Source organism: Gilliamella sp. B14384G12, from assembly GCF_016101825.1.
GTDB classification, from domain to species: Bacteria; Pseudomonadota; Gammaproteobacteria; order Enterobacterales; family Orbaceae; genus Gilliamella; species Gilliamella apicola_N.
This window is the reverse complement of the sequence record NZ_JACFPU010000013.1, coordinates 876-58546: the sequence shown is the minus strand read 5'-3', so window position 1 is coordinate 58546 and position 57671 is coordinate 876. Positions and strand designations below refer to the sequence as shown.

Annotated in this window: 53 protein-coding genes and 1 riboswitch (1 of these 54 only partly in view); of the genes, 35 read left to right on the top strand and 18 right to left on the bottom strand. The window is 34.9% G+C overall.

All coding sequences use genetic code 11. The features are described from left to right. The 3 genes in view from H3S73_RS11905 to folB are tightly spaced (at most 60 nt apart) and all read right to left on the bottom strand, a layout consistent with a single transcriptional unit that may run on beyond the window. On the bottom strand, window positions 1-124 hold the 5' portion of the coding sequence (locus H3S73_RS11905) for a hypothetical protein (protein WP_198236717.1). It extends 83 nt beyond the left edge of the window; only the first 124 of its 207 coding nucleotides appear in the window; the start codon lies at window positions 122-124; its stop codon lies off the left edge, out of view. Window positions 125-184: 60 nt separating this feature from the next. Then, window positions 185-1180, bottom strand: a complete 996-nt coding sequence (locus H3S73_RS11900) for an MBL fold metallo-hydrolase (protein WP_198236718.1) — start codon at window positions 1178-1180, stop codon at window positions 185-187. Between the two features lie 16 nt (window positions 1181-1196). Beyond that, window positions 1197-1565: a dihydroneopterin aldolase gene (folB, locus tag H3S73_RS11895; protein WP_144091016.1), complete on the bottom strand. Its 369-nt coding sequence runs from the start codon at window positions 1563-1565 to the stop codon at window positions 1197-1199. Between the two features lie 98 nt (window positions 1566-1663). Between folB and rsmE the strand changes: the two genes are divergently transcribed. The 8 genes from rsmE (at window position 1664) to H3S73_RS11855 (ending at window position 11466) form a co-directional block, all read left to right on the top strand. After that, on the top strand, window positions 1664-2389 hold the full coding sequence (gene rsmE, locus H3S73_RS11890; RefSeq protein WP_198236719.1) for a 16S rRNA (uracil(1498)-N(3))-methyltransferase: 726 nt from the start codon (window positions 1664-1666) through the stop codon (window positions 2387-2389). A gap of 199 nt (window positions 2390-2588) precedes the next feature. Further along, a complete protein-coding gene (gene gshB, locus H3S73_RS11885) occupies window positions 2589-3545 on the top strand; it encodes a glutathione synthase (RefSeq protein WP_198228076.1) in 957 nt (318 codons plus the stop codon). 2 nt (window positions 3546-3547) lie between these two features. Continuing rightward, on the top strand, window positions 3548-4000 hold the full coding sequence (locus H3S73_RS11880; protein WP_198228074.1) for a GNAT family N-acetyltransferase: 453 nt from the start codon (window positions 3548-3550) through the stop codon (window positions 3998-4000). 20 nt (window positions 4001-4020) lie between these two features. Further along, window positions 4021-4578 (top strand): YqgE/AlgH family protein, encoded by a 558-nt coding sequence (locus H3S73_RS11875; protein WP_198228072.1) that lies wholly within the window; start codon window positions 4021-4023, stop codon window positions 4576-4578. A gap of 3 nt (window positions 4579-4581) precedes the next feature. Beyond that, complete coding sequence (gene ruvX, locus H3S73_RS11870) at window positions 4582-4992, top strand: Holliday junction resolvase RuvX (RefSeq protein WP_198236720.1); 411 nt, start codon at window positions 4582-4584, stop codon at window positions 4990-4992. Between the two features lie 100 nt (window positions 4993-5092). Next, complete coding sequence (gene purM / locus H3S73_RS11865) at window positions 5093-6133, top strand: phosphoribosylformylglycinamidine cyclo-ligase (RefSeq protein ID WP_198228070.1); 1041 nt, start codon at window positions 5093-5095, stop codon at window positions 6131-6133. Between the two features lie 345 nt (window positions 6134-6478). After that, a complete protein-coding gene (nifJ, locus tag H3S73_RS11860; RefSeq protein ID WP_198236721.1) occupies window positions 6479-10021 on the top strand; it encodes a pyruvate:ferredoxin (flavodoxin) oxidoreductase in 3543 nt (1180 codons plus the stop codon). Between the two features lie 257 nt (window positions 10022-10278). Then, window positions 10279-11466, top strand: a complete 1188-nt coding sequence (locus H3S73_RS11855) for a histidinol-phosphate transaminase (protein WP_144090998.1) — start codon at window positions 10279-10281, stop codon at window positions 11464-11466. 121 nt (window positions 11467-11587) lie between these two features. Here the strand turns inward: H3S73_RS11855 and H3S73_RS11850 are convergent, their stop codons facing one another. The 4 genes from H3S73_RS11850 to zapB form a co-directional block, all read right to left on the bottom strand. Continuing rightward, window positions 11588-12142: a C40 family peptidase gene (locus tag H3S73_RS11850; protein WP_086326081.1), complete on the bottom strand. Its 555-nt coding sequence runs from the start codon at window positions 12140-12142 to the stop codon at window positions 11588-11590. After that, entirely contained in the window at window positions 12090-13448 is a 1359-nt protein-coding gene (locus tag H3S73_RS11845) for a DUF3482 domain-containing protein (RefSeq protein ID WP_198236723.1), read from the bottom strand. The genes H3S73_RS11850 and H3S73_RS11845 overlap by 53 nt, the downstream gene beginning before the upstream one ends. A 1-nt stretch (window position 13449) precedes the next feature. Beyond that, window positions 13450-14754, bottom strand: coding sequence for a DUF2868 domain-containing protein (locus H3S73_RS11840; protein WP_198236724.1), 1305 nt, complete (start codon window positions 14752-14754; stop codon window positions 13450-13452). Window positions 14755-14830: 76 nt separating this feature from the next. Continuing rightward, complete coding sequence (gene zapB, locus H3S73_RS11835) at window positions 14831-15076, bottom strand: cell division protein ZapB (protein ID WP_065738884.1); 246 nt, start codon at window positions 15074-15076, stop codon at window positions 14831-14833. A 100-nt stretch (window positions 15077-15176) separates the two neighbouring features. Between zapB and tpiA the strand changes: the two genes are divergently transcribed. Next, entirely contained in the window at window positions 15177-15941 is a 765-nt protein-coding gene (gene tpiA, locus H3S73_RS11830; protein WP_198228058.1) for a triose-phosphate isomerase, read from the top strand. 66 nt (window positions 15942-16007) lie between these two features. Here tpiA and H3S73_RS11825 read toward each other — a convergent pair whose 3' ends face one another. Next, complete coding sequence (locus H3S73_RS11825; protein ID WP_038517432.1) at window positions 16008-16232, bottom strand: helix-turn-helix domain-containing protein; 225 nt, start codon at window positions 16230-16232, stop codon at window positions 16008-16010. A 151-nt stretch (window positions 16233-16383) separates the two neighbouring features. Here H3S73_RS11825 and H3S73_RS11820 point away from each other — a divergent pair, with 151 nt between their 5' ends. The 8 genes from H3S73_RS11820 to H3S73_RS11785 all read left to right on the top strand — a co-directional run bounded on the left by H3S73_RS11820 (window position 16384) and on the right by H3S73_RS11785 (window position 24888). Then, window positions 16384-17070, top strand: coding sequence for a LexA family transcriptional regulator (locus tag H3S73_RS11820; protein ID WP_198228056.1), 687 nt, complete (start codon window positions 16384-16386; stop codon window positions 17068-17070). A 256-nt stretch (window positions 17071-17326) separates the two neighbouring features. Beyond that, on the top strand, window positions 17327-18445 hold the full coding sequence (mnmA, locus tag H3S73_RS11815; protein ID WP_198228054.1) for a tRNA 2-thiouridine(34) synthase MnmA: 1119 nt from the start codon (window positions 17327-17329) through the stop codon (window positions 18443-18445). A 1-nt stretch (window position 18446) separates the two neighbouring features. Further along, a complete protein-coding gene (gene hflD / locus H3S73_RS11810) occupies window positions 18447-19094 on the top strand; it encodes a high frequency lysogenization protein HflD (protein ID WP_039129884.1) in 648 nt (215 codons plus the stop codon). Window positions 19095-19141: 47 nt separating this feature from the next. Further along, window positions 19142-20509, top strand: coding sequence for an adenylosuccinate lyase (purB, locus tag H3S73_RS11805; RefSeq protein ID WP_198236725.1), 1368 nt, complete (start codon window positions 19142-19144; stop codon window positions 20507-20509). A gap of 127 nt (window positions 20510-20636) precedes the next feature. After that, window positions 20637-21557 carry a hydroxymethylbilane synthase gene (gene hemC / locus H3S73_RS11800; RefSeq protein WP_198236726.1) on the top strand — a complete coding sequence of 307 codons (921 nt, stop codon included), beginning with the start codon at window positions 20637-20639 and terminating at the stop codon, window positions 21555-21557. After that, window positions 21554-22282 carry a uroporphyrinogen-III synthase gene (locus H3S73_RS11795; protein ID WP_198228048.1) on the top strand — a complete coding sequence of 243 codons (729 nt, stop codon included), beginning with the start codon at window positions 21554-21556 and terminating at the stop codon, window positions 22280-22282. Before hemC ends, H3S73_RS11795 begins: the two co-directional genes overlap by 4 nt. Before the next feature lie 241 nt (window positions 22283-22523). After that, window positions 22524-23978 carry a uroporphyrinogen-III C-methyltransferase gene (locus H3S73_RS11790; protein WP_198228046.1) on the top strand — a complete coding sequence of 485 codons (1455 nt, stop codon included), beginning with the start codon at window positions 22524-22526 and terminating at the stop codon, window positions 23976-23978. A 10-nt stretch (window positions 23979-23988) separates the two neighbouring features. After that, complete coding sequence (locus H3S73_RS11785; protein ID WP_198231965.1) at window positions 23989-24888, top strand: heme biosynthesis HemY N-terminal domain-containing protein; 900 nt, start codon at window positions 23989-23991, stop codon at window positions 24886-24888. Between the two features lie 44 nt (window positions 24889-24932). Here the strand turns inward: H3S73_RS11785 and H3S73_RS11780 are convergent, their stop codons facing one another. Continuing rightward, a complete protein-coding gene (locus H3S73_RS11780; RefSeq protein WP_065738874.1) occupies window positions 24933-25256 on the bottom strand; it encodes an AzlD domain-containing protein in 324 nt (107 codons plus the stop codon). Beyond that, window positions 25253-25948, bottom strand: a complete 696-nt coding sequence (locus H3S73_RS11775) for an AzlC family ABC transporter permease (protein ID WP_086326065.1) — start codon at window positions 25946-25948, stop codon at window positions 25253-25255. Before H3S73_RS11775 ends, H3S73_RS11780 begins: the two co-directional genes overlap by 4 nt. A 247-nt stretch (window positions 25949-26195) precedes the next feature. On the opposite strand from H3S73_RS11775, the gene gmk reads away from it, so the two are divergent. Then, window positions 26196-26819 carry a guanylate kinase gene (gene gmk / locus H3S73_RS11770; RefSeq protein WP_198236727.1) on the top strand — a complete coding sequence of 208 codons (624 nt, stop codon included), beginning with the start codon at window positions 26196-26198 and terminating at the stop codon, window positions 26817-26819. Between the two features lie 199 nt (window positions 26820-27018). Here gmk and gloA read toward each other — a convergent pair whose 3' ends face one another. Further along, entirely contained in the window at window positions 27019-27426 is a 408-nt protein-coding gene (gloA, locus tag H3S73_RS11765; protein ID WP_198228042.1) for a lactoylglutathione lyase, read from the bottom strand. Between the two features lie 245 nt (window positions 27427-27671). After that, window positions 27672-28175 carry a glycine zipper 2TM domain-containing protein gene (locus tag H3S73_RS11760; RefSeq protein ID WP_198228134.1) on the bottom strand — a complete coding sequence of 168 codons (504 nt, stop codon included), beginning with the start codon at window positions 28173-28175 and terminating at the stop codon, window positions 27672-27674. 371 nt (window positions 28176-28546) lie between these two features. On the opposite strand from H3S73_RS11760, the gene H3S73_RS11755 reads away from it, so the two are divergent. Continuing rightward, window positions 28547-29059, top strand: coding sequence for a hypothetical protein (locus H3S73_RS11755; protein WP_086326061.1), 513 nt, complete (start codon window positions 28547-28549; stop codon window positions 29057-29059). A 91-nt stretch (window positions 29060-29150) separates the two neighbouring features. Continuing rightward, on the top strand, window positions 29151-30788 hold the full coding sequence (gene pgm, locus H3S73_RS11750) for a phosphoglucomutase (alpha-D-glucose-1,6-bisphosphate-dependent) (RefSeq protein WP_198236728.1): 1638 nt from the start codon (window positions 29151-29153) through the stop codon (window positions 30786-30788). Between the two features lie 429 nt (window positions 30789-31217). Here the strand turns inward: pgm and H3S73_RS11745 are convergent, their stop codons facing one another. From H3S73_RS11745 to ubiG, 4 genes are all read right to left on the bottom strand, one after another. Further along, entirely contained in the window at window positions 31218-31523 is a 306-nt protein-coding gene (locus H3S73_RS11745) for a DUF6694 family lipoprotein (RefSeq protein WP_198228038.1), read from the bottom strand. Window positions 31524-32074: 551 nt separating this feature from the next. Further along, complete coding sequence (gene guaB, locus H3S73_RS11740) at window positions 32075-33541, bottom strand: IMP dehydrogenase (RefSeq protein WP_086327057.1); 1467 nt, start codon at window positions 33539-33541, stop codon at window positions 32075-32077. Between the two features lie 141 nt (window positions 33542-33682). Beyond that, the gene (gntT, locus tag H3S73_RS11735) at window positions 33683-35047 is read right to left on the bottom strand and encodes a gluconate transporter (protein ID WP_370528808.1); all 1365 of its coding nucleotides are present in this window, start codon (window positions 35045-35047) and stop codon (window positions 33683-33685) included. A 67-nt stretch (window positions 35048-35114) separates the two neighbouring features. Next, window positions 35115-35825, bottom strand: coding sequence for a bifunctional 2-polyprenyl-6-hydroxyphenol methylase/3-demethylubiquinol 3-O-methyltransferase UbiG (gene ubiG, locus H3S73_RS11730; protein WP_198236730.1), 711 nt, complete (start codon window positions 35823-35825; stop codon window positions 35115-35117). Between the two features lie 335 nt (window positions 35826-36160). Here ubiG and H3S73_RS11725 point away from each other — a divergent pair, with 335 nt between their 5' ends. The 8 genes from H3S73_RS11725 to H3S73_RS11690 all read left to right on the top strand — a co-directional run bounded on the left by H3S73_RS11725 (window position 36161) and on the right by H3S73_RS11690 (window position 47452). Then, on the top strand, window positions 36161-37522 hold the full coding sequence (locus tag H3S73_RS11725; RefSeq protein WP_198236731.1) for a sodium-dependent transporter: 1362 nt from the start codon (window positions 36161-36163) through the stop codon (window positions 37520-37522). Between the two features lie 306 nt (window positions 37523-37828). Then, the gene (gene htpG, locus H3S73_RS11720) at window positions 37829-39706 is read left to right on the top strand and encodes a molecular chaperone HtpG (protein ID WP_144090971.1); all 1878 of its coding nucleotides are present in this window, start codon (window positions 37829-37831) and stop codon (window positions 39704-39706) included. A 201-nt stretch (window positions 39707-39907) separates the two neighbouring features. Next, window positions 39908-40750, top strand: coding sequence for a BglG family transcription antiterminator LicT (licT, locus tag H3S73_RS11715; protein ID WP_198236732.1), 843 nt, complete (start codon window positions 39908-39910; stop codon window positions 40748-40750). Window positions 40751-40954: 204 nt separating this feature from the next. Further along, entirely contained in the window at window positions 40955-42859 is a 1905-nt protein-coding gene (locus tag H3S73_RS11710) for a beta-glucoside-specific PTS transporter subunit IIABC (RefSeq protein WP_198228026.1), read from the top strand. Between the two features lie 3 nt (window positions 42860-42862). Beyond that, the gene (locus H3S73_RS11705; protein WP_198236733.1) at window positions 42863-44254 is read left to right on the top strand and encodes a glycoside hydrolase family 1 protein; all 1392 of its coding nucleotides are present in this window, start codon (window positions 42863-42865) and stop codon (window positions 44252-44254) included. Window positions 44255-44336: 82 nt separating this feature from the next. After that, window positions 44337-45164, top strand: coding sequence for a histidine phosphatase family protein (locus H3S73_RS11700; RefSeq protein WP_198236734.1), 828 nt, complete (start codon window positions 44337-44339; stop codon window positions 45162-45164). A gap of 161 nt (window positions 45165-45325) precedes the next feature. Next, window positions 45326-46666 carry a hypothetical protein gene (locus H3S73_RS11695; protein ID WP_198236735.1) on the top strand — a complete coding sequence of 447 codons (1341 nt, stop codon included), beginning with the start codon at window positions 45326-45328 and terminating at the stop codon, window positions 46664-46666. 15 nt (window positions 46667-46681) lie between these two features. After that, a complete protein-coding gene (locus tag H3S73_RS11690; RefSeq protein WP_198228019.1) occupies window positions 46682-47452 on the top strand; it encodes a histidine phosphatase family protein in 771 nt (256 codons plus the stop codon). 64 nt (window positions 47453-47516) lie between these two features. On the opposite strand, the gene H3S73_RS11685 is transcribed toward H3S73_RS11690, so the two are convergent. Beyond that, entirely contained in the window at window positions 47517-48803 is a 1287-nt protein-coding gene (locus H3S73_RS11685; RefSeq protein WP_232352993.1) for an MFS transporter, read from the bottom strand. 173 nt (window positions 48804-48976) lie between these two features. On the opposite strand from H3S73_RS11685, the gene H3S73_RS11680 reads away from it, so the two are divergent. From H3S73_RS11680 to H3S73_RS13875, 4 genes are all read left to right on the top strand, one after another. Then, entirely contained in the window at window positions 48977-49516 is a 540-nt protein-coding gene (locus H3S73_RS11680) for a methylated-DNA--[protein]-cysteine S-methyltransferase (protein ID WP_198236737.1), read from the top strand. A gap of 346 nt (window positions 49517-49862) precedes the next feature. Continuing rightward, window positions 49863-50999 (top strand): hypothetical protein, encoded by a 1137-nt coding sequence (locus H3S73_RS11675; RefSeq protein ID WP_198236738.1) that lies wholly within the window; start codon window positions 49863-49865, stop codon window positions 50997-50999. After that, window positions 50989-51126 carry a DeoR family transcriptional regulator gene (locus H3S73_RS11670; protein ID WP_198228011.1) on the top strand — a complete coding sequence of 46 codons (138 nt, stop codon included), beginning with the start codon at window positions 50989-50991 and terminating at the stop codon, window positions 51124-51126. The genes H3S73_RS11675 and H3S73_RS11670 overlap by 11 nt, the downstream gene beginning before the upstream one ends. Before the next feature lie 87 nt (window positions 51127-51213). Further along, window positions 51214-51600 (top strand): IS3 family transposase, encoded by a 387-nt coding sequence (locus H3S73_RS13875; RefSeq protein ID WP_255519615.1) that lies wholly within the window; start codon window positions 51214-51216, stop codon window positions 51598-51600. Between the two features lie 63 nt (window positions 51601-51663). Here the strand turns inward: H3S73_RS13875 and clpB are convergent, their stop codons facing one another. Continuing rightward, window positions 51664-54234, bottom strand: a complete 2571-nt coding sequence (gene clpB, locus H3S73_RS11660) for an ATP-dependent chaperone ClpB (RefSeq protein ID WP_198236739.1) — start codon at window positions 54232-54234, stop codon at window positions 51664-51666. A gap of 285 nt (window positions 54235-54519) precedes the next feature. Continuing rightward, window positions 54520-54565, top strand: a riboswitch (PreQ1 riboswitch). Window positions 54566-54568: 3 nt separating this feature from the next. Here clpB and queD point away from each other — a divergent pair. The 3 genes from queD to H3S73_RS11645 all read left to right on the top strand — a co-directional run bounded on the left by queD (window position 54569) and on the right by H3S73_RS11645 (window position 56806). Continuing rightward, entirely contained in the window at window positions 54569-54997 is a 429-nt protein-coding gene (gene queD / locus H3S73_RS11655; RefSeq protein ID WP_198236740.1) for a 6-carboxytetrahydropterin synthase QueD, read from the top strand. Next, window positions 54994-55608: a 7-carboxy-7-deazaguanine synthase QueE gene (locus tag H3S73_RS11650; protein ID WP_198236741.1), complete on the top strand. Its 615-nt coding sequence runs from the start codon at window positions 54994-54996 to the stop codon at window positions 55606-55608. Before queD ends, H3S73_RS11650 begins: the two co-directional genes overlap by 4 nt. Window positions 55609-55759: 151 nt before the next feature. Then, window positions 55760-56806, top strand: a complete 1047-nt coding sequence (locus tag H3S73_RS11645; protein WP_255519616.1) for a DUF1176 domain-containing protein — start codon at window positions 55760-55762, stop codon at window positions 56804-56806. Window positions 56807-57671: the final 865 nt, after the last annotated feature.

The following is a 57671-nucleotide window of genomic DNA, read 5'->3' as shown; positions in this document are numbered from 1 at the left end:
AATCTTCTAATACACCATGTGCCTTTGACCAATGATATTTTTTCCCTTGATCATTCTTCCCACCACATGCAACTAAAGTTAAACTTAAGATGATACAAGTTAATCCAAGCGTTGCTAATTTCATTATGCCCCCCTTTTTTCAATCAAAAACTGAATTACAGTTTCGAATTCAAACATTTGAAAATCATTTTAATCCAGAATTATGATGATTAATAGCTAAACTGCCACCTATTTTTAATAGATGAAAAAAACGATCAGCTCGATGCTCACATAATTGTTGTGCAGGCTCATCTAACGATTCATCAGATAATTCAAATGTTCCCCAGTGAATTGCAATCGCTTCATGACAATTGAGTTCGTCATACAACTGCACAGCCTGCGCAGGATCGATATGTTGCGATTGTAATAATCTACGGGGAGCATAAGCACCTATTGGAATTAATGCCAGATCAATACAAGTAAAACGTTGACCTATCTCTTTTAAACGCGGTGAATAGCCAGTATCCCCCATGAAATAAACGGTTTTAGTTTTAATGGGAATATCTACATTTGACTGCACTATCCAACCGCACCATAACGATTTGTTAATATCAAAAAGACCTCGATTACTCCAGTGTCTAGCGGGTGTTGCGGTAAAAGTTAGACAATCAATAGTGATTGAATCATACCAATTAAGTTCAAAAACCTGCTTAGCACCCCATTTCAAAAGCTTATTTTTCAATCCTAAAGGAGCAACCAAGACGATTTTAGGAAAACGTTTGACTAATTGACGAATACTACATTCATCCAAATGGTCATAGTGATTATGTGAAATCATTATAAAATCAATGTTAGGCAATTGATCGATAGTAAGTGCTGGTGAATTATATCGTTTAGGCCCAGTAAATTGTGAAGGTGAAGCTCGCTTAGAAAAAATAGGATCGGTTAAAATCATCTTATCATTTAAACGAATTAAATTGGTTGAATGACCTATCCACCAAACTCTATCGTTAGGTAAAGTGAGATCGATAGACTCACACCAAGCCTGATTAAATGCTTCATACCCTCCTTTTGGTTCATGCACTTTACGTCTTTGATACCACCACCATGTTTTAACAAAATTGATGGTAAACGGTTCATGATTCTCAAATTTTTTGGTTGAACGATGTACTTTTTTATTAGCTTCTTGCTTGTTTATCATCGATTAAAATCCTAGATTAATTAGCGGAGCGTTCTATCACCACGGCCACATTACTCGCATTAGCAATCGCGCCAGGTTTTGAAACTTTCACTTTTAACCATTGCACTGAAAACGTTTGTATCACCAATTGTGCTACACGTTCAGCGACACATTCTATAAGTTCAAATTGAGTCGATTGAATAAAATTGGTTATCGATTGACTTACCAAAAAATAATCTAAACACAGTGTAACATCATCACTCTCACCCGCAGGCTGGTTGTCCCATGACATTTCAAGATCCAGTATTAACTTTTGTTTTATGGTCTTTTCCCATTCATAAACACCGATGGTTGTTAGGACAGTAAGACCTTCAATTAACACTCTGTCTTTATTATTAATTTTCATAGTTAGTTCCGATTGCTGATCTGTATTAAATAGAGATTACCGAATATTGATAAATTACGCTATAATTTATTGCAATATATTATAAGAAATTAGTAATTATGACTCGTATATATCAACCTTTTACCATCAATCAAAATAGCCTTATTACTTTAAATGATGATGCCTTTAATCATCTTATACGGGTGTTGAGAATGAAAACAGGTGAAGAAATCATCTTATTTGATGGTTCAAACCACATCACCCCAGCAGTTATTCATGAAATCAATAAAAAATCCGTCACAGTAAAAACGGCCACAACAATTTTAGATAATCGTGAATCGCCTTTAAATATTCATTTAGGTCAAGTGATTTCGCGCGGGGAAAAAATGGAATTTACCATTCAAAAATCCGTAGAATTAGGCGTTAACACTATCACGCCCCTTTTGTCAGAACGCTGTGGTGTTAAGTTGGATGACGAAAGAATGAATAAGAAAGTCCAACAATGGCAGAAAATTGTGATTTCAGCCTGTGAGCAGTGCGGTCGTAACGTGATACCTATCATTAATCCCGTGATGAAGCTGGAAAATTGGTGTGCAAGTTTAACAAGTCAGTTAAGATTAAATTTACATCCTAAAGCGCAACATGGTATTAAGCATTTACCTTATGATAAAAAAGATATTAGTCTACTAATTGGTCCCGAAGGTGGTCTGTCCGATGCTGAAATCAATATGACACATCAATATGATTTTACTGATATACTACTTGGTCCACGTATATTACGCACTGAAACAGCAGCACTTACCGCTATTACAGCCTTACAAGTACATTTAGGTGATTTAGGCTAATGAAATAGAAATAAGGTAATAAATGTTTATTTGCATCTAGACCTGTAACGAGTATGATAGTTACCAATTTACTTATAATATATAATAGTGGGTAATACTCTATCATAATGTTTCAAATATACTTTTTAACAAGTATTACTTTAATATATGTTATCATCATAAATGTCGATAAAACCAATAACGTCAGTAAGGAGTTACCATGATTAAGCTTGGTATAGTAATGGATCCAATTAGTCATATCAAAATTAAGAAAGACACAAGTTTTGCTATGCTACATGAGGCACAAAAACGTGGATACCAACTTTTTTATATGGAAATGAATGATCTTTTTTTACGTAATGGCGAAGCGTACGCAACAACAAAGACATTAAAGGTTTATAACGACCATTCCCATTGGTTTGATTTTACCGAAGAACAAACTATACCGTTAAGTGATCTTGATGTAATTTTAATGCGTAAAGATCCACCCTTTGATACAGAATTTATATACGCAACATACATTCTTGAACGTGCTGAAGCAAAAGGTGTATTAGTGGTTAATAAACCACAAAGTTTACGTGATTGTAATGAAAAACTATTTACTGCTTGGTTTGCACAATTTACACCTGAAACATTAGTTACTCGGCAAACCCAACATATTAAAGAGTTTCATCAACAATATTCTGATATCATCTTAAAACCTTTGGATGGTATGGGGGGCGCCTCAATTTTTAGGATTAAACAAAGCGATCCAAATGTATCCGTGATTATTGAAACATTAACCGAACATAATACACGTTACTGCATGGCACAAACCTATATACCCGCTATCACAAATGGCGATAAACGAGTTTTAGTTGTCGATGGCGAACCTGTCCCTTTTTGTCTAGCTAGAATTCCACAGAAAGGTGAAACACGAGGTAACCTAGCGGCAGGTGGTCATGGTGAAGTCAGAGCACTAAGTGAAAGTGATTGGCATATTGCTAAAAGTGTTGCTCCAACTTTAAAAGAAAAAGGGTTATTATTTGTAGGACTGGATATTATTGGTGATAAACTAACTGAAATTAATGTTACTAGCCCTACATGTGTTCGTGAAATTGAAGCAGAAAATCCAAATCTTTCAATTACTGGCATGCTTATGGATGCCATTGAACGTCGATTAAATAAGTTGAGTTAAAAATGATTAGAGAATTTAAAAGTGCCGATTTAGATAAAGTTATGGAAATATGGTTACAAGGTAATGAACAAGCACATAACTTTATTGATAGTAATTTTTTCAAACAAAATTTTGATATCGTAGAAATGTTGATCCCAATGTCAACGGTTTATGTTCAAGATCTTGATGGTGTAAAAGGCTTTATTGGCATAACTGAAAATTATATTTCAGGTCTGTTTGTTGAACAAGATTATCGTCGACAAGGGACAGGCAAAGCTTTAGTTAATAAAGCGAAACAACGCTATAATGAACTTTTTGCCCATGTTTATAAGAAAAATACTGATGCGATTAACTTTTTTCGTTCACAAAACTTCGAAATCATATCCGAATCAATCAATGAAGAAAGTAATGAATCAGAACTTTTATTGCGTTGCAATATTGAGCATAATGTTAAAATTGGTAAATGTGCTTTATAAACAATTAAAGATGTGAGCATATGAATTTAAAAAATCATTTTATAATCGCTATGCCGACCATGAGCGACGTATTGTTTAGCCGTTCTGTAGTATATATTTGTGAGCATAACCGCGATGGTGCTATGGGAATTATTATCAATAAACCTATCATTGAACTGAATGTTTCAACGATACTAAGTCGCCTTGAAATTACTGCATCAAGAAATTGTGCAGAACTTGAATATCCTGTTTTTGCAGGAGGTCCTATTGCAGAAGAACAAGGCTTTATATTACACACACCGCAAACCGGTTTTTCATCAAGTATTCAAATTTCTGACGATGTAATGATAACTACTTCCCTTGATTTATTAAAATCAATTGGCACAAGTCAACAACCTAAAGATCTTTTATTAGCATTAGGTTACTCTAGTTGGCAGTCGTTACAACTTGAAAATGAAGTTGCCAGAAACGACTGGTTAGTTGCTGATGCTGACGCTAAGATTATTTTTGAAGTTCCTTTTGAAAATCGCTGGCAAAAAGCAGCCGAATCTTTGGGTGTCAATATGAACACAATTTCGCACCAAATGGGTAATGCATAACCCATGGCGACAGTAATTGCATTTGATTTTGGCACCTTTAGTATTGGTGCTGCTATTGGTCAAGATGTGACTAGAACCGCTAGTCCTCTTTGCTCATTCAAAGCTCGTGACGGTATACCTAATTGGCAATCTATTGAAAAAATCTTAAATGAGTGGCAACCTGATTTATTAGTCGTAGGTTTACCGTTGAATATGGATGGTACAGAACAACCATTAACCGCCAGAGCCCGTAAGTTTGCTAATCGATTACATGGACGGTTTGGTTATCAAGTTCAATTGCAAGATGAACGCTTATCGACGGTTGAAGCAAAATCACGAATTTTTGCTTCTTGTGGTTATCGTGCCCTTGAAAAAGGTCATGTTGATGCTACTTCTGCTGTCATTATTTTAGAAAGTTGGTTTGAAAATAATTAGCAAACTGAATTAATTCGTTATTTTTTAAATAATCCATCGCCAACAAATTTCATCCTTGCTAAAATAAAAAGCAATTTCTCTACTGTAAGGATTGCTCACTGTGTCAAATAATAAATCTCTCAGTTATAAAGATGCTGGTGTCGACATCGATGCTGGCAATGAACTGGTTAATCGCATCAAATCGGTTGTTAAAGAAACTAAACGTCCAGAAGTGATGGGGGGACTAGGTGGCTTTGGAGCACTGTGTGCTATTCCACAAAAATACAAAGAACCCATTTTAGTATCTGGTACAGATGGCGTTGGTACTAAATTACGTTTGGCAATGGATTTGAATCGCCATGAATCAATCGGTATTGATCTGGTTGCCATGTGTGTCAATGACCTCATCGTTCAAGGTGCTGAACCCTTATTTTTCCTCGACTATTACGCAACGGGCAAACTTAATGTCGATGTTGCCACAACGGTAGTTACAGGCATTGCCGAGGGGTGTAAACAATCAGGTTGTGCCTTAGTCGGTGGTGAAACAGCTGAAATGCCAGGCATGTATCATGGCAACGACTACGATTTAGCAGGATTTTGTGTGGGTGTCGTTGAAAAATCGCAAATGATTGATGGTACTAAAGTTCAAGATGGTGATGCATTAATTGCATTAGCATCAAGTGGTGCACACTCCAATGGCTATTCATTGGTACGAAAAATTATTGAAGTGAGTGGTGTTAACCCAGCTGTTGAACAACTCGACGGGAAACCACTTGCTGATCATTTACTTGCACCAACTAAAATCTATGTCAAATCTGTTCTTGATTTAATTGCTCAGATTAAAGATGTACATGCAATTGCGCATATTACTGGTGGTGGATTTTGGGAAAACATTCCACGCGTTCTGCCCGATAATACTCAAGCAATAATAAATGAAGCAAGTTGGCAATGGCCAGCAATATTTGATTGGCTACAAAAAGCAGGTAATGTAAGCCGTCATGAAATGTACCGCACATTTAACTGTGGTGTTGGTTTAATTATTGCTTTACCAAAATCACTGGCAGATAAAGCTATTTCTATACTTAATCAGCACAGTGAAAAGGCATGGTTATTAGGTGAAATTAAACACTCAACATCGGCTGATCGTGTTGTGATAAAATAAAATAACTTAATGATATTATTCGAAAAAATCTATCTTTAGAATAATATCATTTTTTATCCATTTTTAAAATGTTGGTTTTAAAAGTAATTAACTTATTATCAATCATTTAATCACTAAAACTCTAATTACAGAAAATATTACCCCTAATTATTTGTTACTGAAAAGCTGCTTTTTTCTTTATCTCATTAATATCTCGATAAAAAGTTAGAAATATCTGTAATTCAAAAACACCTACCAAAAATTTAATATAAAAATAACTAAAAGCTATCTTACTTTCTGGTACAATAGTCGAAATTTATAATAATTAAGTAATGTCGTAACACTATAAATTACAAGGTTTTTTTAATGATCATATCAGATGCTAATAGCGCGGTGTCCTCCGTCGCTTATCGTGCAAACGAAGTCATTGCCATTTATCCAATTACTCCTAGCTCTTCAATGGCTGAACAAGCTAGCACATGGGCAGAATTTGATAAGCCAAACGTATTTGGTGATATTCCAAGAGTAGTTGAAATGCAATCCGAAGCAGGAGCCATTTCCACTGTTCATGGTGCATTAATGACGGGTGCATTAGCAACATCATTTACATCATCACAAGGGTTATTGTTGATGATCCCTTCGTTATACAAAATTGCAGGGGAACTTACACCATTTGTTTTACATGTCGCTGCGCGTACCGTTGCTACGCATGCCTTGTCAATTTTTGGTGATCATTCTGATGTTATGTCTGTTAGACAGACCGGTTTTGCTATGCTTTGTTCTAGCTCGGTACAAGAAGCACAAGATTTAGCATTAATTTCTCAAATTGCCAGTTTTAACAGTCGAATTCCATTCGTCCATTTTTTTGACGGTTTCAGAACATCACATGAAGTTAATAAGATTTATCCGCTATCAGATGAAGATATTCATAATCTTTTACCACATGAAGCAATTAAAGCTTATCGTTCACGAGCATTAACCCCTGATAAACCGGTTATCCGTGGTACATCTGCCAATCCTGATACCTATTTTCAATGTCGAGAAGCTATAAATAGTTATTATGATAATGCTTATCAGCACGTTGTTGATGCTATGACCGCTTTTGAAAAACAAACTGGAAGAAAATATCAACCTTTTGAGTATTACGGTGCCCGTGATGCTGAGCGAATTATTGTAATTATGGGTTCCGGTGCGAGTACCAGTAAAGAAGTGGTTGATTATCTGCTTAAAGAAAATCAAAAAGTCGGTGTGGTAATTGTTCGATTATTTCGTCCATTTTCAGCTCAACACTTACTTGCTGTGATTCCAGATAGTGTTAAGAAAATTGCCGTATTAGATAGAACAAAGGAACCAGGAGCACAAGCAGAGCCTTTATATTTGGACATTATGACAGCTTTTGCTGAGAGCTTGTCTCGTGGTGAACGTAATTCTATGCCACAGATTATTGGCGGACGTTATGGATTATCCTCTAAAGAGTTTGATCCCCGCTCAGTACTTGGCATTTTCAACGAGCTTGGTTTAGAAAAACCAAGACCACGCTTTACGGTGGGTATTTATGATGATATTACTGGGCTATCATTACCACTACCAGATAAATCAATTCCGCAAAAATCAGCACTAGAAGCCCTGTTTTATGGGTTGGGAAGTGATGGCACCGTTTCGGCAACTAAAAATAATATTAAAATAATTGGAGACAGTTCGCCGTTTTATGTGCAAGGTTATTTTGTTTATGATTCCAAAAAAGCAGGTGGATTAACTACCTCTCACCTACGTGTAAGCTTAGATCCAATTGATTCGCCTTACTTGATTACCAGTGCACATTTTATTGGTTGTCATCAAGACCAATTTATAGATAAATATCAGATTGTCGATAAACTCAAAGATGACGGTATTTTTTTACTTAATACCCCATATAGCAAAGATGAAATTTGGCATCGGTTACCTAAAGAAGTGCAGGTACAATTAATTCAGAAAAGAGCCCATTTCTATATTATCAATGCAGCTAAAATTGCGCGTGAATGTAATTTAGGAGCCAGAATTAACACAGTCATGCAAGCTGCTTTTTTTCATCTATCGGATATATTCAAAAATGATTTTAGCATCACACAGTTAAAAGAAGTCATTGCCAAAAGTTACAGTAGTAAAGGTCAAGAGTTGGTTGAAAATAACTGGAAAGCGTTAGATTTAGCCATCACTTCGCTTGAACAAATTCCACTTAGTTGTGTGGATCAAAGTAGTCCATCAATGCCTCCTATTGTACCAAACAATGCGCCAGATTTTGTAAAAACCGTTACTGCAACTATGTTAGCAGGTTTAGGCGATAGTCTACCGGTTTCGGCATTCCCACCAGATGGCACTTGGCCAACTGGTACCACTAAATGGGAAAAACGTAATATTGCTGAAGAGATCCCGATTTGGAAATCAGAACTGTGTACGCAATGTAACCATTGCGCAGTTGCCTGTCCTCATGCAGCCATTCGAGCCAAAGTGGTCGAACCGGATGCAATGCTTAATGCCCCTGATACACTAGAATCGCTAGAAGTTAAAGCGCGCGATATGAAAGGTCAACGTTATGTATTGCAAGTAGCTCCGGAAGATTGCACTGGTTGTAACTTATGTGTTGAGGTGTGTCCATCTCGTGATCGTAACAACTTTGATATTAAAGCAATCAATATGCAGCCTCGTATTGATAACCTTGACACACAAAGAGTTAATTATGAGTTCTTTTCTCAATTACCAGATCGTGATATCAAATCACTTGAGCGTATAGATATACGAACTTCTCAATTAATTACACCATTGTTTGAATATTCGGGTGCTTGTGCGGGTTGTGGTGAAACACCATATATTAAATTATTAACACAACTTTATGGCGACCATCTGGCTATTGCTAATGCAACTGGTTGCTCATCTATTTATGGGGGCAATTTACCATCAACACCTTATACTACCGATCGCTCGGGTCGTGGACCTGCTTGGGCTAATTCTTTATTTGAAGACAATGCTGAATTTGCTTTAGGTTATCGTATCACTTATAACCAACATAGAAAACGTGCCTTACGTTTACTTGATCATTTGGCGGGCGAGATTTCGCCAGAAATTGCCATCACTTTGCAATCTTCTGATGCAACCATCGCTGAAAAAAGAACGCAAGTTGACTTATTACGAGAGCAATTAAAACACATTGATTCTGTCGAAGCTAAAGAGTTATTAGAAGACGCCAACTATCTGATTGATAAATCAGTATGGGCAATTGGTGGAGATGGTTGGGCTTATGATATTGGTTTTGGCGGACTTGACCATGTAATGAGTTTAACCGATAACGTCAATATTTTAGTATTAGATACTCAATGTTATTCTAATACGGGTGGTCAACAGTCCAAAGCAACACCTATGGGAGCCGTATCTAAATTTGCGGATTTGGGTAAACATAAAGCCCGTAAAGATTTAGGTGTTAGCATTATGATGTATGGTCATGTTTATGTGGCTCAAGTGGCTTTAGGTTCTCAACTAAACCAGACATTAAAAGCATTACAAGAAGCGGAAGCCTATGATGGGCCATCCCTTGTCATTGCTTATAGTCCGTGTGAGGAACATGGTTATGATCTGGCTAAATCCCACGAACAGATGAAAGATTTAGTGAAATCTGGGTTCTGGCCTCTTTATCGATATGATCCTCGCCGTGCGGCTGAAGGAAAACCGGGATTAGTTTTAGATTCAAAATCACCAAATAGTGAAGCTCTATCAAGTATTTTACTTAAAGAACAACGATTCCGACGTTTAGAAACCTTAGAACCGACTGTTGCTAATATACTACATGCACGTTCAACAAAAATGGTCGCATCAAAATATAGGTTCTTACAAATGCTATCAAGCTATTCGGATATTGAAACTCCACCTGATAATTAAGTACAAATGATGCATTTTCTATAAAGAATGAAACAGACCAGTTATTACTAAAAACAATAACTGGTCTTTTTATACACCTTTTTTGTGCAATAAAGCATCAATATTGTGCATTTTTTAATAAACATCTACTGCCAGCTTTGTTCTTTTTTTATTTTATTATTATAAATCAATAAGATTAATTAATTTTGTAACTTGGTATTATTTTTGCATGGATGATTATTGACCACATAAGGATCAACTAAAACATGAGGTGAATCATGGTGTCTAATATAAATATCAATAGAAGAAAATTAATAACATTTTCAAGTGCAGCGATAGCTGGGTTATCAATCAATCAATTTTTATCTAAAGCCTATGCGCAAGAAGTAAAAAACACAATTTCATATACCCTACCGATGCTTGATAAAGTAGTTACACCCGATGTAAACAATCCAGTCAGGCTCAATTTTAATGAAAATGCCCTTGGCATGTCACCTAATGCACAACAAGCAGCAATTAATGCGGTTCCTAAAGCCAATCGTTATGCTAAAGCAGAAATGCCATTATTGAATAAACGGTTAGCTAAACACCATAATGTAGATGAATCTCAAATTTTATTGACAGCAGGTTCTTCAGAGGGAATTCGTAGCGCTATTGCTGCCTATGTTAAACCAGATACCCAATTAGTTATCCCGGAACTTACCTACGGTGACGGCGAACATTTTGGTAAAATTTTCAATTTACGCATCAACAAAGTACTAAGTTTACCAGATTGGCAAATCGATCTGAAAGGTATACAAAAAGCGGTTGAGAACCATAAAGGGTCATCGATTGTTTATTTAGTTAATCCTAACAATCCAACTTCGACTGTTTTTGCAACTAAAGAGATAGAATCATGGATAAAAAGCAAACCTAAAAATACTATTTTTATTATTGATGAAGCCTACGCTGAGTTTGTTAACGATCCAGCATACAAATCAGTCGATTACCTTATTGGACAAGGTTGCGAAAATATAATATTGCTGAAAACTTTTTCAAAAATTCATGCTATGGCAGGTTTACGTGTAGGTTATGCAGTTAGTTCAGCCGAAAATATCAATAACATCGCCCAATATGTAGCAGGCGAAAAGCTTAATTATTGTGGCGTTTGTGCAGCGTTAACCTCAATGGATGATCAAGCATTTTTAACCTATTCTAAAAAAGCCGTTGATGTTTCACGTCAAATCATGGAAAACGTCTTATCGGATTTAGGTTTACACTACCTAAAATCTGAAACCAATTTTATGTTTCATAAAAGTCCGATTGATTTAAAAGCATATCGGGAATTAATGAAAAATAACTTTATTTTGATTGGACGGGATTTTCCTCCTGCTACGGAATGGTGTCGTATTTCACTCGGTACACCAGGCGAAATGCTTTATGTTGCTAACATTATGCGCGAATTAAAAGAGAAAGGAAAAATTTGATTTCATAAGTGTTCTTAAAAAATGTCATTATTGACAAAATTAAACTCTCTAAATTGAACACGATTTAGAGAGCTTTTTAGATATCACTATTTTAAGTCAAATAGACAAGCAGGTTTCTAAATTAACTGCCAGTCACTCGTCGCGTCATCCAGTAACGTTTTTTCCAGTAGTCATCATTCAAATTTGAATAAATTACACCTTTTGATGTTGAAGCGTGTAAAAATTTACCATCTGCATAATAAATGCCGACATGTAAGCCGCTACCGCCTCGGCCTGTTTTGAAAAATACTAAATCACCTGGTTTAGGTTTAGTCACTTTATAACCTAATTGAGCTTGCTCAGCAGTACTTCTTGGTACAGTTTTAGAAAGTTTATTTTTGAAAAAATTAACAACCAAACCAGAACAATCACTACCAGCTAAAGTCATACCACCATAACGATAGGGCGTCTTGTACCATTTTTTATAATGGGAATCAATTTTGGCTAACATCTGAGCATCTTGTTTAGTCACTTTTGCTGATTTAGTACTATAACTCGTATTCACAGTAGCGGTTGTCGTACTGCTACAACCAAATGACATAAACATAGAAAACAGCAATGTTATGAAAAAACGCTTTTTTATACTAAAAAAGTTGTTCGGCAACATTTTCAATTGTCGATTGTCTTTTTTTGTCATTTCTTTTTGTTCCTTTATTTAACGTCGACCAATGCGAATAACGCCTTGCTATTTTCAAACTTTTAGGTAAAACGCCTTTTTTCCATTCTTGAGTCTCTAGCTTAGACAATTTAATGGGACAAGTGTTCGCATGGCTGCGATGATTTAAACTCTCTTTTAGACTAACAAGTCGTAAAGAAAGGTAACAAATAATAACATCATCAACACTTAATTTATTATAACCAGAAAGCTGATATCGCATTCTAGAACCATAATGCTTGGCTGTTTGCACCAAACTACCGACCGCACCGCCAATGAGCGTTGCAGAACCAAGCGTAATGCCTCCGGTAACTAAATCAATACTTGCACCAATTGTAGCACCTGACACAAAACCTTTCGTCAAATGCATGCCCATTGTGGTTAGGGCATCTATATTAAATAGATCTGCATTATAACGACCTTTTAACAAAGGCAAACATTCTTCACTTTCTAAAGCTGAATTAAACTGAAAGAGTTTTAACAGCTCATTTATTGCCAACTGTTCTCGCTTTCTTACTTGATTTTGCATATCAACGATGGCTTGTTTATCATCAGATTTGGCCATTTTGTAAAAAGCTGTTACATCAACTAAAGCTTTAGCAATAATCAAATTAGCCTTTTTATTGCGAGTTTCACGCATTTGCGTAATTTTAGTTAACCATTGATCTAAAATCAATTTTGCTGGCTCAATTAGCAAAGATAAACTTTTATACAATCGTTCTTCACCATCTATGGGCGGCACGATTGCGTCGAACCGTATGATAGCATGAATACCGATACGAGAAAGTAATATTTTCCATTCATTTTCATTTTGTTGCATACTCGCGGTAAAATTTAATACCGCCAATATCGGTTTGGCTCCACTGGCTAATATAGCTAATTCATCATGATACTTATCTAAAATTGGCTCTCGCACATCGATTACATAGATAGCTGCATCACTTTTCAATAATTGTCTGATTACTTTAGCTTCTTGATCAAAAGTATTTTCGGCTTCTGGGCTTTGTAAAAAAAATGTTAATTTATCAATACCATCAAGTTTATTGTTAGTTGGTGTTAATTGATGAATGTAATCATACAGTGCCAAGCTATCTTCTAAACCTGGTGTATCATAAAAAATAATGGTGTTTTGGTTATCAACAGGTAAGGTAATTGATTCGACATGTCTTGTTGTGCCTGGTTTATCTGATACATCACCAAAGTTACTATTGCGAATTAAAGTACGTAATAATGATGTTTTTCCTACATTTGCGTGCCCAACCACAGCTAATTTCAATGTCGTTAACATGTTAAAATTCCTCGCTTAACCATGTTGGTAAAGCTGATTGTAACGATAACGCTTGCCAATTATTAAATTGTTTGCCTTGATTGATAAACCAGATCCGACTCTGCTGCGATTTACTTGTCAGTTGATTAATTAAATTTAACATACCCCGATCGGGTGCCCTATCAGTATCAATCGCGATTAATAACTTTTTAGCAGGTGTTAATTGTAAATAGTCAAGAATTTTACGGCGCTGTTCACGCGTATTTAAAAAACCTAAAAAGGTTACTGAATTTGGTGAATTCCACTCTTCTTGCATATCAATTGCCACCAAGAAAGTACCTATTCCCTCTTGAGTCAAATGCGAAATTGATTGTTCAAATTTAACGTTATCTTTATTATCTTCATCTTCAACATGAAACAATATAGGTTGTAGATCATTTGCTAATAATTGATAATCAGGATGTTGGGTATTGAATTTAATTCGTCGACAACTAACCAACCAATTAATCCCGCAAATTATCATACATAAAAATCGAATCGCTAAACCATAAACGATGAAAACACCGAGCAACCAAATTGCCCAAGCAGAACGTATTTCTCCAGCATTTAGAGCGTGTTCACTTAATCTGATAATATTATCATCAGGAATCATAAACCCTATTTTCGAAGGTAACCAACCTAAATAATGAGTTAGGCTAATAATCGTATCTGAGCTAAGTAATGTTGTTTTCCATTCAAAACTATAATGTTTTGTTGAAAATAAGGCAATAAGCACTATTAACGCACTACTTAATATTACTGTCCAAAAAAGATTAAGTACAAATCCAATTAGCCAACGAATACGCCCACCGAATAACTCAATAAAAGCTGGAATAAGCTGTTGTACCGTCTTTTTTTGGGAGAACTTTTTTGCTAACCATAACCAGCAATAAACTAAAAAGCTACCACCTAAATTAGTAAACAAAAAAGAGGAGACTAACCAGATAAATAAAGTGACTAAATGAAGACCTAGTAAACTAAAAAGCGCCCAATACAAATTAATTGGATTTTGACTTAATGTACTAAAAGCCAATGATGCACCACAAATAATAGAAAGAAAAATAAATATGAAAAAGGAAAGGTTTATTGCTCTTAATAAATTTTTTTGCGCTGCATACAAACCATTTTGTTTTGATAGCATAACCGCACGCATGACAATACGATTAACCAGTGACGTTTGAATCACTCTTACTTGTCGATTAATATCTTGATCTGCAAATCGCCCAGATTCTTTTTCAATTAAATGAATAGTCTGAGCAATCCACAGCGATTTTAACTCTTCTCGCATTATAGTTAATTTTCACAATTATATTAATGAAATATAAAACAATCGCAAGATAAGCCGCGTTTATAAATAGTGTGATTTATTGTGTGATTTCACCTATTTTGGTTAATAAAGTTTGGATACGTTGCTGCCAAACTTGTTGATCTTGTTTGAGCTTTTCATTTTCTTCGCGTAATGCTTTCATTTCATCTGAACTGTCATTGATCAACTGTTCTAATTCTTGATTGCCTTGCTTTAAAGTAGCAATTTCGTTTTGTAATGTCGTAATAGTATTAACAGTATGCTGAATTTTATTTTCTAACTGATTTAAAATTTCTAATGTCATATTTTTCCTCAAGCTCAAATTATTTGATGTATAATACTCCCCATTATAACGAATTCATTCTAAAATCAACACCTTTTTAAAACTTAAGTTGGAGAAAATTATGCGAAAACCTCTCGTTATGGGTAACTGGAAACTCAATGGTAGTATTGATATGGCTAAAAATTTAGTTGAGGGTTTAAGAAAAGAACTATCGACAGAAGCAGCGTGTGATATTGCTATTGCCCCACCAGTAGTTTATTTAGACTTTGTTAAACATCAATTAGGTGGTTCTAATATTATTTTAGGTGCCCAAGATGTAGATGTTAACCTGTCTGGCGCTTATACAGGTGAAGTATCAGCGACAATGTTAAAGGAAGTGGGTGTCACTCATGTAATTATCGGTCATTCAGAACGTCGTACTTACCACAAAGAGTCAGATGAATTTATTGCCAAAAAATTTGGTGTATTAAAAGAATCTGGTTTAGTGCCAGTTCTTTGTATCGGTGAAACTGAAGCTGAAAATGAAGCAGGTCAAACTCAATCAGTATGTGCGCGCCAAATTGATGCAGTGATAAATGCATTAGGTGTTGAAGCATTCAACGGTGCAGTAATTGCTTATGAGCCTGTTTGGGCTATTGGTACTGGCAAATCTGCGACTCCAGCCCAAGCTCAAGCTGTTCATAAATTCATCCGTGATCATATTGCAAAACAAGATGCTCAAGTTGCAGAACAAGTAATTATTCAATATGGTGGTTCAGTAAATGATAAAAATGCAGCAGAATTATTTACACAACCAGATATTGATGGTGCTTTAGTGGGCGGTGCATCCCTTAAAGCAGATGCTTTTGCAGCAATTGTTCGAGCAGCAGAACAAGCAAAAAAATAAAATAATGACGCCTGAAAAGGCGTCTTTTTTAAGGAAGAATTTAAATTGATGTAGTATCAAAAATAATTATTTTGCTTGAATGCTATAACGTGAAGGCCAAATAGTTTCAACAGAAACTTGTAAGTATTCAGCAATAATTCGTTCATATTTTGGACAGTGTCGATATAAAGCATTTCTCAAAGTATCAGCTTGTAAGCCACTTGATCTTGATAGTGCCCTTAAGTTTCCACCTCTAATTTTAATTTCACCGACAACTCTTGATGGTGACCAATCTTGATCTTGTTCGCTCATTATGAGATCCTCTTCAGGTTAATTCTTTGCTATTGTAATGATTATCGGCATTACAATACGAAATGGTAAAATGTTACCACAAAAAGAATAACACATAAAAAAACGAAACAAAACTATAAAAACAAAAAAAATCTATAAAATGGAACAAAAAATGAAAGAAAACAATTTTAAAACGCTTAGCGAGCACGAAAAAACGAGCATTTTAACAAAAACAGGCGTAATAAATTTTAAAAATAGATTAACTTTATTATTAGAAGGACTTTCCGGTAATGCTTTTGCCAAAAAAGTTGGCATGTCAGAAGCTGTAATTCGAGATTATTTATCTGGTAAAACCTATCCATCATTAAATCGATTAGCAATCATTGCCCAAAAATGTGATGTACCTATTGAATGGTTAGCAACAGGAAAAGGAGAATGTCGTTTACTTAGTGATTCTATAGGTACAGAATCATTTCGTATTCCTTTTCATGACCTAAATAAAAATGTCAATCCATTATCACGAATTGATTCTATTCCTTTTGAAGTAAACTTAATTAAAAATCAAGGATGTAAAACTGAGGATTTAACTGCGATTTGGGCTAAAGGTGACAGTATGGATCCAACTATATCCAACCATGATATTTTGATCATTAATAAAGCATATTGTAAACCGATTGATGGTTATCTTTATGCTGTGCAATATGATGACCAAATTTGTGTTAAACGAATTCAAAATCAGGGGACTAACTTAGCTTTATTGTGTGATAATCCTAAGTACCCAACGATTTTGATTGATAAAAATTCGCCACAGAATTTCGAAATCATTGGGCATGTCATCTATTTATTAAAGGATTTTTAATAAAAAAACTATATAATATATTAATAACTCCGTCGCTAATTATTCGACTGAGTTATTAAAAGAATTATTAATTCGTAGTTTTCCTTTCTTATAAACTTTAAAATCAGTTTAAAAAAATGTGAAAAAGTTTGAGATTAACCCTATGTTTTAGCAAAAAGCCATCACGATTAAATAAACTGTTGCGGGTATAACTTTATGCTTTTTTATTGAGGTATGATAAAATTATCATAATTCTTAAGTCTACTATTTTGTTATTATGTCAAATGTAAATACATCCAAAAAAGTTGTTGTCGGCATGTCTGGTGGCGTTGACTCATCTGTTTCAGCTTATCTATTACAGCAACAAGGTTACCATGTTGTTGGCTTATTTATGAAAAATTGGGAAGAAGATGATACCGAGGAGTATTGTTCCGCATCAGTCGATTTAGCCGATGCTCAAGCCGTTTGTGATAAATTGAATATCAAATTACACACTATCAATTTTGCTGCTGAATATTGGGATAATGTTTTTGAACATTTTTTATCTGAATATAAAGCAGGTCGCACGCCAAATCCAGATATCTTATGTAATAAAGAGATCAAATTTAAAGCCTTTCTTGAATATGCAGCAGAAGATCTTGGTGCAGATTATATCGCAACAGGTCATTATGTACGCAAACGTGAAAGTAATGGCAAAGTTGAATTATTGCGAGGTGTGGATAACAATAAAGACCAAAGTTATTTTCTTTACACTCTAAATGAAGCTCAAATTAAGCAAAGCTTATTTCCAGTAGGTGAACTGGAAAAACCGAAAGTACGTGAAATCGCCCAACAATTAGGTTTAGCAACGGCGGCTAAAAAAGATTCTACAGGTATCTGTTTTATTGGAGAACGAAAATTCAGTGACTTTTTAGCGCGCTATTTACCTGCAAAGGGGGGAGCAATTCGCACGGTAGATGGTGAAATAATTGGAAAGCACCATGGACTTATGTATCACACATTAGGACAGCGTAAAGGCTTAGGGATTGGTGGTTTAAAACAAGCTGATGATACACCTTGGTATGTTGTAGATAAAGATTTACAAAATAATGAATTGATTGTTGCACAAGGACATGACCATCCTGCATTATTTTCTGATGGATTAATTGCTAGCCAATTACATTGGGTTGATCGTCAAGTTGTCAGCAAACCTTTTACATGTACCGTTAAAACACGTTATCGTCAGCAAGATATCGCTTGCCAAGTTAATCCTTTATCAGAAGATAAAATTGAAGTGATATTTACTCATCCTGTTGCTGCAGTAACGCCAGGACAATCAGCCGTATTTTATCAAGGAGAAGTATGTCTTGGTGGCGGCATCATTGAAGAGCGAATCATAGGTAGACAGGAGTTGTAAAATGGACAGCAAGTATCATCATATTGCTATTGCACTTGCAGGTGTTGCGCAAAGTGCATTATTAATTCCGCAATTAGCTAATTCAGGAATCTGTAATAGTACATTATACGAACGCTCGATAAAAAGTGTGTTTATCACCTCACCCAACACAACATTAGATGTTTATAATGGTATTTACAACATTAAAATAGGGTTACAAACACTGATTGAGCTACTTTCATCTGGACAAAAAGAACAGATGGAAATAATGCGTTATGTTTTTAGTTCTCTAAATATAACCAGTAAATTACTAAAAAATAATGATTCACTAAGTAAGATAGATCAACGATTAAAACACATTACCAGTCTTTATCCTGATTTAAGTGATGAAACAATTGGTGATAATATTGAAGATTTATCCTATTCATTGGCTGGAATTTATTCTGATATTGTCAGCCCTATATCCACCAAAATACAGATAACGGGTAAAGCCAAATTTCTACAGAATGCTTTTGTGCAGGCTAAAGTCAGAACTGCACTTTTGGGCTGTATTCGATCGGCCATCCTATGGTATCAAGTCGGTGGTAGTCGTTTACAGTTTTTGTTTCAGCGCAAACGTATTTGTGATGCAGCGCAACAGCTATTACAAACAATTAATACACCTTATTAACGTATATTTTATATTCGATATTTCAAAATAGTAACGGAGTTAAACCGATGGAATTATCTGCACTTACTGCCCTTTCGCCTATTGATGGCCGTTATGGAGAGAAAACAACACAATTACGTACCATTTTTAGCGAATATGGTTTATTAAAATACCGTGTTCAAGTTGAAGTCCGTTGGTTACAAAAATTAGCATCTCAAGAAAATATTCCTGAAGTTCCAGCATTAAGCCAATTAGCTACTGAGCATCTTAATCAAATCATTGAAAACTTTAATGAGCAAGATGCGAAGCGAATTAAAGAGATAGAAAGAACCACCAATCACGATGTAAAAGCGGTTGAATATTTTTTAAAAGAAAAAGTCAGTAGTAACGAAGAACTGCATGCTATCAATGAATTTATCCATTTTGCATGCACATCCGAAGATATTAACAATTTATCGCATGCGTTGATGCTAAAAACAGCCAGAGAAACGGTCTTACTACCCTATTGGCAACAACTAATTGATAAAATTACTTCACAAGCAAAAGAGTATCGAGATTTACCGTTACTTTCCAGAACACATGGGCAACCGGCAACACCATCAACAATTGGTAAAGAGTTCGCCAATGTTGCTTATCGTCTGCAACGTCAATTTAAACAACTCCAATCGATTGAGATTTTAGGTAAAATTAATGGTGCAACAGGAAATTACAATGCACATATGGTTGCTTATCCACAAGTGGACTGGAATAAATTGAGTGAAGAATTTGTTTGCTCATTAGGATTAGAATGGAATCCTTATACCACACAAATTGAACCACATGACTATATTGCCGAATTTTTTGATTGTGTTGCCCGTTTCAATACTATTGTAATTGACTTTGATCGGGATGTATGGGGCTATATTTCATTAAATCATTTTAAACAAAAAACCGTTGCTGGTGAAATTGGTTCATCAACAATGCCACATAAAGTCAATCCAATAGATTTTGAAAATTCAGAAGGTAACTTAGGCATTGCTAACGCGATCATGAACCATTTAGGCAGTAAATTACCAATTTCTCGTTGGCAACGTGATCTTACCGATTCAACCGTTTTACGCAATCTAGGTGTTGGGATTGGTTATGCCGTTATTGCTTATCAATCAACTTTAAAAGGATTAAATAAACTTGAAGTAAATCAAAGCTATTTGCTTGAAGAACTTAATCGTAATTGGGAAGTGTTAGCGGAACCGATACAAACTGTGATGCGACGTTATGGGATTGAAAAACCATACGAAAAATTAAAAGAGCTAACTCGCGGCAAACGTGTCGATGCTCAAGGTATGCAACTGTTTATTGAATCGTTGGATTTACCTGAGGAAGAAAAAGCACGTTTAAAACAGTTAACTCCTGCTAATTATATTGGTTTTGCGACCAGTTTTGTCGATAAGTTATAATGTTTACTGATCATTAAGTATAACAACAACTGTGCTAAGGATTGATTATCAATAATTATCCTTAGCGCTATAAAAATAACAGAGTTAACCAAACAAAAAGCCTCATTTATAAAATTAGGAAAATGAATTGAAGATTCGTATTGCAACAAGGAAAAGCCCATTAGCGTTATGGCAAGCTAATTTCGTTAAACAAAATCTATTATTAGCACATAAAGATTTAACGGTTGAACTTATTCCAATGGTGACTCAAGGTGATATTATACTTGATAGTCCATTATCAAAAATTGGTGGAAAAGGTCTTTTTGTTAAACAGTTAGAACAAGCAATATTAAATAATGAAGCAGATATTGCGGTTCACTCAATTAAAGACATTTCCGCTCAGTTCCCTGAAGGTTTGATGCTAGCAGCAATTTGCCAAAGAGATGAGGTTCGAGATGCATTTGTTGCTAATAAATATACCAATCTAAATGATTTACCTGAAAGTGCAATTGTTGGTACATCAAGTTTACGGCGCCAATGTCAGTTGCGCAGTCATTTTCCCCATTTAATAATTAAAGATCTTCGTGGTAATGTAGGCACACGTCTCAATAAATTGGATGATGGGCAATATGATGCCATAATTCTGGCGTCAGTCGGTTTAAAACGTTTATCTTTAGAACACAGAATTACTCAATACATAGATACAGATTTAATGTTGCCCGCTGTTGGGCAAGGCGCGATTGGCATTGAAAGTCGCACTGACGATAAACAAATATTGGACATTATTTCAGTTCTTGATGATAAAAAAAGTCGAGTTTGTATCCAAGCCGAAAGAGCAATGAATAACGCCTTACAAGGCGGATGCCAAGTACCTATTGCGGGTTATTGCCGGCTGAATAATGATGAATTATTTTTACAAGGTCTGGTGGGTCGTGTTGACGGTTCAAAAATAATTAAACAACAGATAACAGGTTTTATAAACGAAGCCGAATCTTTAGGTGAAAAGCTTGCTAAACAGTTATTAAATCAAGGTGCAGATTTAATTCTAACGGAATTATTAGACGCATGATTTTTGTAACCAGACCCTCTCCGGAAGGTGAAAAATTAAGTGAGTTATTTAACCAAGCCAATCTACCTGCGCAACATTTGCCATTTTTTAAAATTTCACAAGGTCGTGACATTCTACAGTTACAGCATCAGTTAAACCAGCTATTACCCCAAGATATCGTGATAGTGGTTTCCCCCCAAGTAACTCATGCCATTAATCAGTGTTTTACCCATTTGACCTTGCCAAAAAACATTAGTTATTTTGCAATAGGCAAAAAATCTGCACAATTATTTAAGCAATTCACCGAAATTGAAGTTAATTATCCTGATAGAGAAGACAGTGAAGGATTATTAGTGTTACTTCAACAACAATCAGTAAAACAACGAAACATTTTAATCTTATGTGGTAACTCAGGTCGACCATTACTGGCACAAACGCTAAGGTCTCGCCAAGCCAAAGTAAAATTGATTGAGTGTTATTCTCGCACTCCCATAATCTACCAACCTGATATCTTATCTGAGCATATCTCACAACAACTCATTATTATTACCAGTATTGAGCACCTAAACCAACTTGAATCCTATAGCAGTGATGAACACAAAAAACAAAGTCGTTTACTGGTAACCAGTCAAAGGATTTTTACAAAAGCTAAAGAGTTAACATGGCAAAATGTTTTATTAATAAATAGTGCGGATAATCAAACTGTCTTTAATGCTGTAAAACAACACTTCCCTACCCCGTTATAATAAATTTAATAACGTTGAAAAATACTTTTCGCTTATTCGTTTAAATAGTAATAGTGAAGATGGTTATTTATTTTAAAAAATTTTATTGAATAAAATTTTAATTTATTAAAAGTAATAGCAAAGCTAGGTTAAAAAAAGTTATTATGATCGTTTGTTAATTCAAATAGCAAATTTTATTTAAAACTATAATGACTCTATGTCATAATATTGTTAATTATATCAATGCTAAATGAGGTCAGTTATGCCATTACGATATTATGGTGCCAATGCCACACTTTCTACCATCAGCACCTCTTCATTTAGCCAATCTTCCACTATCACTACTTTAGATAAAGCGAAAAAGACTATGAAAGAAGATAATAGAACATCAACAACCGCCCAATCTAGTCCAACAGTTGAAAAAAAAGTTGCATCATCTAATAATGTCAATAAAGCACCTGTATCAAAACTATCCCTTTTAGCTATTGCGCTAACTCTTGGTCTTGGAGGTTTTGTTTTTTATCACGGTCATACACAAGTTGAAAACCAAAAAAAGACGATTGCTAGTTTACAAACAGAATTAGCTAATTTAAAGCAAACCACTAAAGATAGTATTATTCACGATTTACAAAATAACATTACGCAAGCGGTAAACAAACAGAATCAACAATTTGCAACATTAGAGCAACGAGTTGATGATCAATTGACTGAACAACAAAAAGCACAACAACAGTTAACTAATCAGATTAATGATGCATCAAAACTTAATGAGCAAAATATTTATAACCTTAATGAACGCTTATCGTCCATGTCGGCAACAAATTACAGTGTCTGGTTAATTTCTCAAGCTAATTATTTAGTGCATTTAGCTGGTAGAAAAATCTGGAATGAGCACGATTATGTGACCGCTCGGTTATTGTTAAAAAATGCTGATGCAAGTCTTGCACAAGCAAATGATCCAAGTTTAATACCAGCAAGACAGGCAATTAATGAAGATATTAATTCACTGTCTCAGGTGAGTTTTATTGATTATGATGGCATTATCATGAATTTGGTTGGACTTTCAGAATCACTCAATGAATTACCTTTAGTTGGTAATTATAAACAAATAGATTTAGGCATGACGCAACATGATGATGCCGTTGCCTCAACCCAAACAGAACCGTCAAATTCCCATACAACCAGCGCGCAAGACGTGAATTTGGGAGCTGATTCTGATATGGCTCATAATGATAAGCAAAGTATTACTTCATCAATTTCAGATTGGTCCAGTAATTTACTGACGAATACAAAAAACTTTATGGCTAAATTCATTACCATCGAAAACCTCGATGAAAAAGAAAATAACTTCAAAACCTGTTTGTCTAAAGCAGGCTTAGATGAAAAACAGATGCTTAGATGCCAAATTTTTAAAGAACCATTGACGTTAGAACAATCACTTTATCTTCGAGAAAATATTCGTTTTCGTCTTTTAATTGCTGCTCAAGCAGTACCTCGACATCAAGATTTAATCTATCAAAGGGCACTTAGTGATGCTTTACTTTGGGTGAGTGCTTATTTTGATAGTAACGCACCAAGTGTTAAAGCTTTCTTAGATGACCTTGACAATTTGCTCAACCAATCGATTAGTGACCAATCTGTACCTAACAAACTCGAAAGTGTCAGTGAGTTAGAAAAACTGATGCAAACTCGTGTTCATTTAATGTTGGCACAATAGGAGAATAATGATGCTTAAAATATTAATTATTTTCTTAGTGCTAGTGGGTGGATTTTTTCTAGGGCCATTATTACAGGGTCATCAAGGCTCAGCCGTTTTTGAGGTCGCCAATTATAGAATCAGTATGTCATTTATATCCTTTGTGATCTTAGAATTACTGGGTTTACTTTGTTTATACATTTGCTATTGGTTCTTTGAGAAAATCTTTAATTCCAAAACAATGTTGGGCAACTGGTTGCGCTCAAAATCACCTAGAAAATCAGCTAAACGACTTGAGCAAGCACAGCTTTCATTACTTGAAGGGGATTATAAACAAGCCAGTAAATTTTTTATGAAGAGTGCCAAAGCCTCAACCAATACAGCTTTATCGTTCTTACTTGCTGCCCAAACGCAAATTGACAATGATGAAGTAATTCCAGCTAATCAATCGTTAGAACAAGCAGCTAAACATTGTCAACCGAACGAATTATTTGCTTTTCAATTAGTGCAAATCCGTTTGCAAATTAAAAACCGTGAGTATGATGCAGCACGAGCAACAATTGAAACTTTATTAAATGAGAAACCTCGTAATCCAGAAGTACTAAGGCTTGCTGATCAAATCTATTATGATACACAAAATTATCAAGCAATCATTGACCTTATGCCAGCTATGTATAAAGCAGGAGCATTTAGTGAGTCGCAATTAGACCAATTTAAACAAGTTGCCTATGTAAGTCGTATCAAGCAATTATCAACCGATAGTGATCCGTTAGCCTTAATAAAATGGTGGAATTCACAACCTAAGGCGATTGTTAATAATGTTGCCTATAAAAGAGCGATGGCAAATTATCTTAATCAATTAGGGCAAACGGCTGAAGCAGATAAAATCCTCAGAACGATTAACAAATTAGAATTGAAAGAAAGAACATAAAAAAACAGGGCATTTGCCCTGTCTTTTTTTGTTCCTATTTATCATTAAACCAAGAAATACCGAATGACCGCCATAGAGCACATACCAACAACAACAATCCACATTAAATTTTTAGTCAAAATGGCAATCAACGTAGTTGGTATAGCCGCTAAACAATACTCAATGTTAAAAACAGGGAATTCGCCTTGTTTGGCAATAAAGAGATTTTGCACAAAAAGAGCCGTTAAAATACATAAAGGCACATATGATAAGAATCGGATAACGATTTCAGGCAATTGCACTTTTCGTACTAATATAAATGGAATTACTCTCGGCAGCCAAGTAACAAGTCCACACCCTAAAATAATCAATAAACTGTATGTGGTCATGCTTTACGCTCCATTGCAACGCCCATAAAACAACCTGCGAATGTGCTGATAAGTATAGCCATTTCAGAAGAAATAAATCGTAATAACAGTACCAATAAAACACTCACCGTTAACATCGCAATAACTCGATTTCTTAAACGTTTAGTTTTATCGCCAATTAACTGTAAATACAAAAGCCCGATAAACATAGCCACTAAAGCGTAATCTAACCCAAATTTTGTTGGATCGGGTAACCACTCACCAATTAGGGCACCAATGAAACAGGATAAAATCCAAGTAATATAAGCGGTTAAATTTAGTCCATGCATCCATGCAGCATTAATAGGCTCTTTATTAGCAATTGCATTCATTGCCACGGCAAAACTCTCATCGGTTAATAAGCTACCAATCCCAATATTGTTAAGTAAGGAGTATTTTCGAAAAGTCGGTGCGGTTGCCATACTCATTAAAAAGTGGCGAGAATTGACTAAAAATACCGTAAAAATAATAGCTGAAATAGGTGTAGCAACTAACATTAATCCAGAAACAATGAATTGTGAAGCTCCAGCATAAATAATTACGGCCAATAAAGTGATTTCTAATACAGATAGATGTGCGGATTTACCAACAACACCAGCAGCAATACCGATACCAATATAACCTAATAAAGTTGGGATACAAGCGTAAACACCATCTTTAAATGTTAATGACATGTTCTTTCCTTAATATAATAACTCTACAACTAATGAATAATTATAATTTTTTGTAAAAAAGTTTCAGGTTAAGCATACGTTTCAGTATATTTTTTAATTAATTTTTAACTTAGCATAAACTTATACCAACTAAATAGTCTGCATAATAATATGAGACAAACTATCGTTAAAGTTTGTTATAATATCGCCAAACTCGTCTTTATGACAATAAAATAACTTAATATTAATTAAAGTGGCAATCAAATATATGTATACTGGAACGCTATTTATTATCTCAGCGCCAAGTGGTGCAGGTAAATCAAGTTTAATTCGAGCTTACTTAGAGCAAGAGGATCATCATCCTGCTAAAGTTTCTATTTCTCATACCACGCGTAATCCAAGGCCAGGAGAATTACATGGCACACATTACTATTTTGTCGATCACAAACATTTTGAGTCATTAATTGATGAGCAAGCCTTTGTAGAATACGCTCATGTGTTTGAAAACTATTATGGAACCTCTAAAGCTGAGATTGAACAAAGCTTGTCACAAGGTATTAATGTATTTTTGGATATTGATTGGCAAGGAGCACAACAAGTAAGAGAAAAAATGCCACAAGCAAAAAGCATTTTCATTTTACCGCCATCACTCAAAGAGCTTGAAAATCGCCTAATTAAACGTGGTCAAGATGATGCAACTGTTATTAATAAAAGAATGCAAAAAGCCCAAGCTGAAATTTCACATTATAATGAATATGATTACATTATCATTAATGATGATTTTGAATGTTCTTTAAATGCATTAAATTCTATTATCAACGCAGCCAGTTTAGAGCAACCAAAACAAGCCTTAGCCAATCAACAATTACTCAAGGAATTGCTTGCTGAATAATTAATTATCGATCTGCACTAAATCACTAAATAAAGTTAGATATTTATTTGCATTAATTATTAGAGTGTTGCAGAGGAGTCACAATAGTAATTTTACAAAACTATAAACCTTAGTTATGTAAAAAAGTTGATATAAAAAAATTGATGTAAAAAATTAGTCGATCGCCGATATGAATCGGCGATTTTATGAGTAAATAAAATTAGTTACCTAATGCTTTATCCGCCTGATCATTTTGGATCAGCTCAATTTTATAACCATCTGGATCTTCAATAAAAGCGATGATCGTTTTACCACCTTTAACTGGCCCTGCTTCACGTGTAACTTTACCACCCGCTTGTTTTACATCATTACACATTTTAGCAACATCATCCACACCAATAGCAATATGGCCAAAAGCATCACCATGATTATATTGCTCTGTGCCCCAATTGTAGGTAAGTTCTATAACTGAACTGGAGGTTTCATCGCCATAACCAACAAATGCAAGAGAATATTTATATTCTGTATTTTCACTGGTTCTTAATAGTTTCATTCCCATTACACGAGTATAAAAATCAATAGCACGTTGTAAATCTCCAACTCGAATCATAGTATGTAATATACGCATTGCTTTATTGTTCCTTTTAATAGTTAACTGCACCAACTGATTTTATCTGTTAGTGATTATACAGGCAAATATTTTATATTTAGATTAGAGTTTGATTTAGAAATTGCATTGAAATGGGAAATTTTTAGAGAAGTAATTAATGGTTAACTTGGAGAGATTATTATGCTAATAGCATAACTCAAATTTAAACTTCAACTTTCGCTCACTTATTAAGCAAGCGAAAGTTAAGATTAATAGTTTTTAACCTATTGATTATTATAGGAACTACCATAACGTGGAGAGGCGCTTATTTGTTTACCATTACTTACTAAACGAACATGTTGGCCTGTATAAAATTCATTAGGAGAGCCTTTTTGCACGATAACAATATTACCGCCGTTTTCTCGCTCAATTTCTAACTCGACAGCATTTGTTTGGCTAGTTTTATCTTCAATTGCACTACCAATTACTGCACCACCAATGGCGCCTGTAGCAATAGCTAACGCTCTACCAGTACCATTACCAATGGTATTACCTAACACACCGCCAATCACAGCACCACCTAGTGAACCGACAACGTTTTCATTTTTACCATTTGTAGCATTGGTCTGAATTTTGACTGGACGTACAGATACAATAGTACCGTAACTAACTTGTTGAACTTGTTTTGCTTGATCAGTTGTATAGACATCACCTGAATATATATCACTATTGGTGCAACCAGAGAGAAGTGAAACTAAGATAGCTGCCGTGACAATTTTTTTCATAATTTATTCCTCATATTATTGAGCATGAGCAAGCTCATACATTTTAAGCATAATATTCTTTTACAAAAACGACAATATGCTTTTCATTATTTTATCAAATGATAATACTATTTATTATCAAGTTGAGTTATACTCAGCTCAATAGTTTATCTACCATACAATTAGTATATGAAACGGTTATTTTTTCATTTAATATTATCAGTTATGATATCCGCCTGTCATAATATAAACTAATAACAGAAATTAAAAAAGCAATAGCCTAATCAATAAATGCTACTTGCTTGTCTAATGAAGTAAACAACAATTTACATTAACCCGACAACTTTGCAATGCAAACGAGTCCAGTAGATTAATTTATAGGCATAACTAACATAATGAAAACTATCGAAATTGACGAAGAATTATACCATTTTATCGCATCACAAACAAAACATATTGGTGAAGATGCATCCAGTATTTTGCGACGTTTATTAAAAATAAATCAACCCGTTAAAGCTAAGACTAACATTGTTTCTCAACCTGAAACTCAATATACATTATTTAATGATTTATTAGATAGTGATTTGTTTATTAACGAAAAGTCAATCATTAGCCGTTTTATATTACTACTTGGCGCACTTTATAACTATAATCCCGCCCTTTTTTCGATAGCGGCCACTTCTTTACATGGTAGTAAACGACAATATTTAGCAAAAGATAAAAAATCTTTAGAAACATCAGGTAAAAATACCAAGCCTCGCGAAGTTATCGGAACACCTTATTGGGTTATTAGTAATACTAATACGGCTAGAAAAATGTATATACTAGAATCAATAATGAGTGATATGGGCATTTCAGAAAGTATGATAAACCAAGTTATTAATATTTTTTCAGCACAAATAAAATAAAACATTCACTATATATATTAAATAGCTAACAATTGCTAACATAAATATAAATTTGGATGTGGATATAAAATTTTGGAAAAAGGAGTATAAAATGGCAAATCACAGCCGAGCAGGATTATTAGCAAAGCCAGCCGATTTGATTAATGTTGAAACTTTGAAAAATAATTATTATCAGATTAGCCCTAACCCAGAAAATGCCAGTCAATTAGTGATTTTTGGCACCTCAGGTCATCGAGGTAGTGCAAATAAAGGTACATTTAATGAGGCGCATATTTTAGCTGTTGCTCAAGCAATCGCCGAATACCGTAAAGCCAACAATGTCACAGGCCCGTGTTTTATTGGTCAAGATTCACATGCTCTGTCCGAATTAGCTTTAAAATCCGTGCTTGAAGTTTTCGTTGCAAACGAGCAAACGGTAATTATCGCGCGTGATTGGGGATATACGCCGACACCGGTTATTTCACATGCCATTCTGACATTTAATCAAGATAAACAATCACAACTTGCCGACGGTATTGTCATTACCCCTTCACATAATCCCCCTGAAGATGGTGGTATAAAATATAATCCTACTAATGGTGGACCGGCTGATACCGATATTACGAAACAGATAGAAAATCGCGCTAATGAATTACTCAAAAACAACCTTAATGGTGTAAAGCGTGTTACGTTAGAAAAAGCACTTAACTCATCTTATATTCATACCAAAGAATATGAAACAGATTATGTTAATGATCTGGAAAATATTTTAGATTTGGCATTAATTAAATCCTCAAATTTAAATATAGGTGTCGATCCATTAGGTGGTGCGAGTGTCACTTATTGGCCGCGTATTGCTGAAAAATATGGTATAAACCTCAATATTGTGAATAATAAAATTGACCCGACTTTTAGTTTTATGCATTTGGATCATGATGAAGTGATTAGAATGGATTGCTCCAGCCAATGGGCAATGGCGGGTTTATTAGAGTTAAAAGATAAGTTTGATTTAGCATTTGGTAACGATACGGATTCTGACCGTCATGGAATTGTAACGCCTAAAGGATTAATGAACCCTAACGCTTATCTTTCAACTTGCGTTAACTATCTTTTCCAAAATCGCCCACAATGGAACAAAGATATTGCTATTGGTAAAACATTGGTCACCAGTTCAATGATAGATCGCGTAGCAAATAGCCTTAATAAAACATACTTAGAGTACCCTGTAGGTTTTAAATGGTATGCTGATGCGCTTTATAACGGCAAATTAGGATTCGCAGGTGAAGAGAGCGCGGGCGCATCGTTTTTAAGAACAAACGGCAAAGTTTGGACAACAGATAAAGACGGTATTATTCTTTGTTTGCTTGCTGCGGAAATGACAGCTAAAATCGGCAAAAATCCTCAAGAACAATACCAAGAACTTGAAGCCAAATTTGGGATATCTTATTATGGACGAATTCAAGCTCCTGCAACGTTTAGTGAAAAACAAAAACTATCTAAACTTGATGCAAGTCAGTTAACCACTGACAAACTTGGAGGAGAAAAGATAACTCAGTGCTTAACCACAGCACCCGCTAACAATGCACCAATCGGTGGACTAAAAGTTATCACAGAAAATGGTTGGTTTGCCGCTCGTCCATCTGGTACAGAAGATGCTTATAAAATCTATGCTGAAAGCTTTATCAGTAATGATCATTTAGCGACTTTACAGAAAGAAGCTCAAGAAATCGTAGCCAAGGCAATAAAATAACCATATATATGATGGTTATTTACCCCCCCAAAAAAAGAAAAAATAGCAGTCGTTATGGCTGCTATCTTGTTTTTATAAAAAGCATTTCTAATTATTTTTTTCAGTAAAATTATTAGAAATCCTTGTAATGAAAGTTACCATTAAAAAGATCATTCTGAACACTTTGAATTATTATTTTTGCGTTGGAACAATAAGGTGTTTATTGAAATGAAAGAACCTGACAAAGAATTTGGATAATTTTAGAAAGATTGCAACTTTTATTGAGAGTTATAAATTATCGTATTATTAATTATAAAAATTTAATATTAGCCTAATGAATTATTTATATTACCGATTTTTAAATTATTATTCTTAAAAAATTACTCTTTATATTTCAAATATCTCGTTAACCTGTATTAAAATATTGCAATCTTGATATTTTAAAAATATTTAGTCGGCTTCTCCTGGTATTTTTTCGTTTTCACCAATTTGAATAACTTCTGCAGCCGTTTTACCATCAATTTTGCTTTTGATAATCTCTTGTTTCTTTTTCTCATCACCCGCTGCTTCAATAACTGAATTAATCATAATTCTACCAATTGAGAGATTAAATGATTGTAACTGTTCGCCTTGAAGTTCATTTACCATCTCAGAAATCGATTTTTGTAGATTTTCTGAAGATGATGCATCAATGGTTTTATCACCACAACCTGTTAATAATACTACTGAAATTAACGCAATTAATGACTTTCTCATTTCCTATTTCCATTTATCCTTATAATATACTGATTACGAGTTAATATTATAGATAATTTGATTACAGATCAAATTATTTACGCAAAAAAATAACTTGAAAACTCATTAATTTAATTAAATTTTTTAAATAGAGCATCGAAAATTATCTAATGGCAATATCTATTAAATTTTTTAAATTATAATTTGGTAGGATTATCCATTAAAACGGTAACGTTAAGATAGACTAAGTTACATTAGCAACCAATCCATTAAAAATAGACAAAACCAATTGCAACGAAAGAATTTTACTGAATGATAATGTTATGCATAAAAAAGAATTTTTGTAAAAAATATTCAGGAGTCTATACCGTTTCATTTTTTTAATCTTCAATTCAATGTTTAAGTATGAATCATAGTTAAAACAAAGAAAGATAAAAAATACGGTGTTGTAGTACCATTGATTAAAGGGACTTAAGAAGTCCCTTTAGTTTTGAAAAATTTTAATGATGACAAGCGATATCTATTTTAAAATGCCTAAAATCAAACTACCCTAGAAAAGAGATATACTAAAATTATACCCCAGCTCGATAGTTAGGTGGCTCTTTGGTAATTAAAACATCATGTACATGGCTTTCTTTCATACCTGCGCCAGTGATGCGATAGAATTTCGATTTAGTGCGTAATTCATCAATGGTTGCACAACCGGTTAATCCCATACAAGAACGTAATCCTCCCATTTGTTGGTGGATGATTTCCTTTAAGAAACCTTTATAAGCAATACGTCCTTCGATGCCTTCTGGCACGAGTTTATCAGCAGCATTATCCGTTTGGAAATAGCGATCGGAGGATCCTTTCGCCATTGCACCAAGCGATCCCATACCACGATAAGATTTATAAGCTCGACCTTGGAACAATTCAATTTCGCCAGGAGCTTCTTCAGTGCCTGCAAACATAGAACCGACCATAACACAAGCGGCACCCGCAGCTATAGCTTTGGCTATATCTCCAGAAAAACGGATGCCACCATCGGCAATAACTGGAATATTGTGCTTTTGTGCCATCTCAACTGCATCCATAATTGCACTAATTTGTGGTACACCCACGCCAGTAACAATACGAGTAGTACAAATTGAACCTGGACCTATCCCTACTTTAACAGCATTTACGCCAGCATCAATAAGTGCTTTAGCTCCCTCTGCTGTAGCGACATTACCTCCGATAATTTGTAGATCAGGATAGGCTTTTCGTGCTTGACGAATACGTTCTAACACACCCTCAGAGTGACCATGTGATGAATCAATTAATAACACATCGACGCCAGCTTCAACTAATGCGGCAATACGTTCTTCATTTCCTGCCCCCGCACCCACTGCGGCTCCCACACGCAAGCGCCCTTTTTCATCTTTACATGCATTAGGTTTTTGTTCAGCTTTATTATAATCTTTGACGGTGATCATACCTTTAAGATGAAATTTCGAATCAACAACTAACACTTTTTCGACGCGATGTTCATGCATTTTTTTTAAAACAATTTCACGTTGTTCGCCTTCTTTTACCGTAACTAAACGTTCTTTCGGAGTCATTACCGCAGTAACGGGCAGTGATAAATCAGTTGCAAATCGAACATCTCGTGCAGTAATAATACCCACTAATTCTTGTGACTCAGTCACAACAGGAAAACCAGCAAATCCATATTCTTTCGCTAAATCGATTACTTGTTTGATAGTGGCTGTTGGTAAAACAGTTACCGGATCTTGCACAATCCCGCTTTCATGTTTTTTCACTCGTCTTACATGATTAGCTTGGTTCTCAATCGACATATTTTTATGGATAAAACCAATTCCACCTTCTTGCGCAAGTGCAATGGCTAAATCAGATTCAGTAACGGTATCCATTGCTGCTGAAAGCATTGGAATATTTAGTTTAATGGTTTGGGTAAGTTGCGTACTGATATCAGCAGTATTCGGTAAAACAGTGGAATGGGCTGGGACTAATAACACGTCATCAAACGTGAGGGCTTCTTTTACTATACGAGACATGACAATATTCACCATTGAGTTGAGTTGTTGATAAAATATTGCCGATGCATTCTACTCACTTTTGCGCAAAAAGACCAGCGGTATTTAAGAAAAATTCCTTAGCAGAATTATCCACTAAGGAAAAAATAAAAATTTGGTAAATTAGATAAATATATTGATCACTAAACAACCTACTAATCCACACACCGAAATGACCGTTTCTAGCAAAGACCACGATTTCATGGTTTCGGTAATGCTAAGGTTAAAATATTCTTTAAATAACCAAAATCCAGGATCATTAACATGAGAAAACACCACGCTACCTGCTCCAGTCGCAATCACCATCAATTCCGGACTCACGCCTGTAGAAGCGATTAATGGGAATACAATGCCACCTGCAGTTAATGCCGCAACCGTTGCCGAACCAAGCGCTAATCGCAATAATGCAGCAATTAACCAAGCCATAATAAGTGGTGATATATTAGATGCATGCATCATCTCTTCAATATAAACTTTAACGCCACTATCAACTAAAACTTGTTTAAAGGCGCCACCGCCACCAATAATCAATAACATCATGGCGATGATTTTAATTGAATCCGCTAAAGTCGTATTAATTTGAGCCATTGAACGCCCACGGAAAATGCCAAAGGTAAACACCGCGACAATAACTGAAATCAATGTAGCGATAATTGGATCACCAAAGAATTCAACATAAGGCAGAATCAAATGTCCTTTTGGTAAAGTCATTTCACATACTGCTCGAATTGACATGAGTACAACTGGAATTAAAGCAGTAAATACACTGACAACAAAACTTGGCATCTGTTCATCAGTAAATTGTTTTGAATTATACAATCCGTCTTCAATCGGGTGATTAATGGCTCGTATAAAAGGCATTTTGGCAAGTACAGGGCCGGCTAAAATTACAGTTGGAATACCTATGATGGTACCGTAAAGTAAAGTGCGTCCCATATCAGCTTTAAATATTTCGGCAATAGCGGTTGGACCAGGGTGAGGAGGTAAAAAACCATGAGTAACAGATAAGGCCGCCGCCATAGGAATACCAATATATAATGGGGAGATACGAAGGGTTGCTGCAATGGTTAATACAAGCGGTAGCAATAAAACAAAACCTACCTCATAAAATAAGGCAAAACCAACAATAAAACCCGTTAGTGTAACAGCCCATTGTATTTTTTTATCACCAAATGTATTAATTAACGTTGTTGCAATGCGCTGTGCACCACCACAATCCGCTAATAGTTTACCCAGCATGGCACCAAAACCCATAATTAATGCTAAGCTACCCAGTGTTCCCCCTACTCCATTTTTTATGGATTGAACCACTGCCATTATGGGCATACCTTCCATGATACCAACACTTAAGGCAACAAGAATCAAGGCAATAAAACCATTGACGCGCAGCGGCAACATTAAGACAAGTAATAAAGCTACGCCTATAGCTATAATGATTAACGGCATGAATATTTCCTCTAGAATAATCTGACATGTTATCGGTAACATTTGGAATTATAGAGGAAAATAAAAAAAATAATGGAAAAAATGTCTAAAATGAGAATTAGATCACATTTTACAAATTTGAGTTTTTTTGGGCTGTCAAAATGTAGTTAACATCAATGTTTGGTCCCAACTTAAATTCATTTTTGAGTATGTGATATTCCATGCCTATGATATCTTCAACATCCAATTTCGCTTGTTCTACCCAATTCATTAATTCTGATGGACGAATGAATCGGTTAAAATCATGAGTTCCTTTTGGTACCATGCGAGCGATGTATTCTGCGCCATAAATTAGCAATAGTTTAGCTTTGTGATTACGATTTATAGTAGATAAAAAGAGTTTGCCATTCGGTTTAAGTAGCGTTGCACAAGCTTGGATAATCGAAAATGGATCCGGTACATGTTCTAATAGTTCCATACAGGTAATGACATCATAATAAGTAGGATGTTCTTTAGCATGATCTTCAACGGTTTGCTTTTGGTAATTAATAACTAAGTTATTTTCTTTTGCATGAAGCTGGGCAACGGCCAGTGATTCATCTGCCAGATCAATCGCTGTAACATCAGCGCCTAATTTTGCAAGACTTTCGGATAGAATGCCTCCCCCGCAGCCGACATCTAATATTCGTTTATTTTCTAAACAACCTACCTGTTGTTTAATATAATCCACACGTAAAGGGTTGATAATATGGAGAGGTCTGCATTTGCCATTTGGATCCCACCACTGAGCTGCTAACTGAGAAAATTTACTTATTTCATTGAAATCAATATTTTGTGTCATGGGATCTTGTTTATCCAAAAATTTAATTAATCAGACTCTATTTTATGTCATGGTTGGCGTGAATAAAAGAATAAAATTAAATGCAATATCAATAAAATACGAGTGAGTGATGAGTATATTTAAAATAAAACTTTTATATAATCAACTCAATAAGGTTTATTACAATAAATAATTCTAATGTTAAAATAGACAGTCACATTAAAATTTATAATGAATTCTTGTTTCCCCTTGTATTTCATGGCATGATTTGCAATTTTATGCTTTTGATAAAGTAATGGTTAGACATTAATTAAAGCGACAATTAAATAATTATTTTGAGGGCAAGGTAAATATTCATGAGTACAGGTACTATGAAAAAAAATCACTCTCAGTGGAGCTCACGCATGGGATTCATGCTTGCTGCTGCTGGTTCTGCTGTTGGGTTAGGAAACATTTGGAAGTTTCCATATATGGCGGGCGAAATGGGGGGTTCAGCATTTGTGTTGACCTATTTACTGTTTATGTTTTTAATTGGCTTGCCTATTTTGGTCTTGGAATGGTTAATTGGTCGTCGTGGACAAAAAAACCCAATTCATACTATGGAAGATGTGGCTGTTTCTGAAGGCCGTTCTAGATCATGGAAATGGGTAGGCATTATAGGTGTACTCGGTTCATTTTTAATTCTTTCATTTTATAGCGTGATTGGTGGCTGGGCAACAGACTACATCTTTTTAGCAATTAAAGGAACTTTTAATGGGGTTGATGGTGCGGGCACAGGTCAAATCTTTAAAAACTTTCTTGACAACGTTGACAGCCTATTAATATGGCATACCGTTTTTATGGCGGCTAATACTCTCATTGTTGCTTTAGGCGTTGGCGCTGGTTTAGAGCGATCATGTAAAATCATGATGCCAGGCTTGGGTATATTACTACTGGTGCTAGTTGGCTATGCTGCTTATGTAAGTGGTCCATCTTTTGGTCAAGCATTTAAATTCTTATTTACCCCAAATTTGTCAGCGCTAAATGGCACCGCAATTTTAGCAGCATTAGGTCATGCCTTTTTTAGCTTATCATTAGGTATGGGCATAATGATGGCATACGGTTCTTACCTTGGTAAAGATGTAAATTTACTATCAACCGCGCGTACAGTGGTGATTTTAGATGTAATAGTAGCAATGCTATCGGGTATGGCGATATTCCCTCTTGTATTTGCCAACGGTTTAGAAGCGGGTTCTGGTCCTGGGCTTATTTTTGTTACACTTCCAATTGCCTTTGGAAATATGGCTGGAGGAGCTATTTTAGGCTGTTTATTCTTTATCTTCTTAACTTTTGCTGCGTTAACTTCTTCAATATCATTACTTGAACCAACAGTTGAACTATTGGAAGAAAAAACCCATATGGGACGTAAAACAGCAACAGTGGTAAGCAGTGTTTTCATCTGGGCGTTAGGTATTGCTTGTATTTTGTCATTTAATGAATGGTCAAACGTAAAATTATTTGATAAAAACATTTTTGATTTACTCGATTATTTAACGAGTAAAATCATGTTACCGGTTACCGGCTTAGGTACGGTAGTGTTTGGAGCATGGATGATGAATCAAAAACGTATCCGTGAAGAGTTAAACTTAAATGAATTTTGGTTCAATATTTGGACGGTATTATCTCGATTTATTGTTCCAGTGGCGGTGATTTTAATTCTTATTTATGGATTTATTTAAATAATATCAAAATTACATAATATAGATTATAAGCCTTGATATCCATCAAGGCTTTTTTAAACCCCTTATTTAACAAAAAACAGACAAACAATTAATAAATTTTACTAACTTGTATTGAAATCCTATTTTTTATTCCCATATAGCAATACAACAATAAATCAAACCATTATATTAATATTATTCAGTAAATATTAACGACTAAAGCTGCATAATAAATCGATAAAAATCATATAGTTTTGTCGATAATAACGTTATGCAGCAGATAGCGTGAATTGAATTAACTAAATATAGTAGAGGAACTAGTCAATGAGTAAGCAAGGCACTGAAACTCGTGGATTTCAATCTGAAGTTAAACAAATTCTACATTTAATGATCCATTCTTTATATTCCAATAAAGAAATCTTTTTAAGAGAACTAATTTCCAATGCATCAGATGCAGCTGATAAACTTCGTTTCAAAGCATTAGAAAACCCAGATTTATATGCAGGTGACGGCGAACTTGGAGTGCGCATTTGGGTAAATAAAGAAGCCGGTACCCTATCGATTTCTGATAATGGTATCGGTATGACGCGTGATGAAGTCATCGAAAATTTAGGAACCATTGCAAAATCAGGCACCAAAGCATTTTTAGAATCCATTGGAAGCGATCAAGCTAAAGATAGCCAATTAATCGGTCAATTCGGGGTTGGTTTTTACTCTGCCTTTATTGTTGCTGACAAAGTTACAGTGAGAACCCGTGCAGCAACCGCCAAAGCTGACCAAGCCGTTATGTGGGAATCAGCGGGTGAAGGTGAATATACCATTTCAGATGATAATAAAGAAACTCGCGGTACCGAAATCACTTTACATTTAAAAGAAGATGAGAAAGAGTTTTTAGATGATTGGCGTCTACGTTCCATTATCAGTAAATATTCTGATCACATTTCATTACCTGTTGAAGTGCAAACCACTGACGAAGAAAGTAAAGAAGTCAAATGGGAAAAAGTTAATAAAGCTCAAGCACTTTGGACACGTAGTAAATCCGATATCACTGATGAAGAGTATAAAGAATTTTATAAGCACCTGTCACATGATTATGCTGATCCATTAAGTTGGAGCCATAACCGAGTTGAAGGTAAACAAGAGTACACCAGTTTACTGTATATTCCAGCTAAAGCACCGTGGGATATGTGGAATCGTGATAATAAACACGGATTAAAATTATATGTTCAACGTGTATTTATTATGGATGATGCTGAACAATTCATGCCGAACTATTTACGTTTTGTGAAAGGTTTAATTGATTCAAATGATCTTCCATTAAATGTATCGCGTGAAATTCTACAAGATAACAAAATCACCCAAAGTTTACGTAATGCGTGTACTAAACGCGTACTACAAATGCTTGAAAAATTAGCCAAAGATGATAAAGAACAATATCAACAGTTCTGGGGTGAATTTGGTTTAGTATTAAAAGAAGGTACAGGTGAAGACTTTGCTAACCGTGAAGCGATAGCTAAATTATTACGTTTTGCTTCAACCCACACTGATAGTGATGCACAAACTGTATCGTTAGAAGATTACATCAGCCGTATGCAAGACGGTCAAGAAAAGATTTACTACATCACAGCGGACAGCTATGGTGCTGCAAATTACAGCCCTCACTTAGAGCTATTCCGTAAAAAAGGTATTGAGGTATTATTATTATCCGATCGTATTGATGAATGGATGATGAGCAACCTAACTGAATTTGATGGTAAACAATTCCAATCAGTCAGTAAATCAGACGAATCTATTGAAAAACTAGCTGATCAAGATAGTGAAGAACAAAAACAAGTTGAAAAAGAACTTGAGCCATTTATTGAAAGAGTAAAAACAGTATTAGGTGATAAAGTTAAGGAAGTTAAAATAACTCATCGTTTAACTAACACACCTGCTGTTGTCACAACTGCTGCTGACGAAATGAGCACACAAATGGCCAAATTGTTTGCTGCTGCTGGACAAAAAGCACCTGATATCAAATATACGTTTGAAATTAATCCAGATCATAAACTGGTGAAACGTATAGCAGATACTCAAGAAGAAAGTGAGTTCACTGATTGGGTTGAGTTATTACTTGATCAAGCATTACTTGCTGAAAAAGGTTCATTAAGCGATCCAAGTAAATTTATTCAAACTATGAATAAGTTATTAGCACAAGAATAAATAAAACATAAAATTGCGCCCCGATAAGATTGACTTAATCGGGGCTTTTTTATAGCTACTTTGGTTCATTGATAGAAAAAGAATTTATTGGCAACTAAATTCTGGCAAAAGTTTGATATTAATCACACTTTTTTAATTTTTTGCTTTTCATTTTTATTTAGCTATTCATAATAAAAAAAATTAAAAATTATCCTTAATTTAATGAAAGTTCATAAAATATTAAATAATAATGTAATTGTTACACTGGATGATAAAGGAAAAGAGTTAATCCTTACTGGGCGAGGTATTGGTTTTAAAAAACGCGAAGGTGATTTAATCGATATCAATCTGATCGAAAAACAATTTTCTTTAGATAACAAAGATATATTGCCTAAATTTAATGAATTACTTTCTGAAATTCCTTTGGAGGTGTTAACCACTTCTCAAATTATAATCAATCATGCTAAAGAATTTATGGAAAGTAAACTGCAAGACAGTATTTATATTTCACTTACTGATCACATCCATTTTGCTATTGAACGCCACAAGCAAGGATTTGATATTCCTAATGGCTTTTTATGGGAAATCAAGAAATTCTATCCGAAAGAGTTCCAAATTGGTCTTTATGCATTATCCATCATTAAAAAACGCCTTGGTATAGAACTACCAGAAGATGAAGCAGGCTTTATTACCTTTCATATTATTAATGCACAACTAAATGGCACCATGCCCAATATTGTCAATATGACCAAAATCATGCGCGAAATACTTAATATTGTTAAATATCATTTCAGCATTGAATATGATGAAGATTGCCTATCTTACCAACGATTTGTAACACATTTAAAATTTTTTGCGCAACGAATATTAAGTAAAGGAACACAAACGCAACAAGATTCTTCACTATACGAAATTGTTCGCCAAAAATATGATCAAGCTTACTTATGCACTAAGCAAATTGATTTACATCTGATTCAACAATATCAACACCCACTTACTGATGATGAAAGTTTATACTTAACTATTCATATAGAACGGTTGAGAACTGAATTAAAAAAACCATAAATGTGAGATATATCACAATTTATTAATCACAGTCTGAGAAGTCATACCATGCCATAAAAAATTATGCTAATCTAAACATCTCATTTACTGGATTGTTATTGCATAGTAAATTATTACTATGTAAGCAAAACCTAGATCTCTTGATAATAAGAGATCTAGGTTTTTTTTTGCGCTATTTAAGCGTTAAACAAATAAGGATAAGGAATGAAAAACAAAGAACTTGCCGAATCAATCATTAATAAAGTTGGTGGAAAAGACAATATCACAAGTCTAGTTCATTGTGCTACTCGTTTACGTTTTGTATTAAAAGATGACAGTAAAGCTGATGCAGAATCACTCAAAAAACAAAAAGGTGTGATTACTGTCGTAAAAAGCGGGGGACAATTTCAAGTAGTAATTGGCAATCATGTTGCCGATGTATTCAGTGACATAATGCAATTAACCAATCTTAATGAAAATAATACAACCAATGCTGCCCCTGATAAAAAAATGGGAGTTTTTTCAAAACTAATTGATTTAGTTTCCGGTATATTTATTCCTGCGTTAGTTGTAATCGTCGCCGGAGGTATTTTTAAGGGGATAATCGCTTTATTGCAAGTTGAAAACATTGTCTATGAGGGTTCTCCAACTTATAACTTCTTGTTCGCAATTGCGGATGCGCCATTTTACTATTTACCGGTCATTTTAGGTTTTTCAGCTGTTAAAAAGTTTGGCGGAAATCCCTACGTTGGTATGGCATTAGGTGGAGCATTAGTTCATCCCAATATTGTTGGCATGCTAGGTGGTGCATTTGAAATACAAACTTCATTATTTATGATACCTATTAAATTGATTCCTTATGCATCGTCAGTGTTCCCTATCATTATCGCTAGCTGGTTCTATTCGTTATTAGAACGTAATTTTAACAAGATTATGCATGATTCATTTAAAAAATTCATTGCCCCATTGCTTGGTATCATCATTACCGTACCATTAACGTTTGCCGTTATTGGTCCAGTTGTATCATTTTTAAGTGATATTGTGGCTGCTGGTATCATCTACGTTTATCAACTTAACTCAGTAGTTGCATCGATGATTTTAGCCGGACTTTGGCAAGTAATGGTTATTTTTGGAATTCATTGGGGGATGGTACCATTTGCAATGAACAATTTTACCCTTTACAACGAAGATTTTATGATGCCTATCTTGTTCCCTGCAGTATTTGCGCAAGTCGGTGCAGTATTAGCGGTCATGTTACGCAGTAAAGACCCACAAATGAAAGCGTTAGCCAGTTCGTCGGTATTATCAGGCATTTTTGGTGTAACAGAACCGGCTATCTATGGAATTAATCTACCATTAAAACGCCCATTTGTGATTGGCTGTATCTCAGCAATGATTGGCGGTGGTATTGTTGGTTATTACCATTCGGTTATCTATTCATTCAGCTTTATTAGTATTTTCTCATTCTTACAATTAATTCCGCCAACTGGAATTGATGAAAGATTCTATGCGGTGGTATTTGGTTCTCTCATTTCATTCGGTGTTTCAACAACTGTAACTTACCTGTTTGGTATACCAAAAGATAAAAAAGCAGCCGATGAAAATCAAACTCAAAAAAATGAAGATAAAAAACAAACCGATGAAGTTAAACAAGTCGACACTATCACTATTTCAAGCCCAATGACAGGTAAAGTGATTCCATTAACTCAAGTTAATGATCCTACTTTTGCTGGTGAACTAATGGGTAAAGGTTCGGCAATCATCCCAACAATTGGTCAAGCATTAGCACCAGAAGACGGAGAAGTGGTATCTCTATTTAGAACCAAACATGCTATTGGATTTGTAACTGATACAGGCGCTGAAATACTCATCCATATCGGTATCGACACCGTTAAATTAGATGGACAACATTTTGAAGCACACGTTGAAGCGGGTAGTAAAGTTAAAAAAGGCGATCTATTAGTCAGCTTTGATATTGAGGCCATTAAACAAGCTGGATTTGAAGTCACTACCCCAATAATCATAACTAACAGTGATGACTATAAAGATGTGCAAACTATTTTTATGCAAGATGATATTCAATCTGGCGATGCATTACTAGCATTAAACAAATCCGAAAATAAGGAGTAATACATGTCTAAACTATTTCCTAGTGATTTTTTATGGGGCGGCGCAATTGCTGCCAACCAAGTTGAAGGAGCATACCGAGAAGGCGGTAAAGGCTTATCCACATCGGATTGTACGCCAAATGGCTTATTTGGCGACATTGTAGACCGTAATAAAAACGATATTACTAGTATTAAAGATCGCGCGATCGATTTTTATCATCGCTACCCAGAAGACATCTCTTTATTTGCTGAAATGGGTTTTACCTGCCTACGTACATCCATTGCATGGACGCGTATTTTCCCGAACGGTGATGAACTAGAGCCAAATGAAGCTGGTCTTGCTTTTTATGACAAATTATTTGATGAAATGCTCAAACATAACATCACGCCATTGGTCACATTATCTCACTATGAGATGCCCTATTATTTAGTCACTCAATATGGCGGTTGGGGCGATCGAAAGGTAATTGAATTCTTCACCCGTTATGCTAAAACAGTCTTTGAACGCTATAAAGATAAAGTAAAACATTGGTTAACGTTCAATGAAATTAATATGTCTCTACATGAGCCGTTCACAGGTGTTGGTCTTGATAGAAACAGTACTAAAGCACAAATTTATCAAGCGATTCATCATCAACTTGTTGCGAGTAGCCAAGCTGTAAAATTGTGTCATCAAATTATTCCTGATGCCAAAATTGGCAATATGCTACTAGGTGCACTGGCTTATCCACTCACGCCAAAACCTGAAGATGTTTGGGCAACCTTACAAGAAAATCATGGCTGGTTATTCTTTGGTGATGTGCAAGCTCGTGGTTATTATCCTACTTATATGACTCGTTATTTTAAAGAGAACAATATTGAGTTAGAAATTACGGATCAAGATCGTGAAGATCTAAAAGAAACCATCGATTTTATCTCATTCAGTTACTATATGAGCTGCTGTGGTACCGCAGATGATTCTTTACGCCAAAAAGGTAATATCTTGGATATGGTGCCAAATCCATATCTAAAAGCATCGGAATGGGGTTGGCAAATCGATCCTATCGGCATCCGTTATCTTCTTAATATGCTCTATGAGCGTTTCCAAAAACCATTATTTATTGTTGAAAATGGTCTAGGCGCTAAAGACAAATTAGAGGCTGATGGCACCATCAATGATGATTACCGTATTAATTATATGAACGATCACCTAGTGCAAGTGCGCGAAGCAATCAACGATGGTGTTGAAGTGATGGGCTATACCAGTTGGGGACCAATTGACTTAATCAGTGCTTCAAAAGCGGAAGTAACTAAACGTTATGGATTTATCTATGTCGATTTAAATCAAGATGGAACAGGCACTTTAACGCGTTATAAAAAGAAAAGTTTTTATTGGTATAAATCAGTAATTTCATCCAAAGGGGCGAATTTGAAATAATAATGATGCGGGTAAGTGATTAATTATACTTACCTGCTAATTGATTTAGCATACCAATAATTTATGCGATACGAGTCTAATAATGAAAAATAAAACAATAAAAAAAGCATTAACCATCGGACTATTAGTTCTAACAACACTTACAACTGGATGCAGATCCCCATCAAGTAAAGTGTCAATTGATAACGAAATCAACAATAATGAAGAGATTACCATCTATTTTGCACGTCACGGTAAAACCTTATTCAATACCTATGATTTAGTACAAGGTTGGGCGGATTCACCATTAACCGATAAAGGGATTGAAGTTGCGCGTTATTTAGGAGAAGGATTTAAAGATAAGCAAATCCAATTTGATGCCTACTACACCAGCGATGCGGGACGTCAACGTGAAACCATGCAAGTACTATTACAACAAATAGGCGTCCAAGATTATCAAATTCAAGAACTCAAAGGATTACGTGAAGTCTTTTATGGTGGGTTTGAAGGCGGCACCAACGCAAAAATGGTCTCTGCTTCAATGAAGTCACTTGGCTATAAATCAGTTAATAACTTCTATAAAAGCTATGTAAATGGTCAAATTCCAGTGGCAGCACTTACAGATGCTATTGCGAAAAGTGATCCTAAACATGAAGCGGAAAACTTTGAACAAGTTAAAGAGCGTACTCAAAATGCACTCAATACCATTATAAAAACGGCACAAGAGAAACATCAAAAAAATATTTTGGCGATTTCATCTGGCATGTCAATGCAAGTCATGATTTCCGATCTCACCGATGATCCAATTAAAAATAAACCATTATCTAATGCAACTGTCGTTAAAATCGTTTACCAAAATGGTAAATACAATGTCGTTGAAATTGGCAATATGGAGTATGTGAATTTAGGTAAATTATCTTTAAATAAATAAGTAATAAGGATGGAGGAAACAATCAATAACTAAAAAACAATTAAAGTGGAAAGATAGGATTGTTACTGCTTTTGCAGACAAAACCTAAATGTTTAGTAAAAGTAAAAGCCCCATAAATACCAAACATTTTTAAATTAGGATAAACAGTTAGGAAAACAACAATGAAAATCAAATATCTAACATTGGCACTATTGAGTATAAACAGTTATGCCGTATTTGCTAGTGAATCATCTTATCATTATCAACCCAAATCCCTATCTGATGAAACATTTTTTAAAGATAGTAAATTTGAATTTTCAACACGTAACCATTGGAAATATTTAAAAGAAAATGCATCTCAACCTAAGGAAGTTCATAGTGCATGGGGGGAAGCATTTACGTTTAATTATAAATCTGGTTATTTATTTGATACACTTGGTTTTGACTTCACTTACGACAACGTAATAAAACTTGGAGCGAGCGACTACTTTGCAACTCGTAATTTACTCTATAACGTTGGTAGGCAGCCGAATAAACACAATGCCCATGGATTTAATAAATTTACTCAACGCTATGCTAAAATCAAGCTGGGCAATGAAGAAGTTAATTTTAATGGTAAAGCGGGTTGGCATAGTTTAAAAGATACCGGTGTCATGAGTTCATCACAACATTTAACTCGTTATAGTTATTTAGGTTACAGTGGTGTATTTAAGTATTCTAATTTAGCATTATCATTAGTCTATATTGACAGTGCCTTTCCGCGTGAATCATCCCAAAAATTGCATTTTTATAGCTTAGACAGAAATTATGTAATTGATAATATTAAATCAGCTGGTATTGCCTATAAAGATAAAACCATCAATATTGATTATTCATATGGTGAGGCGAAAGATTATATTAAACGTCATGCGATTGAATTTTCCTATAAACCAACAGAAAAACTTACCTTAGGTTCACAAATTTATGGTAGCACCGCGCTTAAAAATCATGACAAAATGAAAGCGAATGTCCGCGATTTTGATGATTCAGCTTGGCATTATGGCGCGGACATTGAGTGGAAAGAATCTAAATGGAGCGCCAAGTTTGGTATTGCTTATACCGATGCTAATCGCAAAGGCGCTATAGGTTATTATGGACGTCATCTAGGTAGAAATAATCGTGGGCGCTATAACGGCATGGCGGCTACAGGTGCCGACTATATGCGTGATGGGGAACTAGTATTCTCAAGCATATTAAGTTATGATTTATTTAAAGATAACACCACAGGTTTATTCCTAAACTATGGTGAATTTAACTATAAACACGAAACCCTAAAAAATGGAGAAATAAATGTGTTCAACTTCTGGAAACCTTCCAGTGGAACATTTAAAAATCTATCGATTCTGGCAAAATTTGGTTATGGTTGGTCTTATAAAACTTTGAGCACTAGAGATATTACACCAAAATTAAGAGATGGTCGTGCTCAGCGTTCACCAACATTATCAGCAGAAACTGTTATTGATTATCGATTTAATTTGTTATAACAAAAGGACGAAACTATGAAAATCAAAAAATTTATTAAGCTGGTCAGCTTATCTGTAATTCTTTCCGCTTCAATTGCCCAAACGTTTGCTGCTGATGTGAATTTATATGTAACTCGCCATGGTAGAACCATGTTCAATAACGTCCACCGTGCACAAGGTTGGTCAGATACTCCATTAACCAAACCAGGAATCGAAGTTGCTGAGCAATTAGGACGAGGCCTAAAAGATGTGAACTTTATTGCTGCTTATTCAAGCGATTTAGGTCGTGCTCGCCAAACTGCTCGCATTGTTTTAGAGTCAAAAGGTCAATCACTACCAATTAACGAAATGGAAGCGCTTCGCGAAACATGCTTTGGTGAATATGAAGGTGATCTTGATCCTAATATGTGGGGACCTGCAGGTAAATATTTAGGCTATTCAGGCCATGAAGAATTAATGGAAGATTTTGGAAAAGGTAAAATCAGATTAAACAAAATTATGGATGCCATTGCCGCAGTTGAAAAATCTGGTGAAGCAGAAGACTACAACAAAGTAAAAACTCGTATGCAAGCTGCATTAAAAGTAATTGCTGAATCAGCCAAAGCTAATGGTGGTGGTGATGTGCTAGTGGTATCACACGGCATGGCGATCACAGCCATGGTTGAAGAATGGCTTGATACACCAGTCAAAGGTGGATTAGGTAACGCAAGTGTTACTAAAATTCGATATACTGATGACGGTAAATTTATTGTCGAAAGTTTAGGTGATATGAGCTATGTCGAAAAAGGTAAAGCGCTTGGCAAATAATTGTAACAAGAACTAAATACCATAAAAAAAGACTCACCAAGGTGAGTCTTTTTATTTTTAATCACTATTGAGTAAAGTCACTGTTTAAAGTCTCTTTTATGAGTAATGTTGCACAAATACTGATGATTGAAGCAACGGCAACATAATACCCCACCCAAGATAAATCACCATTTGCTACCAAATAATTGGCTATAATAGGTGCAATAGACGCCCCTAAAATACCGCCAATACTGTAAGCGGCCGAAGACCCCGTATAACGTACATTGGTTGGAAAGATTTCGGGCAAAAAGGCGCCCATAGGGGCAAACACCATGCCCATTAAAAACAGCTCAAGAGATAAATAGATCAAGACCAATAATTCTGAACCACTTGCCATAAACTGCGTCATAACTGTGCCTGATAATGCGACGAATAACAAGCCAATAACAAGCACAGGTTTACGCCCATATTTATCACTTAAGCGTGCAGAAATTGGAGTCGCTATCGCCATAAAGACAATAGCAACACATAAAAAACCTAAAAAATGACCTTTAGCAATACCCAGATATTTAGTGCCATATTGCAATAAAAATGCAGTAGTTATATAAAATAAAGTATAACAACCTACCATTGAAAATGAACCTAACGCCAAAGCTTTCCAATGATGAACAAAGATGTTAAACGCAGGAACTTTAACTTGCTGTTTGCTGCGCAATGCGTTGGCAAAAATGGGACTTTCAACCAATTTTAAACGCACATATAAACCAATAATCACCAATACTGCACTTAATAAAAACGGAATTCGCCATCCCCATTGTAAAAATTGTTCATTGGAGAGTGATAAAGTGACCAACAAAAACACACCATTAGATAATAAAAAACCAATCGATGGTCCTAACTGAGGAAACATGCCAAACAATGCTCGCTTATTTTGTGGAGCATTTTCAGTTGCCAGCAATGCTGCCCCACCCCACTCACCACCCAGCCCTAATCCTTGTGCAAGTCTTAAAATACACAGCAAAAACGGCGCCCAAAAACCAATAGCATTATAGCTAGGTAATAATCCAATTCCGGCCGTTGCCACACCCATTAATATAAGAGAAAACACCAAGGTAGACTTACGCCCTATTTTGTCACCAAAGTGCCCAAATAAAATGGCGCCAATTGGACGGGCAACAAAGGCTATACCAAAAGTAGCAAAAGATTGTAACGCCTGAGCAGATGGCGAACTGTCAGGGAAAAATACCGGTCCAATAACTAAGGCAGCGGCTGTTGCATAAATATAAAAGTCATAAAACTCAATCGCTGTGCCGATAAAACTAGCTAAAGCAACACGAGACATCGAGTTAGCAGGTTTAGTGTTTGAATCCATAATCCATCCTTTCAACATTATTGTTATTTTAAAAGTCGTTAAAGACATTATAGTCAGAGTTAATACTTTTTACATATTCAATAAAAAAAGTAATAACCATAGGCATAATATAAGAAGTCGCTATAATAGAATTTGTGCACCTTTACCTAATAATTTACCTAATAAGGATAGCTATGTTTTATCTAGACACCTATTATTCACCAATGGGATTAATCACGCTTGCTAGTCAGCAAAATAAATTGGTTGGGGTTTGGATCGAAGGTCAAAAATATTTTGGGCAAATCGTAGATGCCCAAAAACAATATCAACCCAATCTACCCATCTTTAACAAGACTAAATTGTGGCTTGATGACTACTTTAATGGTAAAAAACCGACTATTGAAGCACTACCCTTAGCGCCACAGGGTACTCCTTTTCGACATTTAGTTTGGGATATTTTATGCCAAATTCCTTATGGTCAAGTGATTACCTATGGCGACATCGCAAAACAGATCATGCAAAAAACCAATACCGCAAGCATGTCTAGCCAAGCTGTTGGTGGAGCAGTAGGTCATAATCCAATATCAATCATCATTCCGTGCCATCGCGTAATTGGGGCTAAAGGTAATTTGACTGGGTATGCAGGCGGAATTGATAAAAAAATTGCCTTGCTTAAACTGGAAAATATAGATACTTCTCAATTTGTTATTCCAACAAGAGGAACGGCACTTTAACTAATTAAAAAGATTAGTCTGAACTATTTTATTAACATAAGATAATCAATCAGTTTGGCTGAAATTGCTGAAAACATGCATTATTGCTGATTAAATATTTAAAGATATAAATAAATTATTAGATATTTACAATTGTTTAGAATTCGACTTAAGTTGGTATTGTCAACAATTAACATCCATCAATAAATGATATAAAACATAGTAATCAGTAAAATAAAAAGAAATGAGTATAGCTTAGGCTATCACCATTAGCATTTAACCTTTGAATTTATCTGTACAAAATCACTTAAGACATTATACTGGGGCATAGTTAAAAAATAGAATAATCAATCAATAACCGAATAAAATGAGAAATTTACTGCTCAGCTTATTATTAATACTATCTTTCCCTGCATTAAGTTCTATTTATATTTATAAAGGTTACATTGCCGACAACCCAATTAGGTTATATTTAGAAACCTCCTTAAATCAAGATAATGAAAATCAGGTTAATAAAGGGGTTTGGGTTTATCAAAATAATCCTGAACTACAACTTAATATTTTATCTGCTGAATGTGAATATATTCGCTCATGTACTGAAGACGATCATCCTACCCATTTAGTTTTGTATGATAATCAAGATATCTATCTCGATAATATTTCGCATAAAATAAAAGTTAAAGATTCAAGTCACTATTTTAAATTTATTAACATGCACATTGAACAAGCTGACGACCAAAAATTTTTGCCTGACACATTAAATGGTTATTGGTTCGATGGAAAAAATCATCAACAATACTCCGTAGTATTACACAAACAATTGGTAATCAACGACCAACCCAATACAGAATTTAATCAGATTGAGTTATTGCAATTAGAATCTCTAGACAAGCTCTATTTTACGGCCGTTTTGTCAAAGCAGAAAAACGATAAAATTAAGTTAGTTGGTATTAATGTTTACAGTAAAAAAAATCATAAACTACTGCAACAAATACAAAATTTAAATTACAGTTACAACAAATTTAACAGTATTATCATGCAAGATATTAACTTTGATGGTGCACCTGATTTAGCCATTAAAAAGTATCATTCTAATACCAGATTGGGGGATAACTATGACTATTATCTCAATGACAACGGTAAGTTCAAAGCGACAAACTTGTGGGGAAGTGACCTCTACTTCAATAACAAAGACAAATCAGCAACTGGCACAAAAAAATGTTATGATTATGACGAAAATGAGCAAAAAATTATGATCCAAATTGATAGTGTTTATCACTATAGGAATAAACACTATATTCATAAAAAAAATCAATGCCAGACACATCATTTTAATACTAACGTAAGCCGTCAATGTACCGAAAATGAATACAATGCCTGCTTATTAAAACGAAATAATATCGATTTTGAAAATCCACACTATATAGGCGAAGACAATATATATCACAAGAATATGGCTTGGGATAAAGGTAAATTAGTCGATGGAGTTATAGATGATGATTGATTACGATGCAATTCCTAAACAACGACAATCTTATATTCAACAGTTGTTAAACGAAAATGGAAGAGTCGTAAGCGCAGATTTGATTAAATTATTGGGTGTTTCAGAGCATACCATTCGTCGAGATTAACAAAAACGGGCGCAAGATGGAATCTGCAAAAGAGTATACGGTGGTGCAGTCAGTCATTTAAAACAATCAGCAAGCTTTGAAACAAGAATGACACAAAGTGTTGCCGAAAAGTCATCCGTCGCCAAGCATTGTGCTGAGTTAATCAAAGCGAACACGTGTATTTTTATTGATGCAGGCTCCACTTATTTAGCCATGGCAGAATATATCCCTAGTGACCTAGAATTAACCATTGTCACCAATTTACCGCAAATAGCATCATTACTCAGTAGTCGCACTAATGGCGAATTGATATTACTTGGCGGTAAAATAAACCCGCAAACTGGCAGTACTATGGGTTCTGAGACTGTAAATCAAATACATAATATGGTTTTTGATCAAACCTATATAGAATACTACAACACCAAACGGATTAAAGCCAAATTAAAAGGCCTGACTCCGGTTGAATATCGAAATCAGGCCTTACAAGCCGCTTAATGAAAGTGTCCAACTTTATGGGGTCACTTCATATTAAGGTCGTTTTTTCAAGTGATAAGAATATTACTGTTTAGCTACAATTTCATCACCTTGTAAATCAAGATGAATGGTTTTACCTGGAACTAACTTACCAGATAATATTTGTTGCGCTAATGGATTTTCAATCTCTTGTTGTATTGCACGTTTTAACGGTCTTGCACCATAAATTGGATCGAAGCCAACTTTAGCAAGTTGTTCTAACGCAGCATCCGAAATATCCAATTGGTAACCACGTTCATCTAAGCGTTTTTCAACGTGCGCTAATTGAATTTTCGCAATCGCTTTGATATTTTCTTGACCAAGAGGATGGAATACCACCGTTTCATCAATACGGTTAATGAATTCTGGTCTAAAGTGTTTAGTTACAACTGTCATTACTAATGCTTTCATTTCATCATAGCTTAACTCAACTTGACCTTGAATCAAATCAGAACCTAAGTTAGATGTCATGATGATAACGGTATTACGAAAATCAACCGTACGCCCTTGTCCATCGGTTAAGCGTCCATCATCTAATACTTGTAATAAAATATTAAAGACATCCGGATGTGCTTTTTCGACCTCATCCAACAAAATGACTGAATAAGGACGACGTCTTACGGCTTCAGTCAAATAACCGCCCTCTTCATATCCTACATATCCTGGAGGCGCACCAATTAAACGTGCTACAGAGTGTTTTTCCATAAACTCGGACATATCGATTCTGACCATTGCATCTTCGCTATCAAACATAAAGTTAGCCAAAGCTTTACAAAGTTCAGTTTTACCAACACCCGTTGGCCCCAAGAACAAGAAAGAGCCAATTGGTTTATTTGGATCAGACAATCCTGCTCGACTACGACGAATCGCATTGGCTACCGCAACAACGGCTTCCTCTTGACCAATCACACGTTTATGTAACGCATCTTCCATATGTAATAATTTATCTTTTTCACTTTCCAGCATTCTTGAAACAGGAATACCCGTTGCTTTAGATAATACTTCGGCAATCTCGTTATCGGTGACTTTATTACGCAATAACTTCATCGTCTTGCCTTCAAGCTGTGTTGCTGATGCGAGTCTTTTCTCAAGTTCTGGTATTTTGCCATATTGAAGCTCTGACATTTTATTAAGATCACCAGCACGGCGAGCTTGTTCTATTTCAGTTCGTGCTTTTTCCAACTCAGCTTTGATTGTCTGAGTACCAGAAACAGCAGCCTTCTCTGACTTCCACTCTTCTTCAAGTGACGCATACTCTTTTTCTTTCTCAGCAAGTTCATCGTTTAGCATCTCTAGTCGTTTTTTACTCGCATCATCAGACTCTTTTTTAAGCGCTTGTTGCTCAAGTTTAAGCTGAATAATACGGCGTTCAAGTCGATCTAATGATTCAGGTTTTGAATCCATTTGCATACGAATACTCGATGCAGCTTCATCAATTAAGTCAATGGCTTTATCAGGAAGCATACGATCGGAAATATAACGATGCGATAACGTTGCTGCCGCCACAATTGCCGGATCGGTAATTTGTACATGGTGATGTAATTCATAACGTTCTTTTAAACCACGCAAGATAGCAATGGTGTCTTCAACAGTTGGTTCAGCCACATACACTTTTTGGAATCGACGCTCTAAAGCGGGATCTTTTTCAATATATTGACGGTATTCATCTAACGTTGTTGCGCCAACACAATGTAATTCACCGCGAGCCAATGCAGGTTTTAACATATTACCTGCATCCATTGCGCCATCACTTTTACCTGCACCGACCATGGTATGGATTTCATCAATAAATAAAATAATGCGCCCTTCTTCTTTGGCTAAATCTTTTAAAACGGCTTTTAAGCGTTCTTCAAATTCACCTCGATATTTAGCGCCAGCAATTAAAGCACCCATATCTAAAGACAATACGCGTTTATTACGTAATCCTTCTGGTACTTCACGGTTTACAATGCGTTGTGCAAGTCCTTCAACAATTGCTGTTTTACCCACACCAGGCTCACCAATTAACACTGGATTATTTTTAGTACGACGTTGTAATACTTGAATTGTACGGCGAATTTCTTCATCACGCCCAATTACTGGATCGAGCTTGCCTTGTTCAGCACGCTCGGTTAAATCAATGGTATATTTTTTCAACGCACCACGTTGATCTTCGGCATTGGCATCGTTCACGTTATCACTTCCTCTTACTTGACTTACGGCCTGATTTAATCTGTCTTTTGTGATCCCTGATTTTTTAAGAATATCACTAAGACTACCCTTTTCGTCTAAAGCCGCTAAGATAAAGAGTTCAGACGAGATATAACTATCGCCATTTTTTTGTGCTAATTTGTCACAAAGATTTAAAACACGGACAAATTCTTGTGATGGAATAACTTCACCACCCACGCCTTGTACTTGTGGCAATCGATCAATAGCTTGATTTAATTCTTGCTGTAACATTGCTACATTAGCACCAGCCGCTGCCAGTAAAGGCTTGACACTGCTACCTTCTTGATTAAGCATAGCGGATAAAACATGGACTGGTTCTATGTATTGATTATCTTTACCTAATGCTAATGATTGTGCATCAGCTAAAGCTTGTTGGAATTTATTAGTGAGTTTATCTAACCTCATATTAACTATCTCCTGAGCAATAGATTTGGCTTAAATGCTTTAAGCAGATAAACCATTTGCATGGTTACTAAATGAGTGTGGAAAGATAAATTTCAAGAGTTTTTTATGAAAATTTTTTACAAAAAATCGACAATAAAATTAATTTATATTCTGTTGTTGAAATAAGCAAAATATAAACGTTCAATTTTACACCGTTAGTGTAATAAATATTGCTCGGAATAACAATTGTAAGATGACAATTAAGCATTAATCCATTATATTAGCCGCTCTATTTTGTTAGGTGGTCTAACCGTGGTTCGTAATCCATCCCACGAAAAAAAACTAGGAATTATACATGTTCAAAATTGCTAAAGAATTTCAATTCGATGCTTGTCATATGTTAGACGGGCACAACAAAAAATGTCACAACCTGCACGGTCATACTTATCGCTTATTAGTCGAAATTGAAGGGGATCTAATAGATAACGGTTCTAGCGCTGATATGATAATGGATTATGCTGATTTAAAAGCAATAGTGAAACAGCATATTGTTGATCCTCTCGATCATGCTTATCTATATAATCAAAATAATCCAAATGAGTGCCGTATTGCTTCATTATTAAAAGAGATGAATCGCAAAATCTTCGCCTTTCCTTGTCGTACAACTGCCGAAGGTATGAGTAAATTTATTTTTGATTGTCTGTCACAATATTTACCCATCTCAATGATCAAACTCTGGGAAACCCCAACGTCATACTGTGAGTATCATCGGAGTGAAAAATGACAGAATTTCGCATTGTTGAAATCTTCGAATCATTACAGGGCGAAGGTTACAATACAGGCATGCCTGCTATTTTTATTCGTTTTGCTGGTTGTAATTTAAATTGCGTTTGGTGCGATACTAACTTTCGCCAATACACCCGTTTTACATTAGAGCAGTTATTGACGAAAGTTAAACAATATACGAGCAAAAACATCATTATTACCGGTGGTGAACCAACTATGGTTAAAGCGCTACCAAAATTACTTTTACCACTAAAACAGGCTGGTTACTATATTGCTATTGAAAGTAATGGATTAGGTAAAGTCGATCCTCTAATTGACTATATTGCCCTTAGCCCAAAATTTTGCTATCAAGCACGGTATCAAAAAATCATACAACCAACTGCAAGTGAAGTGCGAATTGTTGCCGAAAACCATGCGGACTTTCTTCCTTTTTGCCAATATATTGAACAAAATATTCAAGCAAAACGTTATTATCTTTCCCCTTGCGAAAAAAAGGGTGAATTTAATATGTTTGAAACAATTGAATTACTTGGCAAGATTAACCAAAACCGCAACGACAACAAGTGGCTACTCAGTATTCAAACGCACAAGTTTGCAAATATAGAGTAATCTTTTTTAATTAACTGCCAAATATAAAAAAATCAATTCAATCTATAAATTATGCTCTAAATTTTAATAATTTAGCTTTATTATTATCCAATATTCTTTGGGTGATGTTTATGTTTAATCGTTTTTTAGTAGGATTATTTTTTTATTCACATTGGGTCATTGCGCGTATGCCAATACGGCAGTTGAGTTTTACTATGTAAATTGGGAAATGGTTTGTGATAATACCTTGACTTGTCGTGTGGCAGGTTTTGGTAGAGAGTTAGATGATGGTGATAGTCATATATCAATTCTACTCGAGCGCAAAGCTGGTGCAAATCAACCTATTACTGGTGGTTATTTTAAATACGAATCTTATAAATATGAAGACGATGACAAAAAAGAGCAAATACTAAAGAATCACCCAATCAGCCTAGTTATTAATAATAAAGACTTGGGTACACTAATAAAGAAACCCAATTCAATTTATCAATTAAAACCTCATCAATTAAGCGCACTCCTTAGAGTATTAAAAAAAACTGATAATGAAATTTTTTTCAAGCAAGGCGACAGATATTGGGAGTTATTTGATATAGGCTATAATGCGGTAATGTTAAAAATGGATGAAGTACAAGGCCGTATCGGTACAATTAGAGCAATAATAAAATCAGGTAAGAAAAGCGAAAATCATGTTTATAAGCCAATACCTGCTCCTGTCATAAAAAAAGGTACTGTAATTAAGTCTGATGAAAGCAAAAAACTAACATTAGACGAAGTAATAGCAATTTTTCCTGAATTTAAAACACGCTATAGTGACGAAAAAGAAGCTGACTGTTTTTCTTATGATTTAGATGATGAAGAAGATAACTTTAAACCGCATTTTTATCTATACAAATTAGATAAGAATAACGATTTATTAAAAGCTTCGTGTTTAAGAGGTGCTTATAATTTTAGTGATGCTTATTGGGTTATTCCTAAGAAAAAAATAAACAATAACAAAATTGAGTTTGTAGTAACCAATGTATTTCCTGAATATAATAATGGTGTTATAAAAAGCGACCGTAAAATGCGAGGATTGGGTGACTGTTGGATATATGAAGAACTCACATGGAACGGGCGTAAATTCGTACCTTCTGCAAAAAACACCACTGGCTCATGTAATGCGTTTCTTGGTGGAACATGGAGACTACCGATTTTAGTTACACGAGTTGTAACTAAATAGACATAAATTAATTAATATTAGGTTTAATTTGCAAAAAATATTCATACCCTATCCCATTTTAATTTTATGTCTACACCTAATATTTGATTTGGATTTGACCTTATAAACAAGATGATTATAAACATGGTGAGTTATTTATCATACTGCATTCATTACTAATTGAGACTGAGACTGCACCATAAAATATGAACACCTTACAAGTCTTTTATCAACCTATCGATTCTTAAAATTAAATTCAGATATTTATAAAAAGTAAAACGGTATACACTCCTGAATATTTTTTACAAAACTAATTATAACTTATTAATATAATTAATTTATTAAATTAACGTTAATCAATGATTCAATCACATTAAAATCTTATTTATTGTTTATCAGTATTGTTCAAAAGAATATTTTTCGGTAATTGTGAGTCCGTTATTTTTGTCAAAAAGTTTCAGGTTATGGGTATGCTTCAGTAAAATGAATTTTTAGGATTAATGATTAAAAAAACACTGAACAAAATAGTTATAAAGAATGCATAAAACTCAAATTATTTTTATCATTGTAATTCATATTTAGAATTATTGTGTCTTTATGGTGAAACGGTATACACTCCTGAATATTTTTTACAAAACTAATTATAACTTATTAATATAATTAATTTATTAAATTAACGTTAATCCAATGATTCAATCACATTAAAATCTTATTTATTGTTTATCAGTATTGTTCAAAAAAATATTTTTCGGTAATTGTGAGTCCGTTATTTTTGTCAAAAAGTTTCAGGTTATAGGGATGCTTCAGTAAAATGAATTTTTAGGATTAATGATTAAAAAAACACTGAACAAAATAGTTATAAAGAATGCATAAAACTCAAATTATT

What these genes read in the sequence shown, in the direction of transcription:
- H3S73_RS11900 (WP_198236718.1), bottom strand. Translation starts at nt 1,180, where the DNA reads ATGATAAACAAGCAAGAAGCTAATAAAAAAGTACATCGTTCAACCAAA.
- folB (WP_144091016.1), bottom strand. Translation starts at nt 1,565, where the DNA reads ATGAAAATTAATAATAAAGACAGAGTGTTAATTGAAGGTCTTACTGTC.
- rsmE (WP_198236719.1), top strand. Translation starts at nt 1,664, where the DNA reads ATGACTCGTATATATCAACCTTTTACCATCAATCAAAATAGCCTTATT.
- gshB (WP_198228076.1), top strand. Translation starts at nt 2,589, where the DNA reads ATGATTAAGCTTGGTATAGTAATGGATCCAATTAGTCATATCAAAATT.
- H3S73_RS11880 (WP_198228074.1), top strand. Translation starts at nt 3,548, where the DNA reads ATGATTAGAGAATTTAAAAGTGCCGATTTAGATAAAGTTATGGAAATA.
- H3S73_RS11875 (WP_198228072.1), top strand. Translation starts at nt 4,021, where the DNA reads ATGAATTTAAAAAATCATTTTATAATCGCTATGCCGACCATGAGCGAC.
- ruvX (WP_198236720.1), top strand. Translation starts at nt 4,582, where the DNA reads ATGGCGACAGTAATTGCATTTGATTTTGGCACCTTTAGTATTGGTGCT.
- nifJ (WP_198236721.1), top strand. Translation starts at nt 6,479, where the DNA reads ATGATCATATCAGATGCTAATAGCGCGGTGTCCTCCGTCGCTTATCGT.
- H3S73_RS11855 (WP_144090998.1), top strand. Translation starts at nt 10,279, where the DNA reads ATGGTGTCTAATATAAATATCAATAGAAGAAAATTAATAACATTTTCA.
- H3S73_RS11850 (WP_086326081.1), bottom strand. Translation starts at nt 12,142, where the DNA reads ATGACAAAAAAAGACAATCGACAATTGAAAATGTTGCCGAACAACTTT.
- H3S73_RS11845 (WP_198236723.1), bottom strand. Translation starts at nt 13,448, where the DNA reads ATGTTAACGACATTGAAATTAGCTGTGGTTGGGCACGCAAATGTAGGA.
- H3S73_RS11840 (WP_198236724.1), bottom strand. Translation starts at nt 14,754, where the DNA reads ATGCGAGAAGAGTTAAAATCGCTGTGGATTGCTCAGACTATTCATTTA.
- zapB (WP_065738884.1), bottom strand. Translation starts at nt 15,076, where the DNA reads ATGACATTAGAAATTTTAAATCAGTTAGAAAATAAAATTCAGCATACT.
- tpiA (WP_198228058.1), top strand. Translation starts at nt 15,177, where the DNA reads ATGCGAAAACCTCTCGTTATGGGTAACTGGAAACTCAATGGTAGTATT.
- H3S73_RS11825 (WP_038517432.1), bottom strand. Translation starts at nt 16,232, where the DNA reads ATGAGCGAACAAGATCAAGATTGGTCACCATCAAGAGTTGTCGGTGAA.
- H3S73_RS11820 (WP_198228056.1), top strand. Translation starts at nt 16,384, where the DNA reads ATGAAAGAAAACAATTTTAAAACGCTTAGCGAGCACGAAAAAACGAGC.
- mnmA (WP_198228054.1), top strand. Translation starts at nt 17,327, where the DNA reads ATGTCAAATGTAAATACATCCAAAAAAGTTGTTGTCGGCATGTCTGGT.
- hflD (WP_039129884.1), top strand. Translation starts at nt 18,447, where the DNA reads ATGGACAGCAAGTATCATCATATTGCTATTGCACTTGCAGGTGTTGCG.
- purB (WP_198236725.1), top strand. Translation starts at nt 19,142, where the DNA reads ATGGAATTATCTGCACTTACTGCCCTTTCGCCTATTGATGGCCGTTAT.
- H3S73_RS11795 (WP_198228048.1), top strand. Translation starts at nt 21,554, where the DNA reads ATGATTTTTGTAACCAGACCCTCTCCGGAAGGTGAAAAATTAAGTGAG.
- H3S73_RS11790 (WP_198228046.1), top strand. Translation starts at nt 22,524, where the DNA reads ATGCCATTACGATATTATGGTGCCAATGCCACACTTTCTACCATCAGC.
- H3S73_RS11785 (WP_198231965.1), top strand. Translation starts at nt 23,989, where the DNA reads ATGCTTAAAATATTAATTATTTTCTTAGTGCTAGTGGGTGGATTTTTT.
- H3S73_RS11780 (WP_065738874.1), bottom strand. Translation starts at nt 25,256, where the DNA reads ATGACCACATACAGTTTATTGATTATTTTAGGGTGTGGACTTGTTACT.
- H3S73_RS11775 (WP_086326065.1), bottom strand. Translation starts at nt 25,948, where the DNA reads ATGTCATTAACATTTAAAGATGGTGTTTACGCTTGTATCCCAACTTTA.
- gmk (WP_198236727.1), top strand. Translation starts at nt 26,196, where the DNA reads ATGTATACTGGAACGCTATTTATTATCTCAGCGCCAAGTGGTGCAGGT.
- gloA (WP_198228042.1), bottom strand. Translation starts at nt 27,426, where the DNA reads ATGCGTATATTACATACTATGATTCGAGTTGGAGATTTACAACGTGCT.
- H3S73_RS11755 (WP_086326061.1), top strand. Translation starts at nt 28,547, where the DNA reads ATGAAAACTATCGAAATTGACGAAGAATTATACCATTTTATCGCATCA.
- pgm (WP_198236728.1), top strand. Translation starts at nt 29,151, where the DNA reads ATGGCAAATCACAGCCGAGCAGGATTATTAGCAAAGCCAGCCGATTTG.
- H3S73_RS11745 (WP_198228038.1), bottom strand. Translation starts at nt 31,523, where the DNA reads ATGAGAAAGTCATTAATTGCGTTAATTTCAGTAGTATTATTAACAGGT.
- guaB (WP_086327057.1), bottom strand. Translation starts at nt 33,541, where the DNA reads ATGTCTCGTATAGTAAAAGAAGCCCTCACGTTTGATGACGTGTTATTA.
- gntT (WP_370528808.1), bottom strand. Translation starts at nt 35,047, where the DNA reads ATGTTACCGATAACATGTCAGATTATTCTAGAGGAAATATTCATGCCG.
- ubiG (WP_198236730.1), bottom strand. Translation starts at nt 35,825, where the DNA reads ATGACACAAAATATTGATTTCAATGAAATAAGTAAATTTTCTCAGTTA.
- H3S73_RS11725 (WP_198236731.1), top strand. Translation starts at nt 36,161, where the DNA reads ATGAGTACAGGTACTATGAAAAAAAATCACTCTCAGTGGAGCTCACGC.
- htpG (WP_144090971.1), top strand. Translation starts at nt 37,829, where the DNA reads ATGAGTAAGCAAGGCACTGAAACTCGTGGATTTCAATCTGAAGTTAAA.
- licT (WP_198236732.1), top strand. Translation starts at nt 39,908, where the DNA reads ATGAAAGTTCATAAAATATTAAATAATAATGTAATTGTTACACTGGAT.
- H3S73_RS11710 (WP_198228026.1), top strand. Translation starts at nt 40,955, where the DNA reads ATGAAAAACAAAGAACTTGCCGAATCAATCATTAATAAAGTTGGTGGA.
- H3S73_RS11705 (WP_198236733.1), top strand. Translation starts at nt 42,863, where the DNA reads ATGTCTAAACTATTTCCTAGTGATTTTTTATGGGGCGGCGCAATTGCT.
- H3S73_RS11700 (WP_198236734.1), top strand. Translation starts at nt 44,337, where the DNA reads ATGAAAAATAAAACAATAAAAAAAGCATTAACCATCGGACTATTAGTT.
- H3S73_RS11695 (WP_198236735.1), top strand. Translation starts at nt 45,326, where the DNA reads ATGAAAATCAAATATCTAACATTGGCACTATTGAGTATAAACAGTTAT.
- H3S73_RS11690 (WP_198228019.1), top strand. Translation starts at nt 46,682, where the DNA reads ATGAAAATCAAAAAATTTATTAAGCTGGTCAGCTTATCTGTAATTCTT.
- H3S73_RS11685 (WP_232352993.1), bottom strand. Translation starts at nt 48,803, where the DNA reads ATGGATTCAAACACTAAACCTGCTAACTCGATGTCTCGTGTTGCTTTA.
- H3S73_RS11680 (WP_198236737.1), top strand. Translation starts at nt 48,977, where the DNA reads ATGTTTTATCTAGACACCTATTATTCACCAATGGGATTAATCACGCTT.
- H3S73_RS11675 (WP_198236738.1), top strand. Translation starts at nt 49,863, where the DNA reads ATGAGAAATTTACTGCTCAGCTTATTATTAATACTATCTTTCCCTGCA.
- H3S73_RS11670 (WP_198228011.1), top strand. Translation starts at nt 50,989, where the DNA reads ATGATGATTGATTACGATGCAATTCCTAAACAACGACAATCTTATATT.
- H3S73_RS13875 (WP_255519615.1), top strand. Translation starts at nt 51,214, where the DNA reads ATGACACAAAGTGTTGCCGAAAAGTCATCCGTCGCCAAGCATTGTGCT.
- clpB (WP_198236739.1), bottom strand. Translation starts at nt 54,234, where the DNA reads ATGAGGTTAGATAAACTCACTAATAAATTCCAACAAGCTTTAGCTGAT.
- queD (WP_198236740.1), top strand. Translation starts at nt 54,569, where the DNA reads ATGTTCAAAATTGCTAAAGAATTTCAATTCGATGCTTGTCATATGTTA.
- H3S73_RS11650 (WP_198236741.1), top strand. Translation starts at nt 54,994, where the DNA reads ATGACAGAATTTCGCATTGTTGAAATCTTCGAATCATTACAGGGCGAA.